The organism is Bacillus sp. ISO11 (genome assembly GCF_003458115.1).
Classification (GTDB): Bacteria; Bacillota; Bacilli; order Bacillales; family Bacillaceae_G; genus Bacillus_A; species Bacillus_A cereus.
Genome location: NZ_QXCO01000004.1, coordinates 1 through 57,671, shown reverse-complemented (window position 1 = coordinate 57,671; position 57,671 = coordinate 1). Strand labels below are relative to the sequence as shown.

The window sequence follows — 57,671 nt, the reverse complement described above, 5'->3', positions numbered from 1 at the left end:
AAAAAGAGCATACATAAAAAGTATGCTCCAAAGAAAGATAGGTTTTATGAGTGGATAATCTCCATACGATAATATATGTTCTATTAATAAAAACGTGTAAAAAATCAATGAATTATCAATGGAATATCATAAAATGAGTAATTTTAATTTAGGAATGCAGTTATTTTCTTTCTCAGTTATCTTTAGGTAACAAAGTTGTGAAAATCGTGCATTATGCGGACTAACAACGGGATAACGATCGTACTTCAGTTACATATTTCTGAAAGTCTGGATATTGCGTGATAGTTTGACATTTAGGGGTGCATAGTTGATTAATTATAGACACATTTGTAATTACTTCGTTACAAGGACCGAAAAATGTAACTTTTAGTTTTGAATTTGGTGGAATTTTAAACACGATAGGTTTTTTTTCCATGAAATCAGCTCCTAATATTGAGTATTATAATTTAAAGGATATAGAGTCGTATTAGTATAATATGAAATTTCAGTGGATTTGCTTATAATAAAGAATTTCATAGTAGTAAAAGTGCTTAAAGATGTAAAGGGGAAATTGAGAATGTGAAATAAAATGTTTAATTAATATAACTAATGCATTTTTTAGTTTGTTACATATTATGTTAGTAAGAATGGTATAAGGAGGTAGTATAAAATATTGGAAGAAAATGTACAAGCTCAGCTTTCGCCACCGTGGATCACATATTTTAATGAATTAAAAAATTCAACATTTGACTTAATAATATATAGAAAATGAGTAGTGATTTTTATTAACTGAAAGGGAATTGATACTGGAAGTTTTAAGTTAATAATATAAGAGGATTTTTTCTAATATCTATAAAAATGTTCAATACCTAAATTGATAGGATGAGACTACATAACAAATAGTAAGGTATATTTCGAATATGAGAATATTTTTTGTGACATACATGTTAAAGCTAATAGAAATATTTCTGAAAGAGAATATATTTTGAAAAACGGTAAAGATTCTTTTTATTTATATTATAGATAGCTAGTTTTAGAGAGAGGAGGCTTACAATAAAACAAGCTATGAATAAGACATTAAAAAGGAGCTGGAATGTATGGGGTATATTGTAGATATTTCAAAATGGAATGGAACTATCAATTGGGATATTGCAGCATCTCAGCTAGATTTAGTGATTGCTAGAGTTCAAGATGGCTCTAATACGGTGGATTTTATGTATCAAAATTATGTTAGTGAAATGAAAAAGCATAGTATCCCATTCGGTAATTATGCTTTTTGCCGTTTTATATCTATTGCTGATGCAAAGAAAGAGGCACAAGATTTTTGGAATCGTGGTGATCAATCTGCTAAGTTTTGGGTAGCGGACGTAGAAGTTCAAACGATGGTAGATATGCAAGGCGGGACACAGGCATTTATTGATGAATTACGCCGTTTAGGTGCGGAAAAAGTAGGATTATATGTAGGGCATCACACGTATCTATCATTTGGAGCACGTAATATTGAAGCTGATTTCGTATGGATCCCTCGCTATGGAGGGAATAAGCCAGCATATCCATGCGATATGTGGCAATATACGGATTCAGGGAATGTTCCTGGGATTGGGAAATGTGATCTGAATCGATTAGTAGGAAATAAGTCACTTTCTTGGTTTATAAATTCGAACAAAGCAAATCAATCTAACATAGTGTATACACAGCAACCGAATGGCATTGGTATTGCAGTTTCGAAATATCCTGATGGATATGGAATAAATTTATATGAAAACCCCATGAATCCCCAATTTACAGGTACACTCACTCAGAAAATTCCATATTTAATCTTAGCAGGTTATTGGGGAGGCGGTGAGCAAGATATGATTTGTTTAGGGAACGATAAGCAGTGGGTATATTTAAAACATTTTAATGTGAAATGGTTTTATGCAACTTCAAAATATCCTGTCGGTTACGGAGTAAATTATTATGAAGAGCCTGAATGTATGAATTATAAAGGAAACATAGATGGATCGACATCTTTTCGAGTGTGGGGTAGAGTGGGAAATGCGGTAGATATCGGACAGAATAGTTGGATACCTGAAAAACATGTAATTATTAAGCAACTATAGAAGCTATATTTTTTTGAGAATTATATAAAGAGTCTTCTTACTATGCATAGTAAGAAGACTCTTTATATTTAAAAATGAAAATACATGATACATAGTCAACTCATATGAAATGAATTACATGTAGAAAACACACTGTTTTCACAATGACTGTGTATAGTTAATTTGCATAATGATAAAAGTGAGGTATTTGAATTGAAAAAGAAGAAAATATTTATTGGAACAATTATTTCATGCATGATGCTAGCATTATCTGCATGTGGTTCCTCAGACAACGTAGTAACATCAAAAGTAGGAAATGTTACAGAGAAAGAATTAAGTAAAGAATTACGACAACAATATGGAGAAAGTACTTTATATCAAATGATGTTAAGTAAGGCATTGCTAGATAAATATAAAGTTTCAGATGAGGAAGCAAAAAAGAAAGTAGAAGAAGCAAAAGATAAAATGGGTGAAAACTTTAAATCGACTTTAGAACAACTTGGGTTGAAAAATGAAGATGAATTAAAAGAAAAAATGAAGCCAGAAATTGCATTTGAGAAAGCGATTAAAGCAACAGTTACAGATAAAGATGTAAAAGATAACTATAAACCAGAAATGAAAGTAAGTCACATTTTAGTGAAAGATGAAAAAACGGCTAAAGAAATAAAGGAGAAAGTAAATAATGGTGAAGATTTTGCTGCCTTAGCAAGACAGTATTCAGAAGATACTGGTTCAAAGGAACAGGGCGGGGAAATATCTGGTTTTGCTCCTGGGCAAACAGTGAAAGAATTTGAGGAAGCTGCGTATAAATTAGATGCAGGCCAAGTAAGTGAGCCGGTTAAAACAACTTACGGTTACCATATTATTAAAGTGACGGATAAAAAAGAATTGAAGCCATTTGATGAAGTAAAGGATAAAATTCGTAAAGATATAGAACAACAAAGACTACAAGATACGACAGGTAAATGGAAACAACAAGTAGTCAATGATTTATTGAAAGATGCTGATATTAAAGTGAATAATAAAGAATTTAAAGATACATTTAAATTTCTAGAAAAGAAATAATGACTGTAATCATAATTAGAAAAGGGAACTCATATAGAGTTCCCTTTTTCTAATTAGTGTGTGAGTTATAAATAGATAGTAAGACAATACAATATTACATTTAAATATTAAGAATTACAATGGAAAATTATGGATTGTAGTTATTTCAACGAAAGTGGATATTCTACGGTTTTCATTATGCAAGTTTATTACATATATTTACTCTTTAATAATGGATATCGAACATAATTTAAAAAATAATACATATAATGTTTTTGAATAAATATTTAACATGGATAATTAGTAAAAAGCTGAGCATTCGATTGGAAAGGATGTTCTTTTTTATATGAAAATTTTAGGATAAAGAATGAATCGTTTTAAACGCGTCATTTACCACATCAATAAATTAAGGTGGTGGAGAATATATGAAAGTAATCTTTCAAGGAGAGGGCGGCGCGAAAATTTTTGAGTCATATGATGAAAATGTAAGTGATTTATTAGCTATATTAAAAGAAACGAAAGGGATTAAAATCGGGATGGTTGAGTATAAAGTGTTAAAGTACGAACTTAATTATTTTCGTCATCCGAAAAAAGCGGATACAGAGAGAGAGTTACATATAATAGTACAACCTAAGTATATGTAATAAAATATAATAATAAAAATCATTGATTCAGTTTTGTAAAGTTCCATAGAGTATGTAAGAAAAGAGAGTGTTGTAAATGCTCTCTTTTCTTATGCTTTGTGAGTTCGTTCATCATAGTATATGTTTTCAGTTATAGATGGTTAATAAACGATAAAAATTTAAAACTTTTTCGTTTAGGCAGGGATTTTATATTTAAGTAAATAAATATACTATGAAGTATTTTTTATTCGAATACTGGAGGAGTATAAAATGAGTTTAGCAAGTTACATAGGCTGTAATGTAGAAATTCCGTTAACGGATCCGGATTCTAATAATCTAATTGTTTTTGGACCGTGTTTTTCAGATGAAAGTATGCTTGAAATTGTACAAGATTATCAATTCCAAACAAATTACACATATGAGGTTTCAACTAGTTGGGGAATTGAACTTGTCGAGTGGCAAAATGTAAAGGAAAAAAAGAAGCGAAAGAAAAACTTTTAACTTTATGGAAGGTTATTCGGAAGATAGAGACTATTTCGAATTATTTAGTTGTTGGGTTGGTGATGAAGATAAGGAACGAGTAGGGGAATTGAACTTAAAAATAAATCATTTTAATATAGATGAATTATGTATTCCAGAAAGAACATTAGTTAGGATAGAAAAATAAGCTTTGAAATATTTTTTAGAAAAAGGTGATTTCACTTTGGGTGAAGTCGCCTTTTAGTTGTTATATGCATGTTATATAAGAAATGAGAAGTTTATTTGATAAAGGAAAAAAGTATGGAGATAAATAAAATTATGTTTTTTGTTAAGAAATAATAAGTATGGCTCTTCTCAAAAGAACGTAAGTTCGTGTATAATAAGAACGAATGTTCTTTTAAGAAGTAACCTAATTATAGTTTAGAAGTAAATTCGAGTTTAGTAAGTATTAAAAATAACTAAGGGATAGTATGGCTAAATAAATGTATAAATGATCAAGGAGATAAAAAATGAACGATGTAAAGATACAAAAAGAAGAAAGAGAGTGGGTTCCGTTTACAGTAATGTCCGAACAACTTTTAAATATGAGAAAGATTATTGGAGAGAAATTAAAAGTACAAAAACCGCTTTTAACAAATGAAGCAAAAGAGAGAATTTCTGATAAATTATTAACGTCATTACTGTCTGAGAAAGAAATATTGGTAACATATTTTGAAGATGGTTACATACTAACAAGCTACATGACTGTTGTACATATCAATCCGGTAAAACAAATTGTAATTTGTACAGACGCTTTTTATAAAACTTACGTATTTAACGCTATGGATATTATTGAAATAACGTAAAAGAAGCTGAGTATTAAATGGCAGCTTCTTTTATTTCTGATTTATGAGACAAATAATACAAGAAAAAGCAGCTAGCTTCGTGCTAGCTGCTGAGCCCCAGGGAAAGGGAGAAAAAGATAGGGTACTCCAAAATCGACAAGAGCTGTCAAACAGCCTGATTATAGTATAGACAAATTAAAATTTTCTATACAGAAAGTTGAACATAAGATTAGGCTGTACCCACTTGGTTTTGATCTGCAAGGTCAGAATCAAATGTATTGGTCGCGCTAACACCGCTAAAAGTATTAACAACAAAACCAACGTTTGATGCGCCGGAACCATTATAAGCTTTCGTATTTTCTTTCGGAGATACGTTGTAGAAATCACCTAAGTTAAATGATCCATTGCTATTTTGTACAACTAAATTTCCTACAACTGATGGCATAATTTTCACCTGCTTTATAATAAGTTGTTAACATTACTATATGGAGTTATAGTTCAGATGGTTCATACAATAAAAATTGTGGAATAGTAAAACGTTTGGAGCGTGGATTTCAATAAAAGTGTGTTAAAATTAATATAATAAAGTTGAGTAATTTTTTAAAAAAATTTGTATAATTGATATATATGAAAATAAAGGAGGCAAAATGTAATGAAAGATATTATGAAAAAAGTTGATTTAACAGATGCCAAATCAAGTAATCTTGTTGCATTAATTTATAGTAATGAAGTTATATTAGTTGAAGACGCATTTTGTCCAAATGAAATAAAATTAAAGTTTAATGAAATTGCAATTTTATCTGCAATTAAAACAGCCCATATTGCGAAAGTGTCTATTAGGAAAGAACTTGAAGCGCTTTTTCATGATACGGGTGTTATATTAGTGAAACAAAATGTTGATTATGGTAGTAGCCAATCTATTACCATGCATTTTGAGCAATTTAAAAAATTGCAAGATGAGATTGAACATTTAAATAAAAGTATATAATAAAGCAGCTAAATAAAGGTTCTATCATAAAGGTGGAATGTGTTGTGTTGAAAAAGTGGTTTAAAAATTATTTGGGTGAATCGCATTGTAAACATAAATATATTTTTATTAAGATGCAGGATAATGAGGATTTTAAAAAAAGGTACATTAGGTGTAGTTTATATTTACCGGTGTGAGAAATGTGGAAAAGAGAAGTTTAAATGTAAAAACAATAATGAAATAAACAATGAATTTTTAGATATATAGCAAAAAGTAACCATGATGGTTACTTTTTTACTTATGTATGCAATATCAAAACCATTACTAAAGTATGAGTTGAGTTGATACTATAGTAAATCGCTGAATAAAAATGAAGAGAGTAAGATATAGGGAAGGAGGATGAGAGAAATGAAGCGAAAAGAAATTAGTAAATCTGTAATTATTACAGGTGTGACACAAGGGTTAGGACGTGCGATGGTTGATCGATTTCATGAATTAGGGTGGAACATATATGGTTGTGGACGTTCAAAAGATAAAATTGAAGAACTAAAAAAACAGTACAGTAAAATACATGATTTCCAAGTAATTGATGTTTCAGATTCTCAGCAAGTTAATAACTGGGCAAATTATATATTTAATAGACATACGGCTCCCGATCTGATAATAAATAATGCATCGATTGTAAATCAAAATGCACAACTTTGGAAAATTACGGCTCAAGAATTCGAAAATGTAATGAATGTAAACGTGAATGGTGTAGTAAATGTAATAAGAGCGTTTGTTCCCGCAATGGTAGCTAGGAAAGAAGGAATTATCATTAATATAAGTTCTAGTTGGGGGAGAGAAGGTGAAGCTGAGCTTGCGCCATATTGTGCCTCGAAATTTGCAATTGAGGGTATCACTAAATCTATGGCCCTGGAATTACCCCATGGCATGGCTGTAGTTGCTTTAGATCCTGGGGGGAGTATTAGTACTCCAATGCTGAAGTCATGTGCGCCACAATATATAAATGAATCGCCTACACCTGAAACTTGGTCACATAACGCAATTGAATATATATTGAATATAACAATAGATAAAAATGGAGATTCATTGACATGCCCAGCATGCGTATAAAAAGCACCTTTAAGGTGCTTTTTATATTAGTAGCACATTAGATCATTCACAAAATTACATCTGAAAAATAAAATAAAAGATTAAGGGTGAGATTTGTTTGTTTTGAAAGCTTTAGAAAATATTTGAATAGGTGATAAAAATGAATCCAAGCAGTTTAAAAGTGACAGGGGCATGGTTTCAAGTAGGGGGGAATCTTACAGCTGCTATTGGAACGACAAGAGGATTTATTGGAGAAGAGAAAGTTGAATCGGAACTTGTTATTGTAGGAAGCTCATTACAAGCCCTCGGGTATATATTACAAATCATTGCGAGCAATTATGATGATGGGGAAGAAAAAAGAGAGAATCAAAGTAAATTACTTGATCAAATAGGAATTGAGTTATTAGCATTAGGAAATATATCAAATGTAATAGGAATATATTTTAATATAAATGAACAATTGAAAGAAAATGATTATCTTATCATTACAGGGAACAGTTTACAATCGATTGGTGCTTTTTTAGGAGTAGAAGCAGCTTTGGTGGATATAAATGTATTACAGAAAATTATTATACTGGGTAACTCCATGCAAAGTTTAGGAGCTGGATTACAAGCGTATCAAGGTGTTTTAAATGTATTGAAAGATGAGAAAGAAAATAAAGATAGTATTTTTGATAAGAAGGATGAGAGAATCATTGCACTCATTGGTATTTGGATACAAGCGATAGGAACGTTAATTTCCGCAATTGGAATAACTGCAATAGAGGAAGAAAATAGGCTAGAAAACAATGAAAAGTCTGAAATACTTATATAAATAGAAGGAGATACATTGATTTTAGAGGCAGGTTAAGATTAAAATGGTAGTAGGTTTTTTTGCGTATATTTTGAAAAGTGATATATAAAATACAAAATAAGGAGTTTTCAAGGGATGATGTATTTATTAGCAATTTTTCTTCCACCTGTTGCTGTATTATTTTGTGGAAAACCAATTCAGGCAATCATAAATTTCATATTAACATTAATATTTTGGGTTCCAGGAGTTATACACGCAATTCTTGTAGTGCATGATAAAAAAGCTGATCAGCGTTTGAAAAAACAAATTCAAGCATATGATGAAATTAATAAGAGAAATCGAAGATAATTCATCTGCCAAATGTTTTTAAAAGAAAGGAGGATTAACCTCCTTTCTTTTTTAGTGGGTGTTAAGTTTAAATTTTTGTGTGGCGGAAAGAATTTTTAATGTAAGTATTATGATAATAACTTTTAGATTGTGCATGTAATAGGCCAGTATAAATGCTTTCTGGTACATTAAAGAAATCATACATACCATGCTTTAATTGGATTCGCAAAATCATAGAAAAAGGATTATAACCAACAGCAACTATATTTTTTGAGGTAACCGGAGATAGCTTCATTATTATGCAACTCCTTATTTTTCATTTTTAATAATTCTTTGTAGGTAACGGTATTGTGGTGTTGAAATCTTTATAATTAAAGAGGTATTATACCTATATTCAATATATTTAATATTGGTTATACGTAATTATAAGTAAGTTCACACGAAGTTCATATCGATATGCTATTTTTATTTCACCTTTGATTTATTAATAAGAAAATATTGACCATTTGAAAAAAAGGTATATTATTTATACGAGGTAATAAAAATTCACTTCTTTCATTATTATGCTAAAAGGGGCAGCATTATTAGAAAATTAGAAGTGAAAATAGTATGTATAAGAGCCATTCTAAAATTTGTAATCTGTGAATTAGGAAAATATTGAATGCTCCAGGTCAGTACACTTTCTTGCCTAAACGTATTTACGAAAGTGACCTCAATATTTTTAATTAAATCAACGGGAGAATTGAAAGGCAGGAGAAAGTAACATGTCAGAAAATTATCGTTCTCGCGAGGAGCGACGACAAGTTAAAAAGAAAAAACAACCAGCTTCTAAAACACAAAAACCAAAAGGTAAAACATCATTTTTCCGCAAGTTTTTAATTACTTGTTTATTACTTGGTATTGTAGGTTTAGTGGCGGGGGTTGCTACCTTTTTCGTAATGATTAAGGACGCACCAAAACTGGAAAAAGCAAAACTTGTTAATCCGTTATCCTCAAAAATTTATGATAAAAACGGGGATTTGGTATATGAATATGGAAAAGAAAAAAGGACGAATGTTACGTATGATCAAATACCTAAATTAGTAGAAAATGCATTTTTAGCGACAGAAGATTCACGTTTTTATGAGCATAGCGGAGTAGACTTTAAAGGTACTGCCCGTGCTGTTTTAGTGAGTCTTAAAGGAGATTATGGCTCTCAAGGTGGAAGTACGATAACGCAGCAAGTTATTAAAAACTACTTCTTATCTATGGATAAAACACCAAAGCGTAAGGCGCAAGAAATATATTTAGCTTATAAGCTAGAACAACAGTATTCAAAACATGAAATATTAGAGATGTACTTAAATAAAATTAACTTAGGTAATCGTTCATATGGTATCGCAACAGCAGCACAAAACTACTATGGTAAAGAATTGAAGGACTTAACATTACCAGAAGTTGCGATGCTTGCAGGTTTACCGAAAGCACCGAATAACTATGATCCAACGAAAAAAGAAAATGTTCAAAAAGCAACAGAAAGAAGAAATGTTGTTCTAAACTTAATGAATCGACATGGATATATAACAAAACAGGAAATGGAAGAAGCAATAAAAGTTGACGTAGAAAAGGGACTCAAGCCTGCAGCTCAACTACAAACAATGCCATACCCTGCATTTATGGATGCAGTTGTGAAAGAAGTAGAAAAAGAATTGCCAGATGCTAATATTGGTTCTGACGGTTTAGAAATTTATACAACGTTAGATCCGAAAGCACAGAAACTTGCTGATAATATTTTAAATAATAATATCATTGATTATCCAAACGATAAATTCCAAGGTGCATTCACATTTATGGATACGAAAACAGGAGAAGTTCGTGCTATAGGTAGTGGCCGTGGAGAAAATAAAGCTGTATTTAAAGGGCATAATATGGCAATTGAATTAGATCGTGCAGCTGGTTCAACGATGAAGCCAATTTTCGACTATGCTCCTGCAATTGAATATTTAAAATGGGCTACGTATCATCAAATCGATGACTCTCCATTTAAGTATTCAACGGGTCAAGAAGTTCGAAATGCAGATAGAAGTCATATGGGTCCAATTACGATGCGTGAAGCATTAAAAATGTCGCGTAATATTCCTGCAATTAAAACTGCAAAAGAAGTAGGGATTAGTAAATCAAAAGAATTCTCTGAGAAACTAGGTATTACATTTAATACAGCACCGACGGAATCAACAGCGATTGGTACAAATGAAGTATCGCCAACTGAAATAGCGGGTGCTTATGCGGCATTTGGTAATGAAGGTAAATATACGAAACCGCATTTTGTTAAGAAAGTCGTTTATCCAGACGGTAAGTCACAAAGTTTTGGACAAAAACCAAAACAAGTTATGACAGATTCTACCGCATACATGATTACTGATATGCTTCGTTCTGTAGTTACATCGGGTACTGGTACATCGGCAAATGTAGGCTCTTTAGATGTAGCTGGTAAAACGGGTACGACAAACTATTCATCAAAGCAATTAGCTCAATATAAAATTCCAGAAAGTGCAACTCGTGATAGTTGGTTTGCTGGATATACACCGCAATATACGATGGCAGTATGGACTGGGTATATGAAAGATGGTAAAGACGAGTATATTAGTAGTAAAAATACGAAAATTGCACAGTTGATCTTTAAAGAAATGATGAGCGAAATGGCTACAGATAAATCACGCTTTAAAATGCCAAGTAGTGTTATTCAAGAAGGTAGTGAGCTACGTATAAAAGGTGAAAAACGTGATTCATCGCCAAATACTAGCGTACCGGATACAACGGAGCAACCAAAACAAGATCAACAGCAAAAAACTGAAGAAGAGAAAAAGCAAGAAGAATTAAAGAAACAAGAAGAACTGAAAAAACAAGAAGAACAAAAGAAACAAGAGGAACTTAAGAAGCAAGAAGAACAAAAGAAACTAGAAGAGCAAAAGAAACAAGAAGAAGAAAAGAAACAAAATGAACAAAATAACGGAAATGGTCAAGGAACGACACCTCCAGCAAATAACGGAGGAGGCCAAGGAACGACACCTCCAGCGAATAACGGAGGAGGCCAAGGAACGACACCTCCAGCGAATAACGGAGGAGGCCAAGGAACGACACCTCCAGCAAATAACGGAGGAGGTCAAGGAACGACACCTCCAGCGAATAATAATGGAGGTCAAGGAACTCCAACCCCACCTGCAACAGTACAACCAAATAATGGTGGAAATGCAGGAGAGGTTCCTGCCAATAATGGACAATAAGAAAAATTTATAAAAAATATTAAAAAGCACTTAAGATTTGTGAAAATTACAATCTTAAGTGCTTTTTTCATTTTGCTACAGAAAATGTAATGTTAAGGGCTAGATAGAAGAAAAAGAGTGAATTAACGTAAAGAGAGAAAAGTCTACTTGCAAATGATGGTATGTGTTGGTTATCCCGCAAAGGGACTAACTATGATGAATCATATAAAGTATTAAATAAGTAAAAATTATATTCAAATCTTTAATAAATGTCTTTCTTTAACGGTTACTTTAGTTTGGAAAACAATTAAAAAGTCGAATTTCTTATTTAAGGAATTCGACTTTGTTATGTTGAAACTGGATTAAAGGTTCGCCTTATTAAAATGTAGGGGTAATACAGTGATAGCTATTAAATGTTAAACGTACCATGAAAATTTTGGAAAAAAATTGAAGGGAAATGATAAAAGACTTGAGTCGGAGGTAGTGGAGGATAACTATGGCTATGAATGGGAGTACTACTGGGGTGTGTACCATGATGCCAAAATGATGGGGTAACTTGACCGGGAATTTGATATTGCTGCCAAGTTGCGGGAAGTTCAATTCCTACATCGGAGCTAGCTGTATGAACTGCAGGAACATGTATCCCAGGAGTCGAAGGAACTACGGCAGTTACTCTTAATAATACCCACATGAAATATTCACTCCTAAGTTGAGTTAATAAATTAGTATATTCTTTTCACACGTATAAAGGTACATATATAGGACTTTCGTTTAAAACATGCGTACAAAGTCTTAAGACTAATGTAAGCTGATGGTGGACTATTTAATATGAAAAGATACGTCTATTTGCGGAGGGAAAAGAGATAAAAAAAATATACAATGAGGGTGTTAATCGTAATATTTTACGAGTGTATGGAGGTATTTTTATGGAACGATTATGGACGAAATCATTTATTCAAATGACTTTCGCAATGTTATTTTTATTTACAGGATTTTATTTACTTGTTCCAACGCTCCCGCTCTTTATTAAAGAGATAGGTGGCAATGAATCGCAAGTTGGACTTATGATGGGGATGTTTACAATAGCTGCTGTTGTAATACGACCGATTATTGGAGGAATGTTAGATCAATATGGTAGAAGATCCTTTATTATTTTCGGACTCATCTTTTTTGGCTTAACGATGTACTCCTATAATATAGCATCGACTATTGTCCTTTTAGCTGTTTTACGTGTTATTCACGGAGTAACATGGGCTGTTTCTACAACAGCTGTTGGAACAGCAATAACGGATATTATTCCAGATTCACGCCGCGGTGAAGGTATGGGTTGGTATGGGATGGCGATGACAATTGCAATGGCGATTGGACCTATGATTGGATTATGGGTTGTGCAAAATTATTCATTTGATGGTCTATTTTTATTAGCGACGTTGTTATCTTTTATGGCAGTTGTATTATCATTAATAACGAAGATCCCATTTACGCCACAAAAAGAAAAAGGGAAAATTCAGCTATTTGAGAAATCCGTATTAACAATCACGATTGTAGTATTCTTTTTATCGTTTGCATATGGAGGAATAACAACCTTTTTACCGTTATTTGCATCATCAATTCATGTAAACCCGGGAACTTTCTTTCTTGGATATGCAATTGCATTAACAATTGTAAGACCAATTTCAGGGAAACTATTAGATAAGTATGGAGAAGTATTCATCATACTTCCAGCATTATGTATTACTATTTTAGCTATAGTTGTTTTAACTATCTCAAATGGTTTGATAGGTGTAATTATCGCAGCAACATTATACGGTATTGGATTTGGTTCAGCGCAGCCAGCTTTGCAAGCGGCAATGCTTACAATTGTCGATCCGAGTAAAAGAGGAGTTGCAAATGCTTCATTTTTTACAGCGTTTGATTTAGGAATCGGGTTAGGTGCTATTTTACTTGGAGTTGTTTCACAAATGTTTGGTTATCGTATTTTATTTTCAGGGAGTGCAATTTCAGCATTGATAGCCTTAATTATTTTCGTCTTCTTTGTAAAACAACGATTAGGAAAAAAAGAGTTTGCGTAAACTGGAGGAATAAAGATGAGAATTTCAATTGATCGTAAAGCTCTGCAATGGTTCCAGGAAGAATTACGTATAAAGCACGGTGAATCTGTACGTTTTACTGTAAGGTACGGAGGGGATAGTTCAATTCAGCCCGGATATTCTTTAGGGGTTGTTGCTGAGAAACCCGATGGCGAAATAGTGTCAGTTGAGAAGGAAGGTATTATATTTTTTGTAGATTCTGATGATCTTTGGTATTTTCAAAACTATGATTTATTTGTAAGTTATCATGAGGAAATGGAAGAAATTCAATTTAATTATGTAAAATAATAACTTTATTAAAAATGAATAAGTTTTATATAAAAATTATATTTAAGAGATAGTGAAATAAATATCATATAGTAACGAGCTGTATTTATGTACAGCTCGTTTTTTCTATTTCTCAAATAAAATTAGAATAATTGTATATTTGGCGGTGTTATATGAAAAATCTTTATATTTTGTTTTTTGAAAATACGCAAAGAAGTCTATCCTTTCTTTATAAAATATAAGAATTATTTTCAAAAAATTGTATTGTTACAGTAAGAAAAGTGTAGGAAACTTATCATTATAAAATAAATTGAAATCTTCTAAAAACTCTGATACATTGAAATAGAAATGTAGTTTCACAATATTGTAAAGGCTTACAGTTATGTGCACGAAGATCTATTAGGATTGGAGGAAATAATGATGAAAGCTGAAGAGAAATTTTCCCCGGGATTAGATGGTATAGTGGCAGCGGAGACGAAAATCTCGTTTCTTGACACAGTAAAAGGTGAAATTGTAATTCAAGGGTATGACTTAATCGAACTCTCAAAAACAAAAGAGTATTTAGACATTGTGCACCTTTTATTGGAGGAACATCTACCGAATGAAGATGAAAAAGCAACACTTGAAAAGAAATTAAAAGAAGAATATGCAGTACCAGAAGGTGTGTTCAACGTACTAAAGGCATTGCCTAAAGAGACGCATCCCATGGATGGATTACGTACAGGTGTGTCAGCGTTAGCTGGTTACGATAATGATATCGAAAACCGCTCGTTAGAAGTGAATAAAAGCCGAGGGTACAAGCTGTTAAGTAAAGTGCCAAACATTGTAGCGAATAGCTATCATATTTTAAATAATGAGGAGCCAATTGAACCTCTTAAAGAATTATCTTATAGTGCGAATTTCTTCTATATGTTAACTGGTAAAAAACCAACTGAACTTGAGGAAAAGATCTTTGATCGTTCCCTTGTTTTATATAGTGAGCATGAAATGCCAAACTCTACATTTACAGCTCGCGTTATTGCATCAACACAATCAGATTTATACGGTGCTTTAACAGGTGCAGTTGCATCTTTAAAAGGAAGTTTACATGGCGGTGCAAATGAAGCGGTTATGTACATGCTTTTAGAAGCTGGTAATGTTGAGAAATTTGAAGAGTTATTACAGAAGAAACTATATAACAAAGAAAAAATTATGGGCTTTGGACACCGTGTTTATATGAAGAAGATGGATCCAAGAGCACTTATGATGAAGGAAGCTTTAAAACAGTTATGTGATGTAAAAGGTGATTATACACTATATGAAATGTGTGAAGCTGGAGAAAAGATTATGGAGAAGGAAAAAGGAATTTATCCAAATCTTGATTATTATGCAGCTCCAGTATATTGGATGCTAGGTATTCCAATTCAACTTTACACACCAATCTTCTTTAGCTCTAGAACAGTGGGGTTATGTGCGCACGTTATTGAGCAACATGCAAATAATCGTTTGTTCCGTCCACGTGTAAATTATATTGGCGAGCGACATGTACTTAGTAAATAAGAACAACTGGGGAGTTGTTAGCGCCGCCCGCCAGATGGGTGTTTGACCGACACCCATCATTAATAATAACGAATTTTCGACAGAAAGGGAAGGATAGCATGATTAAAACAAATGAAATTAAGCAAAAAGATGCATTATTAGAAGAGATTACCGATTATGTATTAAATAAAGAGGTTACTAGTGCAGAAGCATTCAGTACAGCCCGTTACGTATTACTTGATACACTTGGATGTGGAATTTTAGCACTGCAATATCCAGAATGTACGAAATTACTAGGACCAGTTGTGCCAGGAACAATCGTGCCAAATGGTACACGTGTACCAGGTACGTCTTATGTACTAGATCCAGTAAAAGGTGCATTTAATATCGGATGTATGATCCGTTGGTTAGACTATAACGATACTTGGCTTGCAGCAGAGTGGGGACATCCATCTGATAACCTAGGCGGAATTTTAGCAGTTGCAGATTATATTAGCCGTGTTCGTATTTCAGAAGGAAAAGAAGCTTTAAAAGTACGTGAAGTATTAGAAATGATGATTAAAGCACATGAAATTCAAGGCGTGCTTGCTTTAGAAAACAGCTTAAACAGAGTTGGTCTTGACCATGTATTATATGTAAAAGTAGCAACAACTGCAGTAGTTGCGAAAATGCTTGGCGGAACACGTGAAGAAATCTTTAATGCATTATCACATGCGTGGATTGATAATTCTAGTCTTCGTACATATCGTCATGCTCCAAATACGGGCTCACGTAAATCATGGGCTGCAGGTGACGCAACGAGCCGCGGTGTTCATCTTGCAATGACTGCTCTAAAAGGTGAAATGGGTTATCCAACAGCATTATCTGCGCCAGGATGGGGATTCCAAGATGTATTATTCAATAAACAAGAATTAAAATTAGCAAGACCACTAGAGTCATATGTAATGGAAAATGTATTATTTAAAGTGTCATATCCAGCAGAATTCCATGCACAAACGGCTGCAGAATGTGCAGTGAAGTTGCATCCGGAAATTAAAGAGAGATTAGATGAAATTGACCGTATTACAATTACAACTCATGAATCAGCAATTCGTATTATTGATAAAGAAGGTCCATTAAATAACCCAGCTGATCGTGATCATTGCTTACAATACATTACGGCAATTGGTTTATTAAAAGGAGATATCGTTGCAGACGATTATGAAGATGCAGTAGCAAACGATCCACGTGTAGATGAATTACGTAATAAGATGGTTGTTGTTGAAAACAAACAGTACAGTTTAGATTACCTTGACCCGAACAAGCGCTCAATCGCCAACGCTGTTCAAGTTCACTTTAAAGATGGCACAGTAACAGAAAATGTGGAATGTGAATATCCACTTGGTCACCGCTTCCGTAGAGACGAAGCAATTCCAAAAGTTGTTCAAAAATTCACTGCAAATATGGCAGGTCATTATTCTAGTAAGCAACAAGAACAAATTCATGAAGTTTGTTTAAATGAAGAAAAACTAGAAAATATGAATGTAAACGAATTTGTAGATCTATTCTTAATTTAATAATAGGGGGAATTTAGAATGGCTTGGGTTGTGAAAAAGCAGTCAACACAAGAGGAGCTTGCGAATCGATTCCGAGCTTTAGTAGAAGCAAATGAAATTTTGCAAATTCCAGGTGCTCATGATGCAATGGCAGCTCTTGTTGCAAAAAATACAGGTTTTTCAGCTCTTTATTTATCAGGAGCTGCTTATACTGCAAGTAAAGGCTTACCAGATTTAGGTATCGTGACGTCTACTGAAGTGGCTGAGAGAGCAAGAGATTTAGTAAGAGCTACAGACTTACCTGTTCTTGTTGACATTGATACAGGATTTGGTGGTGTACTAAATGTGGCGAGAACAGCTGTAGAAATGGTGGAAGCGAAAGTAGCAGCTGTCCAAATTGAAGATCAGCAATTACCAAAAAAATGTGGACATTTAAATGGTAAGAAACTTGTTACTACAGAAGAATTGGTTCAAAAAATTAAAGCGATTAAAGAAGTTGCACCGAGCTTATACATTGTAGCACGTACTGATGCTCGCGGCGTTGAAGGATTAGATGAAGCAATTGAAAGAGCAAATGCATATGTAAAAGCAGGTGCAGACGCAATTTTCCCTGAAGCGCTTCAATCAGAGGAAGAATTCCGTCTATTTAATAGTAAGGTAAATGCACCTTTGCTTGCGAATATGACTGAATTCGGAAAAACTCCATATTATAGTGCAGAGGAATTTGCGAATATGGGCTTCCAAATGGTTATTTATCCTGTAACTTCACTTCGCGTTGCAGCGAAAGCATATGAAAATGTGTTTGCTTTAATTAAAGAAACAGGTTCTCAAAAAGATGCACTTTCTAATATGCAAACGAGAAGTGAATTATACGAAACAATTTCATATCATGACTTTGAAGAGTTAGATACTGGTATTGCAAAAACAGTATTATCAGAAGATCAATAGATAAAGCAGCGAAGGCGATGAAAATACATCTTTGGCAAAATAAAATGCTTGATGTGAAAAATCATCGCCTTCTATTTTCAAAAAAGATATTCCACTCATCGTAGACGAGCATAAGCAAAAAGCTATGAAAGCCGAATGATAGGGGGATACATATGGAGAAAACGAAGTTACCATGGGATGAATTTTTTTCACTTAATAAAGATATAAATCATACTTACTTTACACCAGAAGATTTTTCAGGTGATGAAGATTTAATCGCAAAAACGACAGAACAATTCGTTAAACAAGAAATTGTTCCACAAATGGAGAATATTGAACAACATAACTATAAAGTTTCTCGTCAATTATTTGAGAAAGCTGGGGAACTTGGATTATTAGGCATTGAGGTACCAGAAGATTATGGCGGGTTCGAGTTAGGAAAGGCTGTCTCAGGTCTTGTAGCAGAGAAAATGGGTTACGCTGGTGCGTTTAGCGTTTCTTTTAATATACACGCTGGTGTCGGTACATTGCCTTACATATATTATGGAACGAAAGAGCAAAAAGAAAAATATTTACCGAAAATCGCATCGGGAGAATGGATTGGGGCTTATGCTTTAACGGAGCCAAATGCTGGTTCGGATGCATTAAGTGCAAAAACAAGCGCCGTATTGAATGAAGAGGGAACAGCTTGGAAGTTAAATGGTGAGAAGCAATGGATTACAAATGCTCATATGGCAGATGTATACGTTGTTTTTGCGAAGACAAATAAAGGAATGACAGCGTTTATTGTCGAAAGAACATGTGAAGGTGTATCTATTGGATTAGAAGAAAAGAAAATGGGGATTAAAGGTTCTTCAACAGCGACTCTTATTTTAGAAGATGTTGTCATCCCTGCTGAAAATGTTTTAGGGGAAGTTGGGAAAGGGCATCACGTAGCCCTTAATATTCTTAACTTTGCTAGACTTAAACTTGCTTTTGGAAATATTGGAACAGCAAAACAAGCAATTGGTTTGTCGGTTCAATATGGAAAAGAGCGAAAACAGTTCCAAACGGAATTAGTAGACTTTACGATGATTCAAGAGAAAATTGCAAATATGATTATTGCTACATATGGAGCCGAAAGTGCAGCTTATCGTACAGCAGGTGTAATCGATGAAGCAATTCATGAGAGCGATGAAGATCTTATGAAGAAAATGTCCCAATTTGCAATTGAATGTGCACTGAATAAAGTAAATGCTTCTGAAACACTTGCTTATATCGTAGATGAAGCTGTACAAATTCATGGTGGTTACGGTTATATGCAAGAGTATGAGGTAGAACGATTATATCGTGATGCAAGAATTAGTCGTATTTTTGAAGGAACGAACGAAATTAATAGATTAACAGTTGCTAAAATGTTAATGAAACAAATCGAACAATTAGAAGACACTGAAGTAGAAAGTAATGTAGCAAATGTAGAAAGAAACCATCGTTACATTTTATTAGCGAAAAAATTGTTGAAACAATCTTTGAAAACGCTCTCTAAAACTCCAGGTCTAAAAATTGACCAAGAACAAGAATATTCACGTGTAATATCAAATATGTTGACGGACGTGTACGTCATGGAATCAGCGTTTTTACGTACGAGAAAAGCGGTACGTAAAAATGGAGAGGAAAAAGAACGTACGAAGCAACTCATAACGGATGTTATTTGTGAAGAAGGATACCGTAAAGTAGAAGAAGCGGCGATTTCTGTACTTTCAGCAGCTGTCACAGAAGAACAAGATAGAAATGTGATTTTAGCTGAAATCCGTCAATTATTAGTACCTTTATACACGAACGTATTTACGAAGAAGAGAGAAATTGCGAAAGCTATTATAAATCGTGGGAAATATATTGTGTAAATAGGAGGAAAGCGATATGAAAAAGATTGGTTTTATCGGTTTAGGTAACATGGGTCTTCCAATGTCAAAAAATCTAGTTAAATCAGGTTACACAGTATATGGCGTGGACTTAAATAAAGAGGCGGAAGCGTCCTTTGAAAAAGAAGGCGGAATTATCGGTCTATCAATCTCAAAACTAGCAGAAACATGTGATGTAGTTTTTACAAGTTTACCTTCACCTCGCGCTGTTGAAGCGGTATATTTTGGAGCAGAAGGATTATTTGAAAATGGTCACTCGAATATAGTTTTCATTGATACAAGTACGGTATCGCCGCAGTTAAACAAACAGTTAGAGGAAGCTGCAAAGGAAAAGAAAGTAGACTTTTTAGCAGCACCTGTGAGCGGTGGTGTAATCGGAGCCGAAAACCGAACATTAACGTTTATGGTTGGTGGATCAAAAGAGGTATATGAGAAAACGGAATCTATCATGGGCGTACTAGGCGCGAACATTTTCCACGTTAGTGAGCAGATTGATAGTGGTACAACTGTTAAGTTAATTAATAACTTATTAATTGGTTTTTATACAGCTGGTGTGAGTGAAGCTTTAACATTAGCGAAAAAGAACAATATGGATTTAGATAAAATGTTTGATATTTTAAATGTAAGTTACGGTCAAAGTAGAATTTATGAACGTAATTATAAAAGTTTTATAGCACCTGAAAACTACGAGCCAGGATTTACTGTGAACTTATTGAAGAAAGATTTAGGATTTGCAGTTGACTTAGCTAAGGAAAGCGAACTCCATTTACCGGTAAGCGAAATGTTATTAAACGTATATGACGAAGCGAGTCAAGCTGGATATGGTGAAAACGATATGGCTGTTTTATATAAGAAAGTTAGCGAGCAATTAATTTCTAATCAAAAATAAATTATACAAAGGAGAGAATACAATGATTACAACTGAAATTAAACGAGTAAAAAATCACATTAACGGTGAGTGGGTTGAATCGACAGGTACGGAAGTAGAAGCAGTTCCAAATCCAGCGACTGGAAAAATTATCGCTTACGTTCCACTATCTCCAAAAGAAGATGTTGAAAAAGCTGTTGAAGCGGCAAAAGCAGCATTCGAAACATGGTCTAAAGTACCAGTTCCAAATCGTTCAAGAAATTTATATAAATATTTACAGCTATTACAAGAAAATAAAGATGAGCTTGCAAAAATCATTACGCTAGAAAATGGTAAGACGCTAACGGATGCAACAGGTGAAGTACAGCGTGGTATTGAAGCGGTAGAACTTGCAACATCTACGCCAAATTTAATGATGGGTCAAGCACTTCCGAATATCGCTAGCGGAATTGATGGATCGATTTGGCGCTACCCAATCGGAGTTGTTGCTGGTATTACGCCGTTTAACTTCCCGATGATGATTCCGTTATGGATGTTCCCACTTGCAATTGCTTGCGGTAATACATTCGTATTAAAAACATCTGAAAGAACGCCACTTTTAGCGGAGCGACTTGTAGAATTATTCTATGAAGCAGGTTTCCCAAAAGGCGTATTAAATTTAGTACAAGGCGGAAAAGATGTTGTAAATAGCATTTTAGAAAATAAAGATATTCAGGCTGTTTCGTTCGTTGGCTCTGAGCCGGTAGCTCGTTACGTATATGAAACAGGTACGAAACACGGAAAACGTGTACAAGCGTTAGCAGGTGCGAAAAACCATGCGATTGTAATGCCAGATTGCAATCTTGAGAAAACAGTACAAGGTGTAATTGGATCTGCATTTGCAAGTAGTGGAGAGCGCTGCATGGCATGCTCAGTAGTAGCAGTAGTGGATGAAATTGCTGATGAATTCATTGATGTATTAGTAGCAGAAACGAAAAAATTAAAAGTAGGCGATGGCTTTAACGAAGAGAACTATGTTGGACCATTAATCCGTGAATCTCATAAAGAGCGCGTTTTAGGCTACATTAATAGCGGTGTAGCAGATGGGGCAACTTTATTAGTAGATGGCCGTAAAATTAATGAAGAAGTTGGAGAAGGTTACTTTGTAGGTGCGACAATCTTTGATGGCGTGAATCAAGAAATGAAAATTTGGCAAGATGAGATTTTTGCTCCAGTATTAAGCATTGTACGAGTTAAAGATTTAGAAGAAGGTATTAAACTAACAAATCAATCTAAATTTGCAAATGGTGCAGTTATTTATACGTCAAACGGTAAACATGCACAAACGTTCCGTGATAATATCGATGCTGGTATGATCGGTGTAAACGTAAATGTTCCAGCACCAATGGCATTCTTCGCATTTGCAGGAAATAAAGCGTCATTCTTTGGTGATTTAGGTACAAATGGTACAGATGGCGTTCAATTCTATACACGTAAAAAAGTTGTAACTGAGCGCTGGTTTTAATATAAAATAAACAGCCAAATTAGTTATTAAATGAAAACCACCACTATTAATAGTGGTGGTTTTCATCTTGTTAATTACTTTTTTCAAAAGCAAGTTTAATACCAAAACCAATTAAGACGACTCCCGTTAACCCTTGAATATAACGCTGCGTCTTCGGTTTTTTCATAAAAGCACTAATTTTATCAATTAAAAATATATAAAAAGCGAACCAAATGGCTGTTAAAACGAGGTAAGTAAGGCCCATTACGAGTAGTTGGATAAACGTATTATGATTTGGATTTAAAAATTGCGGTAAAAACGTTAAAAAGAATACTGCAACTTTAGGGTTTAATAAATTCGTAAGAAACCCTTGTCGAAAGCAAGAGGTGTGTTCATCTTCATTATTCAAAGATATATCGTTCGTATCAATGCCTTCTTTATTTCTTACTGCTAAAAGGGCTTTAATACCAATATAAATTAAATATAGAGCCCCAACGTACTTGAAAATAGAAAATAAAAGAGCTGACTTTACAATAAGTGCAGAAAGACCAATTACAGCAGCTAAAGTATGAATTAATAGTGCAATACATGTACCAAACACTGTTTTCACTCCACCGACTTTACCAGCAACCAATGTATTTTTCGTAGCCATTGCTGTATCTGGACCAGGTAAAATGATAAGGCAAATAGACATAATGATGAAAAGAAGATAATTTTCTATCATAGCCGCCCCTCCTTTTTATTTTTAGAATATTTGATTAAAATCAGTGTAGCACAAAAATGGATTTAATAAAATTAAATTTTGTTAAAAATAATTAAATAAAAAAGGCTATATAGTAGCTGTAATTACACTACTATATAGCTTCGATTTTATACCGCTATTTGCGGGTAGTAAGATTTTCACCGCACAAGATTTAGCTGAAGCAAAGAAGTTAGGTAGGGGATGAACAAAACATCCCCTCATGACAATTTCATTTTATGCATTAAGTAAGTTAAAGAAACGATTCACATCTTCTTCTGAAACGTCACTTAACTGTTTATATTTATAATTCGGATTTTGATCTTTATCAACGACAACGGAGCGTACTCCCTCGAAGAAATCTTCATGTCTCATGAAATTTTTAGCAAGTATAAGGTCCGTAGCGAAACATTCTTCAACGGATTTATCTTTTCCATCAATAAACTGTTTTAATGTTACTTTTAGTGAAATAGGGGATTTTGATAACAGTGTTTCTTTCGTTTTTAGAGCAAAGGAACTTTCATCTTTCTCCAATGAATGGATGATTTCTTCAATTGTATCGAAAGCAAAATGTGAATTGATTACTTCTAATGAAGGAGCAAGCTCGCTTTCTAAGTTTGGAGCAGTTGCAAATGTACGAATAACTTCTTTTAAATTAGTATGTACATCATCTTCTTTATGCCAATTTACACTTTCAAGTTCAGTAAGAAACTCTGGTAATGAATCAGATGTCATAAAGTAATCAGCAGCATTAATAAATAATACGTCAGAAGCTTTTAAAATAGATGCTGTTAAAGCAACGAATCGTCCTGTATATCCAGGCGCTTTATTTAAGAAATATGCAGCTCCGACGTCTGGGAAGAAGCCAATATTCATCTCTGGCATTGCCCATTTCGTACGCTCAGTTACAATGCGATACTTCGCACCATTTGTAAGACCGACACCACCGCCCATTACAATTCCATCTAAACAAGCAATAATCGGTTTTGTATATTGATAAATATATGTATCAATTTCATACTCTTCTTCAAAAAAACGTTCTGCATGTTGCAATGCCACTTCATTGGAACGCGCTTCATAAAGAGTTTTAATGTCGCCGCCTGCACAAAAACCTTTTGTGCCAGCTCCTTTTAACACGATAAGTGCAATACGCTCATCGTGTTCCCACTCTTTAAGTTTTTGTCCGATAGGTTGTAACATGTCATAAGATAAAGAATTAAGTGCTTTTGGACGGTTTAAAGTAATTGTCGCAACGCCGTTTTCACTAACAGAAAATAAAACTTGTTCAGTCATAATGCATCCTCCCTTACATATCTTCTTATTCTTAATTCTTGATATGTACTGAAATGTCCTTTATAAATTTTGTCAAAAGTTGACGGTAAATATTAATTTGGTCACTGCATATTTTGACGAGTTATCTTTGCAGGATTTCAGAGACTGAGGGGGAATATTACAACATTACTGTAAGTGTAATTATTTGAAGTTATAATGATAAAAGCGCTATTATATAGGTGTGAAATGTTCATTATCAATTCTAAAAGTGTGTTTGAAGAAAAAATAAATCGTACAATTGTAATAAAAAATTTTACACTGAATTAGAAATAGAGAAAGGAGAAATCGGAATGCCAGGACCTTTACTATTGTCGGTTATTATTTTGTCTTTTTTAATGATAGGAATAACGCAGTATTTTCATCATACAGATACGACAGAAGAAGTGAAGGATAAAGTACGTCTCGTATTTCCGATTTTTATAATATCTATTTCATTCTGTATTTTATTAAATAAAGATGGCTACATTGTCGCAGTGTTCTCATTTTTCGTCGCAATCGTCTTAATTACCGTTTTATATTATGTAATGAAAGACTTTATACAAAAATAAAGATGTCATAATAGACATTTTTATTTTGGGGAAAATATAAAATTTCACATACCGTATTTTATATAAAATACATAAAACATATAACAATAGAAAAGTGTGTACTTTGCTGTGTATGTACTTGTCAATCTTGCATAGCCACTATACTATTAAAATGTAGAGATTATAAAAAGGGGTTGTATCTATCATGAAATTTGAGATGCACACAAAAATTATTTCAAATGAAAAAGAAGTAAGATTACATATTGAAGAAAATATATTTCAATTAATATTGGATGGTTATCACTTATTTACAGTTCAAGAAATATTGCCTTTATATAAATCAAATGAAGAAAGAATTGGAAGTGCAACGATATTGAAGCTAGAGTGGGAGAACGGAAAAACTACAATAAACTATCAACTCGTTTCACTAAAATCAGTAAATTAAAAGGAGTAGAAAAATATGAAGTTATTTCATACAGCGGATTGGCATTTAGGTAAGCTTGTTCATGGCGTGTATATGACTGAAGACCAAAAGATTGTATTAGATCAGTTTGTACAGGCTGTTGAAGAAGAAAAACCAGATGCTGTAATTATTGCAGGGGATTTATATGACCGAGCAATTCCACCTACAGAAGCAGTAGACTTATTAAATGATGTGCTGCAAAAAATAGTTATTGATTTGCAAACACCAGTTATTGCGGTAGCTGGTAATCATGATAGTCCGGATCGTATCCATTTTGGAAGTAGTTTAATGAAAAAACAAGGATTACATATTGCAGGTCAATTTCAATTCCCGTATGAACCTGTTGTACTAAATGATGAATATGGAGAGGTTCACTTCCATCTAATACCGTATGCAGACCCAAGCATAGTGAGGCACGTGTTGAAAAATGAAGACATACGTTCTCATGATGATGCGATGCGCATTTTTATGAATGAGCTCTCTGAAACGATGGATAAAGAAGCTAGACATGTATTTGTTGGACATGCATTTGTAACTTCTTCAGGAGAAGCGGAGGAGAATACAAGTGATGCAGAACGACCACTTTCAATTGGTGGTGCTGAATATGTAAATAGTCATTATTTTGATAAGTTTCATTACACAGCGCTTGGACATTTACATCAAGCGCATTTCGTACGTAATGAGACGATTCGATATTCAGGTTCACCACTTGCCTATTCAATTTCTGAAGAGAAACATAAAAAAGGCTATTACATTGTACAACTGAATGAAACTGGTGAAGTAGCAATTGAAAAAAGGTTACTTTCACCACGTCGTAAAATGCGAACAGTAGAAGCGAAAATAGATGAATTATTACAGCACCCAGTAAGTGAAGATTACGTATTTGTAAAATTATTAGACGAAAACCCTGTCTTACAGCCAATGGAGAAAATACGATCTGTATATCCAAATGCAATGCACGTTGAAAGAGCGATGCAAAGGCGAGAACTCACAGATACAAATGAAGTAACTGTTTCAAGACATAAAACGGATGATTTATCTCTTTTAAAGGCTTTCTATAAAGAAATGAAGGGGTTAGATTTATCAGAAGAGAAAGAACGCCTATTTATAGATGTATTACAAACAGTGCAAGAACGGGAAGGTGAACGAGGATGAGACCGATTCAGCTTATTATGACAGCATTCGGGCCATATAAACAGAAAGAAATAATCGATTTTGAAGATCTTGGAGAACATCGTATTTTCGCTATTTCTGGGAATACAGGAGCTGGAAAAACAACGATTTTTGATGCGATTTGTTATGTGTTATATGGTGAGGCTAGTGGAGAAGAACGTAGTGATACGAGCATGCTTCGAAGTCAATTTGCTGATGATAATGTTTATACAAGTGTTGAATTAACCTTTCAGTTAAAAGGGAAACGCTATGAAATAAAACGACAACTTGGACATAAAAAACAAGGGAATAAGACTATTACAGGACATGCAGTAGAATTATATGAAGTTATTGATGGAGAAAACGTTCCAGCCGTCGATCGTTTTCATGTAACAGACGTAAACAAAAAAGTGGAAGATTTAATTGGGTTAAGTAAACATCAATTTAGCCAAATTGTTATGTTACCCCAAGGGGAATTCCGAAAACTATTAACATCTGAGACGGAAAACAAAGAAGAGATTTTACGTCGTATTTTTAAAACGGATCGTTATAAATTAATGCGTGAGTTACTTGATCAAAAGAGAAAACAATGGAAAGACGTCTTACAAGAAAAACAAAAAGAGAGAGAGCTCTATTTCCGTAATGTTTTTAAATTACCAATCCGTGATGGAGCATTATTAGAGACATTAGTGGCACAAGAACATGTAAATACGCATCAAGTAGTAGAAGCGTTAGAACAAGAAACAACCGTGTATAAGGCAGAGGTTGAGCAATTACAAGTAGAACAAGATGTTCAAACGAAGCAATTAAAGGATGCAGAAACACGTTTTCATGCAGCAAAATCTGTAAATGAGAAATTTATAGATTTACAACAAAAGAATGAGAAATATAACACTTTACAAGAGAACCGTGCAGCAATTGAAAGGAAAGAAAAATTCTTTAAACGTGCGGAACAAGCAAAGCACTTATTACCATTTGAACAATGGTATGAAGAAGCGATGGAAAATGAGCAGAAAGCTGAAAGTTTGTTAAAACAGATAATCGTCAAACAAGAACAGATAATGAATAGCTTTGAACTTGCTCAGGAGAAGTATGAAGTAGTAAAGAATAAAGAAGCTGAACGAGAAGAGGCTAAAAAACTTGTTCAAAGATTAGAAGAGTTACAAGCGATTATTGAATCATTAGCTGAGAGAAAGCTGAATTTACAAAATGCCGAAATTCAAATAGGGAAATTAAAAGAAAGTATGCAAAAGTTAGATCAACAACTAGAAGAGCATACAAACCAAAAACAGAGAATGTCTGATGAATTGCAGCAATTAGAACAAGCACTTGAGCAATATGTAGCTAAAGTGGAAGAACTAACGAATATGCGAGAAGATGCAAAAGTTTTAAAACAAGCATATGATGTTTGGCAAGAAAAACAAAAATTCGAGCAAGAAAAAGAAGCGGCAAATAATAAAATGCAAGTGGCAGTTCGTGCATATGAAAACATGGAGCGCCGCTGGTTAAGTGAACAAGCTGGTATATTAGCTCTTCATTTACATGACGGTGAATCTTGTCCGGTATGTGGTAGTACGAGTCATCCACAAAAAGCTACAGAGCAAAGTAATGCGATCGATGAAAAAGAGTTAAACGATTTAAGAGATAAGAAGAACATTGCTGAAAAATTCCATGTGCAAGTAGAGGAGAAATGGAATTTCTATCGACTACAATATGAACAAGTGATAGAAGAAGTTGTGAAGCGCGGCTACAATTCGGAAAAATTAGCTGAAACATATAGTGCACTTGTTCAAAAAGGAAAACAATTAGCTGCAGATGTTAATACGTTAAAAGCAAGTGAAGAAACACGTAAGCAGATTGCTGCGAACATGAAAAGCGTAGAAGAAAAAATAGAAGAACTTCAGAAACAAAAACGAGAATTGGAAACAATGCAGCACCGTACAGAAATGGAGTGTATGCAACTTCGTACGTCATATGAACATGATAAACGAAATATTCCAGAAAACTTACAAACAGTACAAGCTTGGAAAGCACAGTTTGACCAAGCTATGCAGGAACTTAGGTTAATGGAGGACGAATGGAAGAAAGTGCAGGAAGCGTATCAGCATTGGCAAAATGAAAATATACGTATTCAAGCAGAACAAAAAGGTGCTTCTAATCAATTTGAAAGTGCAAAATTAAAGAAAGAAGAGACTTTCGCACGCTTTATGAAAGAGCTAGAACAAAGCGGGTTTACAGATGAATTCACGTATAAAAAAGCCAAATTAAGCGATCCCGAGATGGAGATGTTACAAAAAGAAATTCAAGGTTATTATTCATCGCTTGAAGTGCTTGCAAAACAAATTGAAGAGTTAAACTCAGAATTAAAAGATAAAGAGTATATGGATATTACATCTTTAGGTGAACACATAAAAGAACTAGAAATTAATCTCGATATCATTAAAGAAAAACGTCAACGTGCGCAAAATGCGGTAACATATATTTCTGATTTACATGAAAACATTAGACGTATTGACGAACAAATTCACGAGGAAGAAAAAGCCTTCCAAGAACTTGTTGATTTATATGAAGTAATGAAAGGTGATAACGAAAGTCGTATATCATTTGAACGTTACATCTTAATTGAGTATTTAGAACAAATTGTTCAAATCGCAAACGAACGACTACGTAAATTATCAAATGGACAATTTTATTTAAAACGAAGTGAGCGAGTTGAAAAAAGAAACCGTCAAAGTGGATTAGGTTTAGATGTGTACGATGCATACACTGGCCAAACACGCGATGTAAAAACACTATCCGGTGGAGAGAAATTTAACGCATCACTTTGCCTAGCGCTAGGAATGGCAGATGTCATTCAAGCATATGAAGGCGGTATTTCCATCGAAACGATGTTCATCGATGAAGGGTTCGGTTCATTAGATGAAGAATCGTTAACGAAAGCGGTAGATGCCTTAATTGACTTACAAAAATCAGGCCGATTTATCGGTGTCATCTCACACGTTCAAGAGCTGAAAAACGCAATGCCAGCTGTATTAGAAGTAACGAAGCAGAAGGATGGGTGTAGTCAGACTAGGTTTGTGGTGAAGTAAGCTTAGTTCACCGTCGATTCTTCCTCTCGTTTTTTCGAAATTTTAAGGCCGAGTCACACTAGCGGTCACACTTTTCGAAGACTTCGTCGAGCTTTTCAGCTACAGAACGTTGCATATCAGGTAACACGTGACTGTAGGTATTTAATGTCGTACCTATATCAGCGTGACCTAGTCGTTCTGAAATTAATTTTACATTAACGTTTTGTTGTATCAACAGCGTAGCGTGAGTATGTCGTAGATCATGAAATCGTATTCTAGGTAATCCGAGTTTCTCGGTTACATTATAAAATGATCTACGTATGCTACGAGAATCTAACGGCTTTCCGTATTTGGAGGGGAGAACTAAGTCTAAGTCGGTGTATTTATCACCGGCTTTTTCTTTTTCGTACTCAACAAACTTACGGTGAGTTTTTAACTCTTCTATTAAAAGCTTCGGAATATGAATCGTACGTATGCTCGTTTTATTCTTTGCACCGTATTTTAATTCCCCGCGCTCAGATAACGTTTGTCTGACAAATATTCTATTGTTTTCAAAGTCGATATCTTTCCATCGTAGCCCCAAAATTTCACCTTGACGCATTCCAGTAAATATCGCTATTGAAAAGCTAATACGAAATCTCGTAGCGTTCCTCATCGTCTTACTTCCACTTAAAAAGTAATTTACCTGATCCAACGTCCATACTTCCATTTCAGTTTTAGTTACTCTAGGTAAAACAACATCAGTTGCCGGATTATTCTTTATAAGTTTAAGTACTTTCGCTCTTTTTAAAGAGGTTCGTATAAAACTGAAAGTTAAATTCACTGTACCTTTTGAGTAACGATTCTCCTCGATTAACGAGTTAATATAGTGTTGTAGATGCATCGTTGTAATATCTTGAATCTTCAAGTGTCCGAGACGAGGTTTTATTATATTTAAGTAATGCGTGTAATTTGCTCGAAAGGTACATTTTTGAAGCTGATTTTGCCTTTCTTTAAACCACTGTTCCATAAATGCTTCGTATGACATATGGGAAAGCTTAAGAAAATCATCGTTAAGATAATCAGCCTTTAAGAGCGTCATTTCTTCATTTGCTTCTCGTTTAGAAGCGAAACCTCTACGGCGTATCTGTTTACGCTTGCCTGTCATTGGATCTTTAATAGCGAAGATAAAATCCCATTTACCTGTATCCTTATTTTTACTTACTGTACCACTCAATCTTATGTCCTCCTTTAAAAAGTCACAAGAAAGAGGTTATATCTTCCATTACCTGTATTCTAAAACTAAAGTCACAAATTGTATAGGGGTATAAAAGGTAGAAAAAAGTAAAAAACATTGGCTCAATTTCAAAAGCCTAAACGTTTATATAAGCGATGAGAAAAATAAATCCGAAATTTATTTATGAAAAGTGCGCGAGTTTACAAAGTCTCGCGTCATAGTAAATGTAAGGAGTTCACAAGGCATTACACGGAGGTGGAAATGGGTGAGTACAGTGAGCGAAAATAGCAACTTAGTATCAATCGAAGCCCAAACGGAATATTCAATTACGAGTGGAAAGCGAGAGACACGTATCTTTCTAAAGATGTATGTTGACGCAGTACACTCCGGTTTAATAGCGGACTTAGGTCCTGAAAGATGGACGACTTTATGTGTACTAGCATCATTCATGGACGAAGATGGTGAATGTTATCCAACACAAGATATGATTGCTAAACGATTAAATATAAGTCGTGAGAGCGCGAATAGACGCATCAAAAAGCTATGTGAGTATCGTTGGGATGGAAAACCCTTGGTCGTTAAGGAAAGACGCAGACACGAGCGTACGCAGCAGTGGGAGAATACGGTATATACGATTCTACCGATCAGTCAACTAACAATATTCGGAAATGAGCCGGAATCTATTAGTCCATGTGACGTATGACCACATATGGTAACTTCCACACATGGTTGTAGTTCACACTAACAAGAACTAACTCTTAACAAGAACTATCTTTTAACTAGAAAAAGATTAAGAGCTAAAACCCTGAAGTCTATTTCTATCGAAATATCCTTCCATCATTAATATATTCGGCGGTAATTACTTATATAAAAGAACGCCGCTAATAGATAATGAGATACAACGAGCGTGAGCGAAGTTGTCAGGTTTTAAATACTAAGGAGGTGTTATTAATGAGTTATGAAATAGCGAAGTTATCTAATGACATTAACGTAATCACCGCAGAAATAAACGCTTACCAACGAGTAGCGGGTGAAGCTATTTTCGAGATAGGAAAGCGCCTGAAACACGTAAAAGAAAATGATTTGGTACATGGTAGATGGGCTTCATGGTGCAATTCTATTGGTATGAGTAGAAATCAAGCGACAAAGTTTATAACTGTCTACGAAGAGTTAGATGTAAATGATTCGACGTCGAATCAAATTGGGCTTGAAGCCTTATACCTTATCTCCACAATGCCAGAAGAACAACGAGATAAATCGCACACAATCCCGTCAACTGGCGAAACCAAAACAGTAGACGAAATGACGGTCCGTGAATTACGCGAAGTAAAAAAGGCGTTGAAACAAGCCGAACAAGATAAACAAGTACTCGGTCAACTACTAACAGAAGAACGTAATAAACAACCGGAAGTCGAATACGTAAAAGACACCGAATCAGAAGAACAATTACGTTTGTATCGGGAACGTTATGGGGATATATCCGAAAATGTTTACAGGATTACGAACGAAACTGAAATATCCGGTATGGTAATGGAGTTTTCGGAGCACACACGTGATTTCATCAAACAATACGTATTCTTAAAACATTACTAAGGTTAGTTTCATGCGTTAAATAGGCAATCTAAAGCGGAGTATGGAAGTCAGTTAAATGCCATTACGGGATTTTTTAAACGATGTGCAACGCGTAGTAGAGTATTTGAAAGCGTCGCCCTTTCAACAATGTATTTAACTATATGCATTACTAAGGCTTATTACGGACTAGGGCGCTGGTTACCTATTATTTCCGTTCTTATATTCCTTACGTATTTATAGGTTGCACAAAGTAGTGAAATCGTGCGCCTAAAATGAAGAATTAATAAAAATTTGTTAGGAAGGTACAGCAGAGGAATACAGCGTTAATCGGAAAAGCTACAAGCCTCCGGTACATAGGAAACGAATTAGAAAAGAAACGTGGCAAATCGATAGAGAAGCGAAGTTTAGGAACGAGGAGAGAGGGAAAGTATATCGGGAGTTTACGAGAGTGCATGCGGTTAGGAGTTATTATTAAAAATAAATAAAGAATACGTATGAATTATTCCGTAAAAGACCAAATGGGTGAAAATGTTTTTTGTAAATTTATTCTTTAAATTAATTTTTACACTGATTAGCTTTTTTATTATCTATTTAGTAAAATTTTATAAGGTAAGTAGGAACATTTTTGGTAGTTATGGTAAAATACACTAAAGTATTATTGTTAATTCAGTATAAAAATATATTTATACATAATATAGTTAAAAATAATAGAAGGGGTTATTATTATATGCTAAATGAATTTATTACAAATCCATTAGTAACTGCCATGACTACAGAAGCTATAAAGAAGAGTGTGGGGGCAATTATTGATAAATGGGTACAACCAAAGTTGGAGGATATTAAAGTACGAAGAAACATAGATAGTCAATTAGAGAGTTCATTTATTGAGGTTTTTAATGATTATCTTGTTCGAACATACGAACAAAATAAATTTGTTAATGTTATTGCTCTTGGGAATAATCAGGTGGATATAGATCAAATATACCAACCATTAAAAATTAGTAGTGAAACTTATGGGGAAAACTATTACATTACGGATTATGATAGTGGTCTTTTTAATACATACAAAAAAGTTATAATAGAAGATAGTGCAGGTATGGGGAAATCAACTATTATGAAAAAGTTATTTATTTCTTGTATAGAGAAAAATGAAGGTATTCCTATATTTATTGAGTTAAGAAAATTACAAGAAGAAACTGACATAGTAGACTTAATAATAACCCAGCTTAATTCAATTCATAAAGAACACGATAAACAATTAGTGTTAGAGATTATAAATCGAGGAGATTTTATATTTTTCCTAGATGGATTCGATGAGATTCCTTTTGAGTATAAAGATAAAATAGTACATAAATTAAAAGAATTTATTGCGAAATCGAATAATAATATATTCTTACTTACGTCGAGAAATGATAATGTCCTTTCTAGTTTTGGTCAGTTTAAAAAATTTCATATTAATGGAATGCAGTATAATGAAGCTTGCGAAATGATTGAAAAGTATGACAGGATTTTAGGTTTTAACTTGTCAGACTCAATTATTAAACAAATAAATGAGAACTTAGAACAAGATGCATTTAAGGATTTAGTAGAATTTTTAGAAGTTCCCTTTCTTGTTTCTTTAATATACTTAACTTATAAACATAAGCGAGATGTACCAGTAAAAAAAGATCAATTTTATAGAAAAGTATATGATGCATTGTTTGAGGAACATGACCTATCTAAGGATGGTTATAAGCGTCAAAAATATAGCGGATTATCAACAGATCAATTGCATAAACTTTTAAGGAAATTAGGGTTTATTTGTTTGAAGGAAAATCGAATTGAATACAATAAAGATAAATTATTATCTTTGATTGAAAAATCGATAGATAGTCCTTATTTTGAAAATGTAAAGCCTCATGATGTTTTCCAAGATTTAATTTATAATGTACCGTTATTTATAGAAGAAGGGTTTACGTATAGATGGTCACATAAGTCGTTTATGGAATACTTTGCTGCTAATTTTATTTTTATTGACAACGGTGATAGAAAAGAGGAAATACTAGAAGGTATCATGAAAAGTAAGAGAGTCCCAATTTATCTAAATATATTAGATTTGTATTATGACATTGATCAAGAAAATTTTGACAAGGTAATAATTTATCCAATATTAGAAGACTATATAAACTATATTGGAGATATAACTCAATACAAATCTGAAATGGAGCGTTTTTATAAAGAATTCATGTATAAGAAAATAATTATAATTCAAAAAATGTATACTGGATATCCTATATGGGATGGGATACGGATGTTAAAAGAACGTTATTCTGTTGATAATGATTTCTTTTACGAGATAAGCCATGTACAATCTGTTGGTGAAAATCGAGAATTGGGATTGTTCGGTGAAACTACTAGCGTATTAGATTTATTCCTGTTACTTAAAAATAAAAAATCTAATATAATGAAAAAATTCTCGTTTGATCCAGAATGTATGGTGGCAGAGGTAGATAAGGATATACATATTATTTCATATTTGGATGTTAGTTTAAATGAATCTGAAATTAAAGAGAATATAACATATATATCAAACTCAGGTTATATTCGCTATAAAAATTTAAATTATTACCTTGATTATGAAAAATGCTTGGAGTATAAAAAACGTATTGAATTAGAAATTGAGAAAAGAAATAACGACACGATTTTTAGCGACTTCTAAACTGTTAAAAATCACTTTTTAAGTGATACGCAAATGCAACGTAGGCAGGAAGGTACTCGTCAGAGGAAGGGAAACGGCAGTGGAGTTTCGTTAAAGGCAGCTTTCGCTTTAGCAGCAGATTCGTTAGACCACCGTATTCCTAGACGAAGAAAGCGTACAGTTAACGAAATGTTACGAAGTGATACCACAAAGTCTAGGAATAAGGAACGTGTGGCGAAGTACAGGGAGTTTATAGGGATACAGCCTATTATGAATTATGTTGTTAGGGAGGAAATTGTAAAGTAGCCTTAAGGGCGGCAACAGAAAAGATGTACAGGACCGCTTATATTGCGGTCTTTTTTTGATTACATCAGCTTTTATGGACAAACGGCAAAATAAGATTTAAAATAAAAAATACAATATTATCCTAATTAAATAATATGATAGATTCTAGGTGAATACTGAGTTTGAACATCAGATCAAGTGTTTTTCTATAATGAGGGAGAGGGATATAAACTGGGGAAGTATCAAAAAATAAGGCGCAAAATGAGAAACATAAAAAACTTTTTCCGAAAAGTATATTTTAAGGTGGAGGGGAAGATAAGATACCCAATAACCTATTCTTTGTTTACCTTTGTCAGATATATAGAAATAGGAATAGTCGTATTGATAATTACGACATTATTACAAAAATTCAGGGTTTTGAATTGGGAATGGTTAGAGGGAATTTTGAGTCTAATACCTACTATATCTGATGAAACACTAAATCGACAATTTTTGTTTTCACAAATCAGTACAACCTTTCTTATTTTATCTTTGTTTTCATTAATAACCAATCTTAAAAAAGAAAAAGTTTTTGGGATTTCTATTTATAAAATTGCCTTTGCTAAGTCTGTTTTAGGGAATATTATATTTATAAGTGTTTCTGTATTTTGTCTTTTGTTTACTAATATTTGGATATATATTACCGATAGTTCTTCTAGTATAATTTTTAATGTGTTTCTAATAACTTTGTTTTTGTTAAGTTTGTTTGTTATCAAAATTATTCTTTATTCCAACAGCCAAGCACTAAGTATTAATAAGGTTGCTAGTATGTATTACACGGAAAATATAAAGATAGTGCGTAAACCGAGAATGAAGATAGGGGCACAGGAAGAATTTTCAGAGTATCTATTTGATTTAAATGAAGATGCTATAGAAAAAATTCTAAAAGGAGATATAGAATATCATAGAAACTTTTACATATACGAGAGAATAGCGAATTTATCATTGATAAACTATAAAAGTAAAATTCAAGAAAACTATACTGAAATCTCAAGCAAACCTGATATCATATTAATGTGGGTTTCAGCTATTGAAGAGTTAGTAAAAAAGGGACTATATACAGAAGCCCTTAGTCAATACAATAGAATGATTAGTTTGTTCATTAGGCACGAAGTGTATTTATCTTCATTTCGAATCAACGAACTTCTAGAGCAAATTTTGATAAGTATTTCTGCAGCAGAAAGTAAAGTAATCCTTGAACAGAATCAAAAGTTAATATTAGGCTCTATAGAAGTTACAATGAAATATGGTTATTTTGGATTTAACAATGATTTCTCCTACACAAGATTAGGAAAAAAGAAAAATATGTTTTATTTACAGCCTTTATACGGTAATTTTATGAATGATTGTTATAATTTGATCGATAAAAATAAAAATTTTACGGACTTAGAAAAATCGAGAAAAGTTTATGAGTATTTTGAAAAGCTTAGAATGATGCCGTGGAGTGTAACAAACTACATACCAACTGAGATAAAATATTTTGACGTGAGTAGGGAACTTAAAGAATATAATGAAGATGTATATTTAGTAGGGGTTCCACTAAGTAATTTGTTGTTAGTATTGATACAAGAGGATAAGAAAGGGAGATTACTGTATTTTTTAAATGACTATAGAGATAATTCGATATATCTGGCTTGTTTGATAGTTGCTTCTAAGTTGGCAACCTTATATGTAAGAACTAAGGAAGATGAGAAGGATAAAAAACTTATCGGAGAATATTTAGTGTGGATATTATCTAAAATAATTGAATTAGATGAGAAGAAGATTAAATATTATTGTTATACTATAGGACAGACAATGGGGAGAGCAACGAGTAACTTATATAGTGCGGTTTATTTGACAACGAGAAATAAAGAAATTTTAAACATCGTTAAACAAACTATTATGATTAAGAAGAAAAGTATTAATGTGGAGGATATAGTTTTTTCTAACCGGGAGTTGAGTGAAATAGTAAAGCTATTTTTCGCTAAATATGATAAAAATCTTTTGAAAGATAAGCAAGAGGAAGCAGATCAGAAACTTAGTGAAAAATTTGGTTTGTTGGTCAATTTATTATAGTTCATGTATGTTTATCTATCGTTTAACTACTTATTTTATAGCTTTTTGTATCCTATTAAAAGACGTCCCTCAAGGGCGTCTTTTTTACGTATTATAATCGAAGAGGAGACGATAATATGGTAGATAACTACGCGATTGAAATTAAAGACACGGAAGGTAAAACGTATTTACTCTGCAAAGAAGGTAGCGCTGAATTATTAACGTTCGCTACATACGAAGAAGCAGACGATTACAACTACGAATTTGAAGATACATTATTCGACGGACTTACGAGTCGCGCCGTTAAAACAAGCGAATATTTCAACTAAACTTACGGCGGTCATTGCGACCGCTTTTTTTATTTTACTTTAATCTATCGGAGGTTCTATATATGGAAAACAAAGGGTACTTTTACTGTTATTCGCCAGCGTTACACGTATTTTTACGAGAGCGTGGTATACGTTATATCTGCATGGCATTAAACGAGAATACATTACGTAAGTTTTGGCAGTATAAGAGTTCGCCAGAATTAGACGAAGCACTAGCTACTTGGGCAGCGAATAAGCCTAAGTAGCTTTTTATATACGTTAAGTAGCGGTTTGTTTATATCGAATATATTTTATATGGAGGTTTTATATATGGAAAACGAAAAGCAACGCGCACTACCGTTTGATTTATCGAAAGGGTTCACGGCTATACCTACGTCTGTAATGCGTCACTACACGTACTTACCTGGATTTAACGGTAATGTCATTCTAGTGTACGGATATATTATCGCGATGTACAATCCGCAATACGGTTACGCGTTTCCTACGCATGATCAAATAGGGTTAGCGTTAAATATGTCGAGGAAAACAGTCGGTAAACACATCAGCGTTTTAGAGGACGCTGACCTTATCGAAGTAAGTAAACGTGGTGGTAGTACAAACGATACTTATACGTTACTTAAGCCGATAGAGGAAGAACGTGAATTCTATTCGAGGTTTCCACAAGCGTGGGAGAAACGTCAGAAAGCGGAAGTAACAACGGGGAAAGATGTTAAAGAGCGTTATGAAAGAAAGGCTAGATACGAAGATAATCAGGATAGTAGTGACGATATCATATCGTATTTGTAGTACGATTAATCCAGTGAGTAATTATTACACATTGAATGAGTAATTTTTACCCATTGAGTGTGAACTTTTTACTCCGTATATATATTTACTTACTATAAAGATTTACTATTAAGAGATTAAGAGTATAAGTACTATTCGGTAAGTATTCACTAACGTTCATACTTACCGGTAATCCTTTTCTAACGAAAAGAATTACTATCTTATATATTATCGATAAAGTATTTATATAAAAGATACTCCGCTAATGTATTGAGAAATATATAAGGATATTAAACTTCAAAGGATTCTCCGTGGATAAATAGAAGTATGTCCGTATCTGTTTATATTGAAAAGGGAGAGTCGGTTAGTATGATAAGTTTTGGGATTAATTTACGTACTATCATAAGTTATACGCAAGTGAGTAGGAATCGTAACAATATAAAAATACTAAGTAAGTTGGGCATAAGATTATTTGATACGAACGGTGAACCGTTACCTGTTTCGGAGGTTAATCAAGAATTAATGACGGCATTAAAACGTCAAGACATAAATAAGCAACGATATATAATAAGCCATTTAGAAGGATAGAAAATATGGTATTATTCGGCGTCTCTTAAATAGAGGCGTTTTTATTTTGCGTAGAAAGGAGGATGTATTCTTTTCTCTAAGAGGAAAATGATAAAATACTACGAAAGTAATATAGAGGAGGGATGGCGAGTGAAAGGGAGCGTTTTATTCGATAAGAGCAGAGAGAGTTGGTACTTTTCATTTGATAGAAAGAAGGATCCATTCACAGGAAAGCGTCGACAAGTGAAGCGAAGGGGCTTTACATCTAAACAGGAAGCCTACGAAGCGATGGTGAAATTGCAAGCTGAAATGCTAGACGAAGAATTTACGGATCTATCGACGATGAAATATGGTATATATGTTGATGAATGGATGAAGGAGCGTTCATTTTATCTGCAAAAGTCAACGTTCGATATCCATAAGACGTATATAAAAAATGTAATTAAACCACGTATTGGTCACTTTGGATTGCAAAAGATTCAACCAATACATATGCAATCATTCGTTAATAATTTAGCTATGGAAACTAATTATTCGGCTTATACAGTTCACCTTATATTCCGAATAGTAAGTGCTTCGTTAAAAAAGGCGCAGGTTTTAAAGCTTATTAAAGAAAATCCTACCATAGGAATTACATTACCTAAGATAAGAAAAACAGAGGAAATAAATGTATGGACGTTAGAGGAAGTAAACCATTTTATAAATGAGGGTAAGAATGTTTATCGTCCTACTCGATTTTATATTGCCTGTGTCATCGCATTACTGACGGGTATGCGTCAAGGCGAAATCATGGGGCTACGTTGGAGCGACATCGACTTCGAAAATAGGATAATTTACATAAGACAGACGTTAACCCAGACGGGGGAAATTAAAGTAGGCGCTAAAAATAACGCAAGTATACGTAATATACATTTTCCGATAAAACTAATCGAAGAGTTAGAGATACATCGTGAAATGATAAAGAGAGAACGTTTATATCACGGTAGAGATTACGAGAATAATGATCTAGTAATATGTGCACGTAAAGGAAACCCGTTAATCCCTAGAAATGGTCGCATAGAATTCTATAACTTAACGGAGAAACTCGGATTACCTAAGATACGATTCCATGACCTACGCCACACACATGCAACTATGCTGATTCAGCAAAACGTGAATGTAAAGCTGATATCAGAACGGTTGGGGCATACGGATATTCAGACGACTTTGAATACCTATAGTCATGTGCTACCGACAATGCAGCGTGAGGTTGCAGAGAAGCTTGATGAGATGTTTGGGGAGTAGTGAGAAAGAGAGCGCTATGCAAAGCGCTCCAATCATCCCAAGCTACACAACTCTATTTTCTTCTCGCTGATTATCAAACCACCTTATTACTTGTTGAGCAAGAATATCAACACACATAACAAATTCGTAAAGTTGCTCTTTTGGACACTCCATTCCCTTTTTTTCGTAATTAGTTTTCGCATGGGCAAACATATTTCTTGTATTATTGATGGCGGTAGATACTTCTTCAATCGCTTTTTGTTTATTATCTGGAGTGTTAGCTGAAACTAATCGTTTTGTCGCCTTTAAGAAAGGGGGGGCTATTGATAAAATTTCAGAAATATCACAGCAAGTTTGAACTGTTAATTTTATTGCCTGATGCTCTTTTTTGTTATTGCGGTAATCTTCAAATACTTTACCTAATTCAAGTATATATTCTGCATCTGGTTTTAGTGCTTTAGGACTAGCTAGTTTCTTTAAAGCCTCTTCAATTAATTCTTGTTGAATAACTGTTTGAGATACGTATTCTATTACTTTTGTATAATTCAGCATTAAAATTTCTGCATCAGCTGTGGACAATGTAGAATTATATATTTGTAACAACTCTCTAATCCCTTTCCCCTCTAATAAAGGTCGAGCTCTGGAAGGTATGTCATCATCTTCTTCATCATTTGTGTCAGTTAATTCAGGGATTACTCTTTGTGATGTATGTATATTTAATTTAAATGATGATTTTAATTCGAATAGATAAGCTTGTGCTAAATCGTCAATAACGGTTTCATCTATTCCATCGTCACATCTTATCTCTATAAAAATATCCTCGTAATTGAAAGCAGGTATATATTCTGTATACAAATCCTCAATAATAAGAGACATTCCGTAACTAGTTATATCCTCCACAATTTCAATAGTATATTTTTTATTTTTTATATATTGTGTTACGATATCCGGAGCTTGATACCTTGCTTTTAAAATAGAATCATCATGACTATCAATTGGAATTAATGCGACCTTATCTCCTATAAACTTGTAATCATCTATGGTTTTTCTTTTTTTTGCTTCTGATACTACATCTAGCAGCCTTTCGAGGCTAACATTATGATTTTCATATTCATTATTTCCACTATCGAAGTAGAAACTAAATTGTATCTGTCGGTCAACGAAAACATCTTGATCAGTATCTTCCCCGGTATAAAAATAAGATTCTAAATCAAATTCATCATTAGCAGTAATATTGTATTCCTCAAAAAAGGTAAATAACTCCTCTGCTTCATCCTTTAACTTCTCTGGAATAAACTTTATAGACATATATCTCCCACCTTATCTTGAAACGTATCTTAATTATAATGGAATTAAAATGCATATTAAACAAAAAAGGCATCTATTGCAAGTGACTACCGCTAACTAAGCGAAGTGTAAACGTTAAGGAAGATCGGTAAGAGGAAGGGAAGACGTTAAGTTTATACGGAAATAACGAGATAACTTACTGATAAAACGGAGGAGGAATTACGGTGATTAGGGATAAGATCGGCCTTACATATTTCCTTATAATATATAGATAATAAAGAGTGAAATTAGTATAATTGTAGTGAAAATATAAAGGGCATAAAGAAAGGGAATATTTAGATGAATGAATATTACGGGGAACGTCACGGTTTAGTCAATAAGAATAAATATGACCTACGAGACTTAAGGGATTTATTTGTATTATTTCATGATAATTTACGTAAAGATGGGTACCTAATTAAATTCTATGGCGGAAAAGATAGCTGGGGAGGTTTCCATTCAGGTATTTGTGGGGATAATATGGATGTTTTTTGTTTTTCTAAAACTGGATATAAAGGACTCTTGCCAGTAGATTACGGTATCAGATATAAAGAATCTCAAATATTTACTTTAATAGAGATGTTTTATACATATGTTAACGATAATGATCCTTTTTCTGATGGCGACGGAAAAATAGAGTATAGAAAGCGTATAAACAAAATACTTAACAGTTATGGGAAATGTTGGGAATTGACTGATGAAGGCTATGTGCGTGAATTAGTGGATAATGGATTATCAAATCTTTTAGCACAAGAATACGATGATTCAGATATCTATACTGATATTAGTGAAGCTAAACAAAAATTCCTTAAATATGGAGCAACACTAGACGATAAAAAAGACGCGTTAATCCGTCTAGGTAATATAATGGAGCCCCTTCGTGATGAAATGAAGGCATCACTATCTAAAGCAGATACGAGCGATATTTTTAATCTATTAAACAACTTCCAATTACGCCATAACAATGCTAAACAAAAAACGGATTATGATAAAGAAATTTATTATCCATGGATGTTCTATCAAATGTTAGCTGCGCTAGATGCATTTTTGAAAATCAAAGAGCGAGGGCAATAAAGGCGAGTGATATTTGCCAGGAGTACGGTTATTAAAAAGAGGCTACCTTAATTGGCGGCCTTTTTTGTTTTCCTATAATTGATAGCTGGCAAGGGGAGTAATTAGTGATATTTTACAAAAAAGTTATCTTGTTTATTACACCTATCTATTTTTTATTATATGTATCTTTAATAAAACTAAATGATTTATCCTTTAGATAAAAGCTCAAATGTGGATACTCTAAATTAAATAATAAATAATTAAATAACCCCCAAAATAAACTTTTTACTTTAGTTTCTGAGGTTCCTTTAATCCTCTGGAATATATGTTTTTTAACATTTTTGGGGAGTAAGTTAATAATATCCTCTATTACTCCTTCATCTAAATCCATTTTTAAATCATGTGCTAGTCTATTTCTTAAGCGGTTTACTTTTGAAATTGCTTGGTACGTTTCTAATTCAATAAAACCAATACTTCTTATTAGTTCTAGTTTTTGAGAAAAATTAAATATATTCATTTTAGGGGTATTCGGAAAATAATCTACAAGCATTTTGTTCATTATTGATTCTAAATATAAATGACCTTTAATAAAAATATATAACGGTTCTTGATTTTCCATATCACTAAAAAATTCACACATAAAATCAAAGTGTTTATTTATTTTGTTTGTCATTTCCAAGTGATTTTCCCTCCCGCAGACATAAATACCAATTAATATTATTTAATTCTATCATACAAAAAGCACGCAAAAAAGACCGCTTATAGAAAGGACAATGTCGAAATCGATTCTTTAAATGCTTGAATAAATCTGTTTGTTGATCCGTCCGGCATTTCGCGCGCTTTCTCGAGTTCCTCGTCGGAGTATGACGTTAATTCATATAGAAAGGACATTGTGGTTGGTAATTCATGCACCGGTGCATGTTTCCCGAATCGTTCATACACTCGAATAAATCCACGTAAACCTAACATAACTGAACAAATAAGCGAACTCTCATCGTTATGCATTACGTTACATATTCATATTACCAGCCGAACGCTCGTGACGCGCGTCCACCCTCTGAATCTCACCTTTTCGATAATTTCTCCCACGCACGGAAATCGTGCATCGTAACTAATGTAATATCTAACGATGGGAAGTAGCTGTTTTCCTTCGTATATATAGAAATAACTAAAATATCGATTTCCCAACGCTTCCCATTTCGCCAGCTTTCGGCTTGTTATATACAGCCATTCCGAAACTTTTAACGTAAGTGTAAAGCGGCTTAATTCAACACTATATATAGAAGAGATTGATTACGGTAGTTTACAACGGTTTACATTTTATCAGTCTCCGCCGTCTTACACACACCCGCCTGGAATTTTCGGAAGTGGGTCATTTTTCGCCTATATATAGAAGAAACTCGTTTAGCGCCTTTCTTAATACTTCCGATTTCATCAGCTTCACCCCTTCGGAAGAGACGTGCCTTGAAAACTTCAACCCAGCCGTCCGTTACCTCCGTTCATAAAAGTATACCTTTACGAACCATCGATAATAGGTCGATTATTAGGTGAAATGGCGTTCGTTTAATATTAGAAATCAATTTACGGACGTTCGTTTATTTTGTTGACTTTTACGAATGTTCATTTTACAATCGAGTCAAACATGAAGGAAAGGGAGTAAGGGGAATGGCGGAGAGTAGAAAGATTGGGTACGTTAGGGTAAGCGCTAAGGATCAGAACGAAGGCAGACAGTTAGAAGCGTTAAAGAAGTTAGGGATTTCCGAGCGTGACATATATGTAGATAAGCAAAGCGGTAAAGACTTCGACCGACCAGAATATCAGATACTAAAGCGTGTGTTACGTAAAGGGGATATATTATACGTTCATTCGCTTGATAGGCTAGGACGCAATAAAGACGCAATACTAAAAGAATGGAACGAGATAACGCAAGAGATACAAGCAGACATCATCGTAATAGATATGCCGTTACTAGATACGACGAAGTATAAGGATAGTGTCGGTACGTTCGTGGCTGACCTGGTACTACAAATACTATCGTGGATAGCCGAAGAAGAGCGTAAGAAGATACGTATACGGCAAGCTGAGGGGATATCCAACGCACGTAAGCAAGGGAAAGAGTTAGGCAGACCGAAAGCAACGATTACAGATAATTTTATGGATGCATATAAACGATGGAAAGCTGGAGAAATAACGGCCGTAGCAGCGATGAATGAGGCGGAAGTAGGGAAGACGACGTTTTATAAACTAGTAAAAGAATATGAAGCAAAATTATAGTCGGTAAGTATACTCGCTTTTTTATTTAGGGGCGGGGGAGGTTTTCGGGATTATGCTTCACCAGGTGCTTGCAAAATCCGTGCAAAATTTAAAACTTCAGCTCTAACCCCTAGATACTACTCTACGTTTTAAAGTATATAAGCTGTTTGGAAGGTATTTATACAACTTCGCATGTACATACTCAATTTCGCTGATAATACTCTAGGAAAAACGGCCTTAAAACGTGTAATATAGACGCCAAAGTTGACGTAAACGGTTCGCCTCAATACCGCGTGCACAATTCGAAAGGGAATACGTATTACATTATGGCTAGTAATTCGTATATGGAAGTACGTTAATCGGACGTAAAAAGACCGCCTATTACGGGCGGTCGATTTTTTTTATTAAGTGTTTTTTAATGCTTGTTTTAGCGTTTTAACTGTTTGTTCAAGCCATTCTAATGGTGTTATTTCTAATCCTTCAAAATATATCCCATCTGCTGAAAACTGTATGTACTCATTTTTTTCTTTATCACTATAATCACTTTGAATAAATTCAGTTAGAAAAATAATAGCGTCTTGTAAATATTCCGTACTTTCTTCTTCAAGTAACTCTTGGAGTGCTTCTTCGTAAAATGTATCTTGATGAAATGTTGCTGCTAAGAACTGATAAACCGGATTTTCTGGATTTTTTTTTAATAGCATATATTTCTTTCCTCCTATTAGTCAACTGGATAACCTGTTAAAATGAAATTTCCATTGCCGTCTTTTTTTAAGACAATTTTGGCATTTTTCATATCATGAGCTGTTGTAGCCCCTCTCCGTACTCCACGCCCAATAATATCATTATTATAATAATCCAACGCTATCGTAGAACGGCTTCGGGGATTATTTAACCAATCTCTAATAATTCGTTGGTTATTAGGGTCACTGAGGGTAGCATTAGCTACTTTCTCAGCGGTAGCCCTATCAGTAAAAGTTGATGCCCCTGTTATTCTAGAATCATTCTGTAATCTTTGCAACAACTCTTCATCTGTTTTTCCTACGTGTCTTTCGATTAAATGTCCACCTCTAGCTTTATGCGCTTCTAGTCCGCCTCCTGGAGTAAGCGGACTGCTATCACCAGGTTTTACATTAAGAATATTTTCATCTCTAGTAAATTGATAGGTCGATAACTTTTCCTCAACTGCTCTAAAATCTGGCGTATCAAATCTAGACCGCAAACTGTCTCCGCCAGCAAAAGCAAATCGGTCTTTCAATGGTAATTGACTTGAAATAGAAGGGATATTCTCTGAAAATCTTGCTGAATTTACAGTGCTTCCAAGGGAAGTTACTTTTCCAATTTTGTTTGCTCCTTTATCCCCAATCCATCCTAACCCAAGTTCCATAAAAATCTGTGTTCCCCATTGTGTACGCCTTTCAGCATCTCCATGCCAAAAATCATTCATAAATGAATCAGAAAAAGTATTCCACGCAATAGAGGCTGTCTCTAGGGGATGACCTATAGCATACTTAATATTTTCTTTTGTTACTGTATCGTCTAGTGAATTGAATCCTTCTACAATCTCTCCGATAACTTGCCCAGAACCAACGTATATACCGTCCCAAACTTTTCTAAGCATAGATTTTTCAGGGGGGGTATCATACATTGTACCTTCTTCGATATTACCATCTGATGATAAATCGCTAGTTACAATATTGTCCGCTTGACGTTCCCTAGCTTCTGTAATCGCTTGAATAGAAGTAGTCCACTCCATATTCAACCCTTGCGTACTAAATGTACCACTTGCGGGACTAAAACCTTTTCCACTTTGAACTTCGGCAAGACCTGCCGCAATACTAGCTGCTAGTTGAATCGCTGTAGCATAATTATTACTAGACGTTTGATTGAATTCATACAGGTGTTCTAACTTTTCTTGAAGTTTGTGCCTCATGGCAATAAAAAGATTCGCCATAGCGTCCATACCTGGGATCGGCATAGTTTGGTTGAGCGCTTCTGTACTTGCTATCATTCGGTCAATTTCTCGAATTTGTTCTAATATTTCTTGTTCAATTACATCTGCCTGAGCTACTTGTGATTGAAATTGACTTGGAAAGGCATCGTTCTGACGGATTAATTCTTCACATAAATAAATGATTCCTTGTGCTAAAGGGCGAAAAGTTTCTGCGAAAAATGCTTTTGCACTATCGTAACTTTGCCCTTGTAGAACGGTATCACTGGTAAAAACATCAATCGACTGAATAGCTTGTTCCATACCTTGAATGGTAGCGGTACATACAGCATTCATACTTTGAGTTTGGCTTTGTACTTCTTCTAAATACATATTTAAACTCATGGATTCACTCCCCTGAATTTTTTGCAAGTATAATTATACCAAAAATTATCTATATTTTCCTTTAGGTATTTGTATTACTTTATATATATACCGCTAAATTCCTAGACAATTCTCTCGATATTTGACCATAGAATTTACGTTAGCACTTCGAAAAGGTATCCTTTAGACCGCATATCTCTTCATGTGACCAAATAAATACCTATTTAGAAAACGTGTTGCCAAAATGATACCTATTTCGGACTCCGGTGACGTATCCTTTCCATAGTTCCCGACGTCGGGAAGTTTCCATAAAAAAGAACGCTCTATTCAGCGTCCGATTGGTTCGATTCTTTCAAAATAATAAGTTCTCTAATATCTACAATTTGTAATTCAGTAGCAATTTTTTCGATAGCCTTTATAGGAAGTTGCTTGCTTTTATTGTGATACAGATCGTGAATAGTCGCTGCTCTTACCCCGGTTGCTTCAGACAAATCCTTCTGGGATAATCCTCGTTTTTCCAATTGTTCTTTTAATAACACCTTAATCTCCATAGGTTAAAACTCCTTTTTTATTTTAAGTATAAATTAAATTACGAAAATCGTAAAATAACACTTGAAAATTACGAAAATCGGAATTATACTAAGTTTGTAATTACGAAAATCGGAATTTTGAAAGGAGATAAAACGAAATGAATCTAAAAAATCTCGAAGAGGTAAATGTAAAAGTAACTATTCAGAATCACGACGGCAGCACCGCTATATTCACCGAAAAGGGGCTGAAAATCAGTGATACATTAATTCTTAGTGTTTATGAAGCTGGCTTATCTATCAACAAGTTTCACTACGATCAAACAGGCGACATAGTTCTAGATGAAGAGATACTCGATTTGCAAGGTTCAGTCAATGACTACGGACTTAACTTAGAAGAGATTAGTAACATGAACGCTATCGAATTCTTATTGAAAATCACAACGCTCACAAAGGGTTTACATTAATGGAGGCGCTGAAAATGTTCGCAAAGCTAAATCGTTACTTCGGTCTTGAGACGTTATCTGATCGTGTCTGGTATTACGGAGTCTTCGGAGTAGGCGGAACGTTGTTTTTGCTTGATTTATTCATAGCGTACGTCTTATAAAATTTCGAAAAGGTGAGTCGTAGCCGTTCGCCTGCGGTAGGCAGGCAGGTGAATAATCGACCGAAGTGGTGCGTTAAGGTGGCATGGAGCCTTAAGGTTGGCGCCTTATGATTGCATGTGACTTTTCGTCATCGGCCTATAAATAAAAGGGGGAAACGAAAATGGAGAAAATAACGGTTAATTTTCATTATCAAGATGTAGATGGATTAAAAGAATCGAAGTATGAAGCGTTTTTGTTATCGGATTCTGTATATTACGAGTTTAACGGAGAGAACATAACCTTCCGAGAAATACCTTTGTACGAACGCGGCAAAAAAGAGTTAACGATTTACGATTCAGATAGTTATAAATCGGCCGAAATTCAATGTAAAGCAGAAATCGAAAATATACACGAAATGAGCGCCTTAGAATTTATTGAAGCGGTACTAGAAGGAGAGAATTAAACCAGCGGCAACTGGTCGAAAAATACACCCAGGCAAGGTAAGACGAAAACAACGACGGCAATTATATATATATATAACGATTTAAACACACGCAGCCTATACGCGTGTTTTTTTGCGTTTATGTGATTAGGAACTGTGCGGAATGAAAAATTTACACGATTTTTTTAATATAACCGAAAATTTATCCAGGATTTTTGTGCGAAAAGGATAAGTCATGCGTCTTATTTAGTGTAGGAGTTAAACGTCATAAAAAAATTTGCGTAAAAGTATCTAACGGGAGTCTAACTTAGTATATCTGTAACACGCCAATCCAATGGGTAATAATTACTCGTTGAGTGTGTACTTTTTAATCCGTATATAGATTTACTATTAAAAGATTAAAACCTTGCGACTTCGGTTCCGGCTATCGCCTACACTTGTCGCCCTATCCTTTATATATTTTCGATTATGTACTTAATATATTATCGGCGAAGGAATTAGATAGTAGCAGACGGCTTTGGAGCGTAGCGGAAAAGGCGGATGCAGGGTTTAACTACTTTAGCACTTTTATATACTTCTCTTTAAGGGTGAGGGCTTATAAACCGCGTCATATCAACGTTTATGAGGTCGGTTTAGCACTTTTTTTCTTCGGAAAGTAGTAACGGAATGATGTAGCAATTAAACGGAGGGATGATTGCATGGAGAAAATAACGGTTATTGATTCGATTATGGGTAGCGGGAAAACGAGCTGGGCGATACAACATATCAACGAAAGTCCATCGTATAAAAAATTCATATATATTACACCATATTTAGATGAGGTTGAGCGGATTAAAAAGGCGGTTACCAATCGTAGTTTTGCAGAACCAAACAATGCTAATGAGGAAGGGCGTAAGTTACGTAGTTTAAAAGAATTAATTGTTAGTGGCAAAGATATCGTAGCGACTCACTCGCTTTTTCAGATGGCTGATGATGAACTTATCGAACTTCTCAAAGGAGCGGGTTATACGTTGATACTGGACGAGGTGATGAACGTAATTGAAAAAGCGAGTATTAACAATCACGACATAAAAGCGCTACTTGACCTTGAATACGTAAAAGTTATCGATAATAAAGTACGGTGGATCTATAACGAGTACGTTAGCGGTCGATTCTACGATATTAAACTCTTGGCGAACGCTGGAAATCTATTCTACCATCGTGGTAGGTGGTTAATATGGTCGTTTCCTCCGCAAATGTTTAAAACATTCGATGAAGTATTTGTAATGACGTACTTGTTTAAAGGGCAGATACAACGATACTACTACGATTTACATAAGATGGAATGCGAATATAAGGCGGTTAAGTATAACGGTACCGATTACGAATTAATAAAGTACAAACGTGAAAATGAAGGAAGACAAGGAATCTTTGAATTAATCGATTTATACGAGGGTAAACTAAATGATTTTGCTACTGCGGACAACGCATTAAGTTCTACGTGGCTAAGACGGGCAAACGATGAATTACTCGAAAATATTCAGAAGAATATTTATAACTACTTTCGAAATGTTACTAAAGCTAAAGCTGGAGAAATTCTATGGACAACTCTTAAGGAAAAGAAAGTAGATTTAAGCGGCAAGGGGTATACGAAAGGGTTTATTCCATGTAACATGCGTGCTACAAACGAGTATGCAAATAAAAGTGCGTTAGCCTATGTATTTAATCGTTTTCTTAATCCGATGGAGGGTTCATTTTTCGGGGATCATGGCGTTAAAGTGGACGAAGAAATGCTTGCAGTCTCCGATTTATTACAGTGGGTATGGCGTTCGAGAATACGAAATGGTGAACCGATAAAATTGTACTTACCGTCTAGTCGAATGCGTCGATTATTGAAAGAATGGGCTAAATACGAGGTGTAAAACGAAAAGAGTTTTAAATTATAACGTCTAAAATGCCGTTTTACACACCTTTAGTATGAAGAGAAGGGATTATTTTTATTTTTTAACTTGTAATTTTGGCTTATATACCCCTTTAAGGTACGCACAGTAATTTTTTTCTAAAAATACTAGCACAAAATGGTGTTTTAGACACCTATAAAGGGGATAGACTTTTGGTAAAATAATTATAACTTATAACTTCCAAAATGTCGTTTTACGCACCTATAAGGTGAGAGAGGAAGAAGTTTATAAAAAGTAGTACTAATTTATATCGTTAATTATCTATGCATCATGAGGGGATATAAAAAGATAATCAAAAATGGATTAGGGTAATAACAAATACGTAATACTGTATCAGGAATAGTGAGAAATACATCTAATTTTTGATGGCTCAGTTATCCTAGTAAGTGATACTAATTTTTTTCGGGAAGACTACTATTTTTTACCCTCTCAGTTACCTATACCTTATGATGGGAAATTTTAATCACTGTATCTATTGCTTTCTACTTCTTTAGTTATCTATAAGTAATGTAGATACTATGAAATTATTTATCGTTTGACTATTGTATTTCATACCGTTTTGCGGTTATACGTATTGAGGAGACTACTAATTTTTAGTACGTTTTGTATCCCATTATATGAGAAATTCCAATCAAATTTTGAGGTAGTACCGACTGTAAGTAATTATGGTCGTTATTATATAAACTAATTGTTCTAGTTTTTAACGCATTCGTTTTGCAAGCATTTAGAGGGCGCTTCCTTAGTGGAGCGTTTTTTTCTTTTACCTTCAATGTGAAGTTTTGGAATGAAAAAATAAAAGTTTATAAGAAAGGGGTTGAATTGGATTGAAAATCGATGGCAAGTTGGTTCGTTTAATTCGTTTTGATGAGGGATTAACACAAGAAGCTTTTGCAAAAACATTGGGCGTAGGATTAACTACGATTGCTAATGTTGAGACAGAGTATCGTCCGGTTTCTAGTTCGTTAAAAGTAAAACTAATCCGCACGTTTAACTTAACGGACGCTAGATTGGAAGAATTGAAAGCGATAGAAAAGGTGGTTTTTGCATGAAATCAGATAAAATGATAATCGATTTTGCAGCTTTACGTATTCAAAACGGAGTATACATCGCAGGCGCAGCGATAGACTTTTTAAACTTCGATGATGAAGCAAAACGTATTTACATTCCGTACAAGGTAGCGAGTCTTTACATCAATGATACGGAAGTGAATTCAATGAGGAAGTGTATCAAGTGGTTATTAAAACGATTGTCAAAAGAAGTTCCGGAAGGCGTTACACAAATTATATTTTGTTCTGACTTACCTCATCTTATTCGCAATAGATATTACCGAAAAGAAATCGAGAGTTTAACTGGCGCTGAGGTTTTTATTAAACATGTCCCTATGTTGGGTAACAAACGAAACGAGATTCGGTTATTAGCAAACGATGCATTAATCCGTAAAAACAGTGTGATAGGAGAGATTAAATGAAAGAGGTAATGGCAATTATTTTCCTAAGAAGTCACCCTGTAGCTGGACTAGCAGTAAATTGGCATGTCTTTGATAAAGCTACTGGTGAAATCATTCGTAATAATGCTTTCTCTCGATTCAAATTTGAGATTGTGGATACGATACATGAAGTAATGCAAGAAATTACCGGAGTATGTAATGAGTTTGATTTACGTTTGACTGATATTAGGTTGGAACGAGGTTAAACAATATGGAGAAGATAGAAGTTTATAGAGAGGCGTGTAACGTATACGTAGGAAATCAATCATCTGGAGATAGGGAGACCATCGTTTACTATAGCGATCGGTCTTTTTCTATTATAAATTCAAATGAACAAACAAAAAATGAGGAGAGATTATATGATTACAACAGAACAAAGTTTAAAAGAAATCCAGAAATTAGTGGATAAATTAACTAAAACAGCGGAAGCACCTGAAACTAAATATTATATAGGCATGTTACTACAACTGTTTGGCCGCGAAGCAGAAAAATTCGGAAAACTAAACCTAGCACTAAGCGAAGAACTTGCTGAATTAGAAGCATTACGAAGGTTTGTAAAATCCCAGGGGCTGCAATCTAATTTCCAATCATATAAAAAACTTGGGAGTAGATAGGTATGGGGGTTAATCGCGTTGAGGTACAACTTTTAGCAGATATATCTAATCTACAACGGGGTATGCAACAAGCAACACAAGCAATACGTAACTTCCATCAGGCGGTGAATCAACCAATAAATATACCAACGCCTAATATGAGTGGTTGGAATTCCGCAGTTCAAAGCGCGGGTCAACACGTACAACAATTGAACAGTCAAATGCGAAATATGACTCCGCCTCCACCACCGAATATGAGTCCATGGCAAAATACTTTTCAGAAGGTAAGTAGTCGAGTTCAAGAAGTGGGACACCGAGTACAACAAGCAGGACAGGTAGCACAAAATGCTTTTGCACCAGCCGCCGCCGCTTCCGGATTTTTTCTAGGCAGAATGATAAATGATGCGAGAGAGTTCGAAAGCCAAACGAGGAGAGCAGCAGTACTAACGGGGGGTTCTTACACCAAAGTAAAATCCGATATTTTAGACATGGCAAAAACGTCTGTTTATTCGACAAGAGAAGTAGCCGCTGCGTATGCGGAACTAGGGGCGAAAGGATTCGAAGCAGTGCAAGCAACTGATGCATTACCTGGTGTTTTATCAGCGGCAGCAGCGTCGGGCGAGGACCTTGGTATGGTAGCCGATACGATAACTTCCGCATTAAACGCATTTAGTATGGAAGCGAAGGATAGTGGGCACGTAGCGGACGTCCTCGCTCAAGCAGCAAATGCAACCGCCGCAGGCGTGTACGATATGCAATATGCCTTTAAGTACGCGGCAGGTCCGGCAGCACAGTTGGGTATTGGAATGGAAGAACTTGCAGCATCCGTCGGTATCATGTCTAATGCTGGTATCAAAGGTGAGACGGCCGGTACAGCGTTAAGATCGGCAATGCTCCGTTTAGTCAAACCGCCGAAAGTAGCGGCAAATATGTTGAAAGAATTAGGTGTTACTACGACTGATAGTAGCGGTAATATGAAGTCACTCTCTCAAATTATCGGTGAATTACAAAAAGGTATGGACGGAATGACAAGCGCTCAAAAAGGTGCAGCGTTAGCTACGATATTCGGTACAGAAGCTGTTTCTGGTATGATGGCACTTGTTTCAGCAGGCCCGGAGAAAATCGATAAATTAACGCAATCTCTTATTAAATCGGATGGTGCTTCGAAAAAGGCAGCCGACTCGATGCTCGAAGGTTGGGCCGGCGCGCTTAAGATGATGGAGTCTGCTATAGACGCTAACTCTAAACTATTTGTAGATGCGCTTGGCCCCGCTATAGAAGCTGTTGCTAATTCAATTACTAGTTTGGTTAACTGGTTCGCTAATTTATCAGGGACTATGCAAAGTGTAGTAGCTATCTCAGCGGTATCTGTAGCTACATTTTTAGTAGTTGCTACGGCATTTGGGATAATGATAAATGCTATAGGAGCCACCTTACTTGTATTCGGAAAGTTATTTCTAGTGATAGGTAAGTTAGGTTCACTTATCAGCGTACTAGTTGAAGGAATAACTATCCTAGGTACTATAATCAGTGCGCTTTTAGGGCCAGTTGGTATTGTAATCGCAGCTCTTTCTCTACTAGGAGCAGCACTAGTTCAACTTTACAAACATAATGAAACGTTCCGTAACGCAGTAAATAGCGCTTGGGAATCGATTAAAACTACAACTATATCAGCCGTGGAATCTATGAAAGCGGTGTTTGACTCATTTGGTGCGTATCTTGCAACTATCCCCGCTAAATTTACAGCGATGGGCGTTGCGATAGGTGCTTTTTTTAGTTCCGTAACCGCTAAGCTAAGCGGTATCGGTCAGAGTATAAGTGGAGCTTTCGGTTCAGCTATTGAAGGATTAATCGCTAAGTTTTCAGGTATGGGAGCAGCGATTTCACCAGTTGTAGATTTTATAAAAGCATCGTTCTCATCAATCGGTAACACAATCGCTACATTAACACCGCTAATCGTACGTTTGGGATTATCGTTTTTAGGTGTATCTGGCCCTATCGGTTGGGTTATCGCTATTGTTGCTTCATTAGGCGCTACGATTTTTAAACTTGTGAATACGAATGATCAGGCAAAAGCAGCGTTAATGTCAGCGTGGGAATCGATTCAAAGTGTGTTTAGCACGGTCGCTTCCGTCATCATGCCGATAATTACTTCACTAGCGCAAGGTTTTATCGATGCATTCGCGCCTTTAGCACCGGAGTTTCAAAAAACCGGTCAAGTCATCATGGAAAGTTTCGCATCGCTACAGCCAGCATTTGCAGAGTTAGGCGCAGCGTTTGGCGAGTTAGGTTCGACTATTATGAGTCTTTTTGGAGACGTTGTAAAACAAGTAATGCCGGTAGCAATGGATTTATTTAAGCTATTCGGAGAAAACATTCAATTAATCATGCCTATGGTTACGGATTTAATGAAGCTATTCGCTGATACAACGATTGAAATTATGCCTGCAATTACGCAAGTAGTCCAGGAGTTATCTCAGATGTTTGCAGAATTGGCGGCTGAAGTAATGCCGATGCTTTCACAAGTAGCACAAGAAGTGTTCCCGACAATATTAAACGTTATCCAAGCATCGGTTGGTATATGGGTAATGCTTATAAAGACTTTCGGTGAGATTCTTGTAATTGTAGCGCAAGAGATGATACCGGTCATACTTACGGTTGTTCAAGAGGTATTTCCTATCATTCAATCGATTATTGAGACGGCTATTCCTATAATCATAGAAGTTATTAAGTTGTTCGGGGAAATTATAACGATAGTTGCTACGACTGTAGTTCCGCTTATTTTACAAGCGGTGCAAGAGGTCTTTCCGGTAATTCAAGCAATTATTCAGGCTGTAATTCCTATAATTTCAGCATTGTTACAAGGTGCAGCCGAGATTATTAAAGGTGTATTAATTCCAGCGATTCAATTCATTTTACAAATTGTGCAGGCGGTATTCCCAGCGGTAATGGGTGTTATTAAATCTGTTATCGGCATCATCACGAACATTATCAAACTATTTACGTCTATATTGAAAGGTGATTGGAGTGGCGCATGGGATGCGGTTAAGGGAATTACGTCAAATGTAATGTCGTTGATTAAAAGCATTATCGATGGAGCGATTTCCTTAATAGGTGTAATCGTACGTAACGGGTTGAATTTAGTCCAATCGATTTTCTATAGTGTATTAAATGCGGTATGGAATGTAGTCAAATCTATATTCGAGGGAATACGTAATGTGATTTCATCAGTAATTTCAGCAGTAGGGAATATCATTTCTGCGGGTTGGAATGCAGCTAGTTCCGCAACGTCTAGTATCTTAGATGCGATGTCTAATACGATATCAAATATATGGAATAAGATCATCTCGTTCTTAAAAGGGATTAACCTATTGGATATCGGTAAGAACATCATGGAAGGTATGTTAAATGGTATAACTTCGATGGCATCTCGTATTTGGGACAAGGTAACCGAGATAGGTAACGGTATTAAGGACAAGCTTACCGGACTGTTCTCGATTCACTCTCCTTCACGTTGGATGCGCGACATGATCGGCGTAAACATGATGCAGGGTTGGATTAACGGTGTTGACGGAATGAAAAGTTCGGTGCAACGTACGACGCAACAGATGGCGGACTGGATGAAACCGGAAATGTTAGCGGTGGATACAGGTGCTTCCATACCGAGAGGAGTAAGCGGGTTAGGTGCATATCAATCAGCTAAACCTACACCAAACATGTATAAACCGAGTCAATACGAAAACCAACAGTCTAGAAATAAGGAACCGGCGAATATTAATATACAAATAGGTAAGCAGGAGTTTTCAAGATTTGTTGATGATATTACTGGCGAGCAAGAAGCGGTTAAAAGACGTAGAGAAGTATTTTAAAGGAGGGCGGTAGCTTGCTAGTTTTTAATGGAATAAATTTAGAAGAATACTTTAAGTAATTATTAAGGCGTGTCTTTCCATTACGGAAGGGCACGTCGTTTTTTATTTGGGTACAAATGAAAGGAAGCGATATTATGAGAGCAGAAACTAAAGTCAAACGATTAGTAAGGGAAACGTGCGCTTGTTACACTCCGAAAGAAGGTAATTGTGTTTACCAGGCGAAATGCCCGTTCCTACAATCGATGTATTATCGCGATAAAGAAGTAAAATTCGAAAGCAAACGCTGTGGATACTTTGAAACGTACGTATTACCGGCTGATAAAGAATTATACGCATTGTACTTTAACGAAGGTCGGAGCGGTAAGGTATGCGAGGTGTGTAACGATTATTTTATCGCTAAAGGCAATCGAGCTAAATACTGTGACGGATGTCGTGACGGGGTGCGTAAGAGACAAGCACGAGAGCGTATGCGTAAGTATAATCGGAAAATAGGATAGATATTGACACAATAGGATGGTAGAAATACGTTATAAGTCTAAATTTTACTGATAATACTCTCGTTAAAACGAACGGTACATATTAGGTCGATTAATTATGTTATGATACGGTTAATCGTAATCTATTACGTAAAATTCTCAAATCTTATATTGGAAGTGTAAGAGATAGAGAGAGTAGGCTAACTTCGTTGATCAAAATAAAAAGCGCAGGAATCCCTACGCTAGTTAAAGGAAGATATAAACTCTTGTCCTGTAACAATTTATTATATAAATTTTACTGTGCTAGCGGTCACACTAGCGGTCACACTTTGTGTAAAAATCCTTATCAAACGCCCTCCACAAAGCCTTTTGTATAGCGGTTTCTGTGTACGATGCATACACTGGCCAAACACGCGATGTAAAAACACTATCCGGTGGAGAGAAATTTAACGCATCACTTTGCCTAGCGCTAGGAATGGCAGATGTCATTCAAGCATATGAAGGCGGTATTTCCATCGAAACGATGTTCATCGATGAAGGGTTCGGTTCATTAGATGAAGAATCGTTAACGAAAGCGGTAGATGCCTTAATTGACTTACAAAAATCAGGCCGATTTATCGGTGTCATCTCACACGTTCAAGAGCTGAAAAACGCAATGCCAGCTGTATTAGAAGTAACGAAGCAGAAGGATGGGTGTAGTCAGACTAGGTTTGTGGTGAAGTAAGCTTAG

The 57,671-nt window shown here is 34.8% G+C and carries 58 protein-coding genes and 2 pseudogenes; 47 read left to right on the top strand and 13 right to left on the bottom strand.

Annotated features, from left to right (window positions below):
- Positions 1 to 220: 220 nt before the first annotated feature.
- Positions 221 to 415 (bottom strand): hypothetical protein, encoded by a 195-nt coding sequence (locus tag D1166_RS05455; protein WP_000412559.1) that lies wholly within the window; start codon positions 413 to 415, stop codon positions 221 to 223.
- Positions 416 to 1,076: 661 nt separating this feature from the next.
- On the opposite strand from D1166_RS05455, the gene D1166_RS05450 reads away from it, so the two are divergent.
- The 6 genes from D1166_RS05450 (at position 1,077) to D1166_RS05430 (ending at position 5,052) form a co-directional block, all read left to right on the top strand.
- Entirely contained in the window at positions 1,077 to 2,081 is a 1,005-nt protein-coding gene (locus D1166_RS05450; protein WP_000540659.1) for a glycoside hydrolase family 25 protein, read from the top strand.
- A gap of 192 nt (positions 2,082 to 2,273) precedes the next feature.
- Positions 2,274 to 3,125, top strand: coding sequence for a peptidylprolyl isomerase PrsA (locus tag D1166_RS05445; RefSeq protein ID WP_000727344.1), 852 nt, complete (start codon positions 2,274 to 2,276; stop codon positions 3,123 to 3,125).
- Between the two features lie 404 nt (positions 3,126 to 3,529).
- Positions 3,530 to 3,748, top strand: coding sequence for a hypothetical protein (locus D1166_RS05440; protein ID WP_000864279.1), 219 nt, complete (start codon positions 3,530 to 3,532; stop codon positions 3,746 to 3,748).
- A 249-nt stretch (positions 3,749 to 3,997) separates the two neighbouring features.
- Positions 3,998 to 4,228: a KH domain-containing protein gene (locus D1166_RS05435; RefSeq protein ID WP_000050517.1), complete on the top strand. Its 231-nt coding sequence runs from the start codon at positions 3,998 to 4,000 to the stop codon at positions 4,226 to 4,228.
- 4 nt (positions 4,229 to 4,232) lie between these two features.
- Positions 4,233 to 4,394, top strand: coding sequence for a hypothetical protein (locus D1166_RS31170; RefSeq protein WP_165851656.1), 162 nt, complete (start codon positions 4,233 to 4,235; stop codon positions 4,392 to 4,394).
- A gap of 322 nt (positions 4,395 to 4,716) precedes the next feature.
- A complete protein-coding gene (locus D1166_RS05430; RefSeq protein WP_001999741.1) occupies positions 4,717 to 5,052 on the top strand; it encodes a YolD-like family protein in 336 nt (111 codons plus the stop codon).
- A gap of 208 nt (positions 5,053 to 5,260) precedes the next feature.
- Here D1166_RS05430 and gerPF read toward each other — a convergent pair whose 3' ends face one another.
- Positions 5,261 to 5,476 carry a spore germination protein GerPF gene (gene gerPF, locus D1166_RS05425; RefSeq protein ID WP_001141569.1) on the bottom strand — a complete coding sequence of 72 codons (216 nt, stop codon included), beginning with the start codon at positions 5,474 to 5,476 and terminating at the stop codon, positions 5,261 to 5,263.
- A 207-nt stretch (positions 5,477 to 5,683) separates the two neighbouring features.
- Here gerPF and D1166_RS05420 point away from each other — a divergent pair, with 207 nt between their 5' ends.
- The 5 genes and pseudogenes from D1166_RS05420 (at position 5,684) to D1166_RS05400 (ending at position 8,234) form a co-directional block, all read left to right on the top strand.
- Positions 5,684 to 6,019, top strand: a complete 336-nt coding sequence (locus tag D1166_RS05420; RefSeq protein ID WP_000651906.1) for a hypothetical protein — start codon at positions 5,684 to 5,686, stop codon at positions 6,017 to 6,019.
- A gap of 44 nt (positions 6,020 to 6,063) precedes the next feature.
- A pseudogene (locus D1166_RS05415) lies at positions 6,064 to 6,265 on the top strand (hypothetical protein).
- Positions 6,266 to 6,406: 141 nt separating this feature from the next.
- A complete protein-coding gene (locus tag D1166_RS05410; protein ID WP_097856171.1) occupies positions 6,407 to 7,114 on the top strand; it encodes an SDR family oxidoreductase in 708 nt (235 codons plus the stop codon).
- A gap of 139 nt (positions 7,115 to 7,253) precedes the next feature.
- Entirely contained in the window at positions 7,254 to 7,907 is a 654-nt protein-coding gene (locus tag D1166_RS05405; protein ID WP_001070041.1) for a DUF6944 family repetitive protein, read from the top strand.
- Positions 7,908 to 8,021: 114 nt separating this feature from the next.
- On the top strand, positions 8,022 to 8,234 hold the full coding sequence (locus tag D1166_RS05400; protein WP_000990218.1) for a YqaE/Pmp3 family membrane protein: 213 nt from the start codon (positions 8,022 to 8,024) through the stop codon (positions 8,232 to 8,234).
- Positions 8,235 to 8,301: 67 nt separating this feature from the next.
- Here D1166_RS05400 and D1166_RS05395 read toward each other — a convergent pair whose 3' ends face one another.
- Positions 8,302 to 8,508, bottom strand: coding sequence for a KTSC domain-containing protein (locus D1166_RS05395; protein WP_000777843.1), 207 nt, complete (start codon positions 8,506 to 8,508; stop codon positions 8,302 to 8,304).
- A 469-nt stretch (positions 8,509 to 8,977) separates the two neighbouring features.
- Here D1166_RS05395 and D1166_RS05390 point away from each other — a divergent pair, with 469 nt between their 5' ends.
- Positions 8,978 to 11,476, top strand: a complete 2,499-nt coding sequence (locus D1166_RS05390) for a transglycosylase domain-containing protein (protein WP_001293942.1) — start codon at positions 8,978 to 8,980, stop codon at positions 11,474 to 11,476.
- 388 nt (positions 11,477 to 11,864) lie between these two features.
- On the opposite strand, the gene D1166_RS05385 is transcribed toward D1166_RS05390, so the two are convergent.
- Positions 11,865 to 12,146, bottom strand: a complete 282-nt coding sequence (locus tag D1166_RS05385; RefSeq protein ID WP_000270088.1) for a hypothetical protein — start codon at positions 12,144 to 12,146, stop codon at positions 11,865 to 11,867.
- 235 nt (positions 12,147 to 12,381) lie between these two features.
- Between D1166_RS05385 and D1166_RS05380 the strand changes: the two genes are divergently transcribed.
- The 8 genes from D1166_RS05380 (at position 12,382) to D1166_RS05345 (ending at position 22,065) form a co-directional block, all read left to right on the top strand.
- Positions 12,382 to 13,527: an MFS transporter gene (locus D1166_RS05380; RefSeq protein WP_098221086.1), complete on the top strand. Its 1,146-nt coding sequence runs from the start codon at positions 12,382 to 12,384 to the stop codon at positions 13,525 to 13,527.
- 15 nt (positions 13,528 to 13,542) lie between these two features.
- Positions 13,543 to 13,833 (top strand): HesB/YadR/YfhF family protein, encoded by a 291-nt coding sequence (locus tag D1166_RS05375; protein WP_001222842.1) that lies wholly within the window; start codon positions 13,543 to 13,545, stop codon positions 13,831 to 13,833.
- A 396-nt stretch (positions 13,834 to 14,229) separates the two neighbouring features.
- On the top strand, positions 14,230 to 15,351 hold the full coding sequence (gene mmgD, locus D1166_RS05370) for a citrate synthase (protein WP_001987369.1): 1,122 nt from the start codon (positions 14,230 to 14,232) through the stop codon (positions 15,349 to 15,351).
- A 98-nt stretch (positions 15,352 to 15,449) separates the two neighbouring features.
- Entirely contained in the window at positions 15,450 to 16,886 is a 1,437-nt protein-coding gene (gene prpD / locus D1166_RS05365; protein WP_000598123.1) for a 2-methylcitrate dehydratase, read from the top strand.
- An 18-nt stretch (positions 16,887 to 16,904) separates the two neighbouring features.
- A complete protein-coding gene (gene prpB, locus D1166_RS05360; RefSeq protein ID WP_000312639.1) occupies positions 16,905 to 17,813 on the top strand; it encodes a methylisocitrate lyase in 909 nt (302 codons plus the stop codon).
- Positions 17,814 to 17,965: 152 nt separating this feature from the next.
- On the top strand, positions 17,966 to 19,675 hold the full coding sequence (locus D1166_RS05355) for an acyl-CoA dehydrogenase family protein (protein WP_087948373.1): 1,710 nt from the start codon (positions 17,966 to 17,968) through the stop codon (positions 19,673 to 19,675).
- A 16-nt stretch (positions 19,676 to 19,691) separates the two neighbouring features.
- Positions 19,692 to 20,582 carry an NAD(P)-dependent oxidoreductase gene (locus D1166_RS05350; protein WP_098221087.1) on the top strand — a complete coding sequence of 297 codons (891 nt, stop codon included), beginning with the start codon at positions 19,692 to 19,694 and terminating at the stop codon, positions 20,580 to 20,582.
- Positions 20,583 to 20,604: 22 nt separating this feature from the next.
- Positions 20,605 to 22,065, top strand: coding sequence for a CoA-acylating methylmalonate-semialdehyde dehydrogenase (locus D1166_RS05345; protein WP_000633347.1), 1,461 nt, complete (start codon positions 20,605 to 20,607; stop codon positions 22,063 to 22,065).
- 70 nt (positions 22,066 to 22,135) lie between these two features.
- Here the strand turns inward: D1166_RS05345 and D1166_RS05340 are convergent, their stop codons facing one another.
- Both D1166_RS05340 and D1166_RS05335 read right to left on the bottom strand, forming a co-directional pair.
- Entirely contained in the window at positions 22,136 to 22,768 is a 633-nt protein-coding gene (locus D1166_RS05340; RefSeq protein ID WP_000572358.1) for a LysE family translocator, read from the bottom strand.
- Positions 22,769 to 23,020: 252 nt separating this feature from the next.
- Positions 23,021 to 24,076, bottom strand: coding sequence for an enoyl-CoA hydratase/isomerase family protein (locus tag D1166_RS05335; protein ID WP_000139776.1), 1,056 nt, complete (start codon positions 24,074 to 24,076; stop codon positions 23,021 to 23,023).
- Positions 24,077 to 24,405: 329 nt separating this feature from the next.
- Here D1166_RS05335 and D1166_RS05330 point away from each other — a divergent pair, with 329 nt between their 5' ends.
- From D1166_RS05330 to D1166_RS05315, 4 genes are all read left to right on the top strand, one after another.
- Complete coding sequence (locus tag D1166_RS05330) at positions 24,406 to 24,663, top strand: hypothetical protein (RefSeq protein WP_001119404.1); 258 nt, start codon at positions 24,406 to 24,408, stop codon at positions 24,661 to 24,663.
- A 184-nt stretch (positions 24,664 to 24,847) separates the two neighbouring features.
- On the top strand, positions 24,848 to 25,087 hold the full coding sequence (locus D1166_RS05325) for a DUF2584 family protein (protein ID WP_000667346.1): 240 nt from the start codon (positions 24,848 to 24,850) through the stop codon (positions 25,085 to 25,087).
- 15 nt (positions 25,088 to 25,102) lie between these two features.
- Complete coding sequence (locus tag D1166_RS05320; protein WP_000765146.1) at positions 25,103 to 26,260, top strand: exonuclease SbcCD subunit D; 1,158 nt, start codon at positions 25,103 to 25,105, stop codon at positions 26,258 to 26,260.
- A complete protein-coding gene (locus D1166_RS05315) occupies positions 26,257 to 29,346 on the top strand; it encodes an AAA family ATPase (RefSeq protein WP_065704213.1) in 3,090 nt (1,029 codons plus the stop codon). Before D1166_RS05320 ends, D1166_RS05315 begins: the two co-directional genes overlap by 4 nt.
- A gap of 58 nt (positions 29,347 to 29,404) precedes the next feature.
- Here the strand turns inward: D1166_RS05315 and D1166_RS05310 are convergent, their stop codons facing one another.
- A complete protein-coding gene (locus tag D1166_RS05310) occupies positions 29,405 to 30,541 on the bottom strand; it encodes a site-specific integrase (RefSeq protein ID WP_098220923.1) in 1,137 nt (378 codons plus the stop codon).
- Positions 30,542 to 30,806: 265 nt separating this feature from the next.
- Here D1166_RS05310 and D1166_RS05305 point away from each other — a divergent pair, with 265 nt between their 5' ends.
- The 10 genes from D1166_RS05305 to D1166_RS05260 all read left to right on the top strand — a co-directional run bounded on the left by D1166_RS05305 (position 30,807) and on the right by D1166_RS05260 (position 40,096).
- Complete coding sequence (locus D1166_RS05305) at positions 30,807 to 31,244, top strand: helix-turn-helix domain-containing protein (RefSeq protein WP_000108901.1); 438 nt, start codon at positions 30,807 to 30,809, stop codon at positions 31,242 to 31,244.
- A gap of 188 nt (positions 31,245 to 31,432) precedes the next feature.
- Positions 31,433 to 32,134, top strand: a complete 702-nt coding sequence (locus tag D1166_RS05300; RefSeq protein ID WP_326047669.1) for a DUF3102 domain-containing protein — start codon at positions 31,433 to 31,435, stop codon at positions 32,132 to 32,134.
- Between the two features lie 706 nt (positions 32,135 to 32,840).
- Positions 32,841 to 34,811 carry an NACHT domain-containing protein gene (locus tag D1166_RS05295; protein WP_165851655.1) on the top strand — a complete coding sequence of 657 codons (1,971 nt, stop codon included), beginning with the start codon at positions 32,841 to 32,843 and terminating at the stop codon, positions 34,809 to 34,811.
- 33 nt (positions 34,812 to 34,844) lie between these two features.
- Positions 34,845 to 35,096 carry a hypothetical protein gene (locus tag D1166_RS05290; RefSeq protein WP_098220926.1) on the top strand — a complete coding sequence of 84 codons (252 nt, stop codon included), beginning with the start codon at positions 34,845 to 34,847 and terminating at the stop codon, positions 35,094 to 35,096.
- A gap of 360 nt (positions 35,097 to 35,456) precedes the next feature.
- Entirely contained in the window at positions 35,457 to 37,172 is a 1,716-nt protein-coding gene (locus D1166_RS05285) for a hypothetical protein (protein ID WP_133300460.1), read from the top strand.
- A 116-nt stretch (positions 37,173 to 37,288) separates the two neighbouring features.
- Positions 37,289 to 37,480: a hypothetical protein gene (locus tag D1166_RS05280; RefSeq protein ID WP_098220928.1), complete on the top strand. Its 192-nt coding sequence runs from the start codon at positions 37,289 to 37,291 to the stop codon at positions 37,478 to 37,480.
- Between the two features lie 62 nt (positions 37,481 to 37,542).
- Positions 37,543 to 37,725 carry a hypothetical protein gene (locus D1166_RS05275; protein ID WP_098220929.1) on the top strand — a complete coding sequence of 61 codons (183 nt, stop codon included), beginning with the start codon at positions 37,543 to 37,545 and terminating at the stop codon, positions 37,723 to 37,725.
- Positions 37,726 to 37,789: 64 nt separating this feature from the next.
- Positions 37,790 to 38,266, top strand: coding sequence for a winged helix-turn-helix domain-containing protein (locus tag D1166_RS05270; protein ID WP_098220930.1), 477 nt, complete (start codon positions 37,790 to 37,792; stop codon positions 38,264 to 38,266).
- A 348-nt stretch (positions 38,267 to 38,614) separates the two neighbouring features.
- Positions 38,615 to 38,833 carry a hypothetical protein gene (locus D1166_RS32120; RefSeq protein WP_086423377.1) on the top strand — a complete coding sequence of 73 codons (219 nt, stop codon included), beginning with the start codon at positions 38,615 to 38,617 and terminating at the stop codon, positions 38,831 to 38,833.
- 129 nt (positions 38,834 to 38,962) lie between these two features.
- On the top strand, positions 38,963 to 40,096 hold the full coding sequence (locus D1166_RS05260) for a site-specific integrase (protein WP_098220945.1): 1,134 nt from the start codon (positions 38,963 to 38,965) through the stop codon (positions 40,094 to 40,096).
- 42 nt (positions 40,097 to 40,138) lie between these two features.
- Here D1166_RS05260 and D1166_RS05255 read toward each other — a convergent pair whose 3' ends face one another.
- Positions 40,139 to 41,383 (bottom strand): hypothetical protein, encoded by a 1,245-nt coding sequence (locus tag D1166_RS05255; protein ID WP_098220931.1) that lies wholly within the window; start codon positions 41,381 to 41,383, stop codon positions 40,139 to 40,141.
- A gap of 318 nt (positions 41,384 to 41,701) precedes the next feature.
- Here D1166_RS05255 and D1166_RS05250 point away from each other — a divergent pair, with 318 nt between their 5' ends.
- Positions 41,702 to 42,475, top strand: a complete 774-nt coding sequence (locus D1166_RS05250) for a hypothetical protein (RefSeq protein WP_098220932.1) — start codon at positions 41,702 to 41,704, stop codon at positions 42,473 to 42,475.
- 145 nt (positions 42,476 to 42,620) lie between these two features.
- On the opposite strand, the gene D1166_RS05245 is transcribed toward D1166_RS05250, so the two are convergent.
- On the bottom strand, positions 42,621 to 43,133 hold the full coding sequence (locus D1166_RS05245) for a hypothetical protein (RefSeq protein WP_098220933.1): 513 nt from the start codon (positions 43,131 to 43,133) through the stop codon (positions 42,621 to 42,623).
- Positions 43,134 to 43,213: 80 nt separating this feature from the next.
- Positions 43,214 to 43,459: a hypothetical protein gene (locus D1166_RS31060; protein ID WP_133300459.1), complete on the bottom strand. Its 246-nt coding sequence runs from the start codon at positions 43,457 to 43,459 to the stop codon at positions 43,214 to 43,216.
- A 660-nt stretch (positions 43,460 to 44,119) separates the two neighbouring features.
- On the opposite strand from D1166_RS31060, the gene D1166_RS05240 reads away from it, so the two are divergent.
- Positions 44,120 to 44,728: a recombinase family protein gene (locus tag D1166_RS05240; RefSeq protein WP_098220934.1), complete on the top strand. Its 609-nt coding sequence runs from the start codon at positions 44,120 to 44,122 to the stop codon at positions 44,726 to 44,728.
- A gap of 383 nt (positions 44,729 to 45,111) precedes the next feature.
- Here D1166_RS05240 and D1166_RS05230 read toward each other — a convergent pair whose 3' ends face one another.
- From D1166_RS05230 to D1166_RS05220, 3 genes are all read right to left on the bottom strand, one after another.
- Positions 45,112 to 45,411, bottom strand: a complete 300-nt coding sequence (locus D1166_RS05230; RefSeq protein ID WP_098220935.1) for a contact-dependent growth inhibition system immunity protein — start codon at positions 45,409 to 45,411, stop codon at positions 45,112 to 45,114.
- Positions 45,412 to 45,428: 17 nt separating this feature from the next.
- Entirely contained in the window at positions 45,429 to 47,042 is a 1,614-nt protein-coding gene (locus tag D1166_RS05225) for an RNase A-like domain-containing protein (protein WP_118043255.1), read from the bottom strand.
- Between the two features lie 302 nt (positions 47,043 to 47,344).
- Positions 47,345 to 47,572 (bottom strand): helix-turn-helix domain-containing protein, encoded by a 228-nt coding sequence (locus D1166_RS05220; protein WP_098220937.1) that lies wholly within the window; start codon positions 47,570 to 47,572, stop codon positions 47,345 to 47,347.
- 137 nt (positions 47,573 to 47,709) lie between these two features.
- Here D1166_RS05220 and D1166_RS05215 point away from each other — a divergent pair, with 137 nt between their 5' ends.
- From D1166_RS05215 to D1166_RS05165, 11 genes and pseudogenes are all read left to right on the top strand, one after another.
- On the top strand, positions 47,710 to 48,015 hold the full coding sequence (locus D1166_RS05215; protein ID WP_098220938.1) for a hypothetical protein: 306 nt from the start codon (positions 47,710 to 47,712) through the stop codon (positions 48,013 to 48,015).
- 14 nt (positions 48,016 to 48,029) lie between these two features.
- Positions 48,030 to 48,155 carry a DUF3961 domain-containing protein gene (locus D1166_RS05210; protein ID WP_118043260.1) on the top strand — a complete coding sequence of 42 codons (126 nt, stop codon included), beginning with the start codon at positions 48,030 to 48,032 and terminating at the stop codon, positions 48,153 to 48,155.
- Between the two features lie 161 nt (positions 48,156 to 48,316).
- Entirely contained in the window at positions 48,317 to 48,598 is a 282-nt protein-coding gene (locus tag D1166_RS05205) for a hypothetical protein (RefSeq protein ID WP_098220939.1), read from the top strand.
- A gap of 677 nt (positions 48,599 to 49,275) precedes the next feature.
- The gene (locus tag D1166_RS05200; protein WP_098220940.1) at positions 49,276 to 50,478 is read left to right on the top strand and encodes a hypothetical protein; all 1,203 of its coding nucleotides are present in this window, start codon (positions 49,276 to 49,278) and stop codon (positions 50,476 to 50,478) included.
- A gap of 863 nt (positions 50,479 to 51,341) precedes the next feature.
- Positions 51,342 to 51,566 (top strand): helix-turn-helix domain-containing protein, encoded by a 225-nt coding sequence (locus D1166_RS05195; RefSeq protein ID WP_165851654.1) that lies wholly within the window; start codon positions 51,342 to 51,344, stop codon positions 51,564 to 51,566.
- Positions 51,563 to 51,985 (top strand): hypothetical protein, encoded by a 423-nt coding sequence (locus D1166_RS05190; protein WP_255422349.1) that lies wholly within the window; start codon positions 51,563 to 51,565, stop codon positions 51,983 to 51,985. The genes D1166_RS05195 and D1166_RS05190 overlap by 4 nt, the downstream gene beginning before the upstream one ends.
- A complete protein-coding gene (locus D1166_RS05185) occupies positions 51,982 to 52,209 on the top strand; it encodes a hypothetical protein (protein ID WP_098220942.1) in 228 nt (75 codons plus the stop codon). Before D1166_RS05190 ends, D1166_RS05185 begins: the two co-directional genes overlap by 4 nt.
- Before the next feature lie 153 nt (positions 52,210 to 52,362).
- Entirely contained in the window at positions 52,363 to 52,617 is a 255-nt protein-coding gene (locus tag D1166_RS05180; protein WP_098220943.1) for a hypothetical protein, read from the top strand.
- 2 nt (positions 52,618 to 52,619) lie between these two features.
- Positions 52,620 to 56,465, top strand: coding sequence for a phage tail tape measure protein (locus D1166_RS05175; protein ID WP_421471443.1), 3,846 nt, complete (start codon positions 52,620 to 52,622; stop codon positions 56,463 to 56,465).
- Between the two features lie 134 nt (positions 56,466 to 56,599).
- The gene (locus D1166_RS05170) at positions 56,600 to 56,962 is read left to right on the top strand and encodes a cysteine-rich VLP protein (protein ID WP_205753375.1); all 363 of its coding nucleotides are present in this window, start codon (positions 56,600 to 56,602) and stop codon (positions 56,960 to 56,962) included.
- A gap of 352 nt (positions 56,963 to 57,314) precedes the next feature.
- Positions 57,315 to 57,665: pseudogene (locus tag D1166_RS05165) on the top strand (SbcC/MukB-like Walker B domain-containing protein); the annotation flags it as partial.
- Between the last annotated feature and the right edge of the window lie 6 nt (positions 57,666 to 57,671).

Excerpts from the sequence above, each read along its gene's own strand:
- D1166_RS05455 (WP_000412559.1), bottom strand. The coding sequence starts at position 415 with ATGGAAAAAAAACCTATCGTGTTTAAAATTCCACCAAATTCAAAACTA.
- D1166_RS05450 (WP_000540659.1), top strand. The coding sequence starts at position 1,077 with ATGGGGTATATTGTAGATATTTCAAAATGGAATGGAACTATCAATTGG.
- D1166_RS05440 (WP_000864279.1), top strand. The coding sequence starts at position 3,530 with ATGAAAGTAATCTTTCAAGGAGAGGGCGGCGCGAAAATTTTTGAGTCA.
- D1166_RS05435 (WP_000050517.1), top strand. The coding sequence starts at position 3,998 with ATGAGTTTAGCAAGTTACATAGGCTGTAATGTAGAAATTCCGTTAACG.
- D1166_RS31170 (WP_165851656.1), top strand. The coding sequence starts at position 4,233 with ATGGAAGGTTATTCGGAAGATAGAGACTATTTCGAATTATTTAGTTGT.
- D1166_RS05430 (WP_001999741.1), top strand. The coding sequence starts at position 4,717 with ATGAACGATGTAAAGATACAAAAAGAAGAAAGAGAGTGGGTTCCGTTT.
- gerPF (WP_001141569.1), bottom strand. The coding sequence starts at position 5,476 with ATGCCATCAGTTGTAGGAAATTTAGTTGTACAAAATAGCAATGGATCA.
- D1166_RS05420 (WP_000651906.1), top strand. The coding sequence starts at position 5,684 with ATGAAAGATATTATGAAAAAAGTTGATTTAACAGATGCCAAATCAAGT.
- D1166_RS05410 (WP_097856171.1), top strand. The coding sequence starts at position 6,407 with ATGAAGCGAAAAGAAATTAGTAAATCTGTAATTATTACAGGTGTGACA.
- D1166_RS05405 (WP_001070041.1), top strand. The coding sequence starts at position 7,254 with ATGAATCCAAGCAGTTTAAAAGTGACAGGGGCATGGTTTCAAGTAGGG.
- D1166_RS05400 (WP_000990218.1), top strand. The coding sequence starts at position 8,022 with ATGATGTATTTATTAGCAATTTTTCTTCCACCTGTTGCTGTATTATTT.
- D1166_RS05395 (WP_000777843.1), bottom strand. The coding sequence starts at position 8,508 with ATGAAGCTATCTCCGGTTACCTCAAAAAATATAGTTGCTGTTGGTTAT.
- D1166_RS05390 (WP_001293942.1), top strand. The coding sequence starts at position 8,978 with ATGTCAGAAAATTATCGTTCTCGCGAGGAGCGACGACAAGTTAAAAAG.
- D1166_RS05385 (WP_000270088.1), bottom strand. The coding sequence starts at position 12,146 with ATGTGGGTATTATTAAGAGTAACTGCCGTAGTTCCTTCGACTCCTGGG.
- D1166_RS05380 (WP_098221086.1), top strand. The coding sequence starts at position 12,382 with ATGGAACGATTATGGACGAAATCATTTATTCAAATGACTTTCGCAATG.
- D1166_RS05375 (WP_001222842.1), top strand. The coding sequence starts at position 13,543 with ATGAGAATTTCAATTGATCGTAAAGCTCTGCAATGGTTCCAGGAAGAA.
- mmgD (WP_001987369.1), top strand. The coding sequence starts at position 14,230 with ATGATGAAAGCTGAAGAGAAATTTTCCCCGGGATTAGATGGTATAGTG.
- prpD (WP_000598123.1), top strand. The coding sequence starts at position 15,450 with ATGATTAAAACAAATGAAATTAAGCAAAAAGATGCATTATTAGAAGAG.
- prpB (WP_000312639.1), top strand. The coding sequence starts at position 16,905 with ATGGCTTGGGTTGTGAAAAAGCAGTCAACACAAGAGGAGCTTGCGAAT.
- D1166_RS05355 (WP_087948373.1), top strand. The coding sequence starts at position 17,966 with ATGGAGAAAACGAAGTTACCATGGGATGAATTTTTTTCACTTAATAAA.
- D1166_RS05350 (WP_098221087.1), top strand. The coding sequence starts at position 19,692 with ATGAAAAAGATTGGTTTTATCGGTTTAGGTAACATGGGTCTTCCAATG.
- D1166_RS05345 (WP_000633347.1), top strand. The coding sequence starts at position 20,605 with ATGATTACAACTGAAATTAAACGAGTAAAAAATCACATTAACGGTGAG.
- D1166_RS05340 (WP_000572358.1), bottom strand. The coding sequence starts at position 22,768 with ATGATAGAAAATTATCTTCTTTTCATCATTATGTCTATTTGCCTTATC.
- D1166_RS05335 (WP_000139776.1), bottom strand. The coding sequence starts at position 24,076 with ATGACTGAACAAGTTTTATTTTCTGTTAGTGAAAACGGCGTTGCGACA.
- D1166_RS05330 (WP_001119404.1), top strand. The coding sequence starts at position 24,406 with ATGCCAGGACCTTTACTATTGTCGGTTATTATTTTGTCTTTTTTAATG.
- D1166_RS05325 (WP_000667346.1), top strand. The coding sequence starts at position 24,848 with ATGAAATTTGAGATGCACACAAAAATTATTTCAAATGAAAAAGAAGTA.
- D1166_RS05320 (WP_000765146.1), top strand. The coding sequence starts at position 25,103 with ATGAAGTTATTTCATACAGCGGATTGGCATTTAGGTAAGCTTGTTCAT.
- D1166_RS05315 (WP_065704213.1), top strand. The coding sequence starts at position 26,257 with ATGAGACCGATTCAGCTTATTATGACAGCATTCGGGCCATATAAACAG.
- D1166_RS05300 (WP_326047669.1), top strand. The coding sequence starts at position 31,433 with ATGAGATACAACGAGCGTGAGCGAAGTTGTCAGGTTTTAAATACTAAG.
- D1166_RS05295 (WP_165851655.1), top strand. The coding sequence starts at position 32,841 with ATGCTAAATGAATTTATTACAAATCCATTAGTAACTGCCATGACTACA.
- D1166_RS05290 (WP_098220926.1), top strand. The coding sequence starts at position 34,845 with ATGCAACGTAGGCAGGAAGGTACTCGTCAGAGGAAGGGAAACGGCAGT.
- D1166_RS05280 (WP_098220928.1), top strand. The coding sequence starts at position 37,289 with ATGGTAGATAACTACGCGATTGAAATTAAAGACACGGAAGGTAAAACG.
- D1166_RS05275 (WP_098220929.1), top strand. The coding sequence starts at position 37,543 with ATGGAAAACAAAGGGTACTTTTACTGTTATTCGCCAGCGTTACACGTA.
- D1166_RS05270 (WP_098220930.1), top strand. The coding sequence starts at position 37,790 with ATGGAAAACGAAAAGCAACGCGCACTACCGTTTGATTTATCGAAAGGG.
- D1166_RS32120 (WP_086423377.1), top strand. The coding sequence starts at position 38,615 with ATGATAAGTTTTGGGATTAATTTACGTACTATCATAAGTTATACGCAA.
- D1166_RS05255 (WP_098220931.1), bottom strand. The coding sequence starts at position 41,383 with ATGTCTATAAAGTTTATTCCAGAGAAGTTAAAGGATGAAGCAGAGGAG.
- D1166_RS05250 (WP_098220932.1), top strand. The coding sequence starts at position 41,702 with ATGAATGAATATTACGGGGAACGTCACGGTTTAGTCAATAAGAATAAA.
- D1166_RS31060 (WP_133300459.1), bottom strand. The coding sequence starts at position 43,459 with ATGCATAACGATGAGAGTTCGCTTATTTGTTCAGTTATGTTAGGTTTA.
- D1166_RS05240 (WP_098220934.1), top strand. The coding sequence starts at position 44,120 with ATGGCGGAGAGTAGAAAGATTGGGTACGTTAGGGTAAGCGCTAAGGAT.
- D1166_RS05230 (WP_098220935.1), bottom strand. The coding sequence starts at position 45,411 with ATGCTATTAAAAAAAAATCCAGAAAATCCGGTTTATCAGTTCTTAGCA.
- D1166_RS05225 (WP_118043255.1), bottom strand. The coding sequence starts at position 47,042 with ATGAGTTTAAATATGTATTTAGAAGAAGTACAAAGCCAAACTCAAAGT.
- D1166_RS05220 (WP_098220937.1), bottom strand. The coding sequence starts at position 47,572 with ATGGAGATTAAGGTGTTATTAAAAGAACAATTGGAAAAACGAGGATTA.
- D1166_RS05215 (WP_098220938.1), top strand. The coding sequence starts at position 47,710 with ATGAATCTAAAAAATCTCGAAGAGGTAAATGTAAAAGTAACTATTCAG.
- D1166_RS05210 (WP_118043260.1), top strand. The coding sequence starts at position 48,030 with ATGTTCGCAAAGCTAAATCGTTACTTCGGTCTTGAGACGTTATCTGAT.
- D1166_RS05205 (WP_098220939.1), top strand. The coding sequence starts at position 48,317 with ATGGAGAAAATAACGGTTAATTTTCATTATCAAGATGTAGATGGATTA.
- D1166_RS05200 (WP_098220940.1), top strand. The coding sequence starts at position 49,276 with ATGGAGAAAATAACGGTTATTGATTCGATTATGGGTAGCGGGAAAACG.
- D1166_RS05190 (WP_255422349.1), top strand. The coding sequence starts at position 51,563 with ATGAAATCAGATAAAATGATAATCGATTTTGCAGCTTTACGTATTCAA.
- D1166_RS05185 (WP_098220942.1), top strand. The coding sequence starts at position 51,982 with ATGAAAGAGGTAATGGCAATTATTTTCCTAAGAAGTCACCCTGTAGCT.
- D1166_RS05180 (WP_098220943.1), top strand. The coding sequence starts at position 52,363 with ATGATTACAACAGAACAAAGTTTAAAAGAAATCCAGAAATTAGTGGAT.
- D1166_RS05175 (WP_421471443.1), top strand. The coding sequence starts at position 52,620 with ATGGGGGTTAATCGCGTTGAGGTACAACTTTTAGCAGATATATCTAAT.
- D1166_RS05170 (WP_205753375.1), top strand. The coding sequence starts at position 56,600 with ATGAGAGCAGAAACTAAAGTCAAACGATTAGTAAGGGAAACGTGCGCT.